Genomic DNA, 57,671 nt, shown 5'->3' on the forward strand with positions numbered 1-57,671 from the left:
GGGGCTGACAACTCCAGGAATACGTCTGCATGGCCTGGAAGTTGGCCGAATTGATGGTGGCCCCGTGCATCCTCTTGTCGAAATCGAAATTGAAGGCCGAGCGGGAGGTGCCGCCCGAACTCTGCTCGTATCCGACGCGGGCCTCGGCCGTTCCGTTGGGATTGAAGTTCTGCCCGTTGTAGAAGCTGGCGTTCGGTGCCGTCTCGTAGAAGAGGGACCAGCCCTCCTTCGCACCCTTCAGGTTCGGGTCGATGAAGACCGGGTAGCGGGTGTCCGCGTCGGAGAGCAGCCGACGGTCGGGGGTGAGGGTGACGATGTCGTCCTCCGAGAGCGCCTCCCGGACCACCGCCTTCGCCGCACCCTCGGCACTCATGATCCCCGGCAGGGCGAGCGACCGGTGCTGCCGCGCGGTGTCACTGAGCTCGGGCGCCGGCTCGCCGACCGTGGTGGAGACCTGCCCCGAGGAATCCCACATGAAGGGGGTCGGCGAGGCGGCCACTTCCTGGCCGTCGGAGTCCTCGGCGGTGATCGCCTGGGATTCCGGATCGAGGCGGAAGTCGAGGCCCGGAGCGGACAGCCGGTAGGTGATCGCCGATACGAGGGGATCGGCCGCGGCCTCCGGAGTGTGCACGATCAGCAGGTGCGAGTAGCCGTCGTCCTGAGCCGTCATCAGGAGGTCGATGTCCGGCCGGACGTTCTCGTACAGGGCGCGGGGGCCGTCGACGACCGGCTCGGGCAGCGGCCCGGGCCACTTGAGCGTGATGGTGTGCTCGCCGGTGGTGAGGCTGGCCAGGTCGCTCCACTCGGCGTCCGCGATGTCCTTCGGACCTGCCGTGACGGCGAGCGCGGACCTGGCGGCGTTGCGGGAGGCCCGGTTCGCGGTCGGACCGGGCTTCGCGGGCTTCCGGGTGCTGCCGCCGGAGAACACCAGCGGGCTGTTGACCGCCTTGGGGGCGAACCCGCCTGCGACGGGGGCCAGCGTGGTGTCGATGTCCTTCCACTTGCCGCCGGAGAAGGCCCGGATGCTGCTGCTGTGGACCCGGGTCCTGGTCTGTCCGTCGGGCAGGGCCCAGGTGGTGCTCGTGGAGGTCTGCTCGCTGGTGACCTCCACCTCCTTGCCCGTCTCCCGGGCCTTGACCGAGGCCGAGGCGGCATCGACCGGCCCGCCGGGCGTGGCCGGTTCGGCCGACCGGGGGTCCGAGGCGGTCAGATGGATGCCGAGGGGCACGGCCAGGGCGGTGGCGGCCAGTACCGACACCAGGGCCGTCCACCGTCTGCGCTTCCGGTTCCCACCCGGTCCGGAGCCGTCCTCCACGGGTTGCTGCAACGCGACCACGCCTGTTCTCTCCCCCCTCGGGCGCACAGGGTCCGCCCGTGGTACTTCACTGCTCCGCATGAATACGAGAATCGGCCAGAAGGCCGAAAATCAGGAGGCCGCTCCCCACGGACCTCCTTGCACAGATGTGCCAGCCGAGCATGAGGCATGCCACTGACAACGTCACCCCCGGATTTCTTGCTTTCCGCGCGACCGCAGTCCGTTTTGCTCACTCTTTTCCTTCATGCGGCTTCGTTGAGTGATTAACGACACATAGCTCCGGGTGCTATGGATTTTCGTCGCCTGCGGCACGCACAATCGCCTGGCTATTTGTCAGTTCCCTGCCGTTGGCCGCTCATAGACGCTCCGGCAGGTACGTGGGGGGGTCCACACATGTCGCCGTTCTCGGCGAACAATTTCCGGCTGCCCGGAAACCGCACGGCCAGGTCCGCCCGCACCCGCCTGGCGGGCCGCACAGCGGTCGTCCTGTCCGTCGCCCTGGTGACGACGCTGCTGCCCGCCCAGGCGTGGGCGGCCCCGCCGGGGGACCGGAACGCCATCAGCCTGCCCGAGCTGGTGAAGGAGAAGCCGGCGCCGCTGGACGAGCCGGCCGCCGAGAAGGCCGAGCACCTGCACGGTGGCGCACCCGGCCTGCCGGAGGAGTTCGACCCGTCCAAGCTCGACGCGCCTGCGGCCGATTCCGCGCCCGTCACGCTGTCACCGGCCGACACCGGACTGAAGAAGGCCGGCGACCTCCCGGTCAGCATCGGAAGGGCGACGACCTCCGCGGACAACCCCGCCCCGCCCGCTCCTTCGGGCACCTGGACCGTGGGCATCGAGTCCCGGGCCGCCACCGAGGCCGCCGATGTCGACGGGGCGATCATCAAGGTGACCCCGCCCTCCCAGGGGTCCACCCCGGTCGACGTGCAACTGGACTACAGCAAGTTCAAGGACCTCTACGGCACCCAGTGGTCCGACCGACTCCAGCTCAAGCAGTTCCCCGGATGCTTCCTGGAGACCCCTGAACTGGAGGCGTGCAGCACCCCGCAGGACATCCCGTCGGTCAACGACCCCGCGGAGGGCACCGTACGGGCCACCGTCGACCCCGCCCTGGCCCCGTCCCAAGGCGTATCGGCGATGTCCGGAGGCGCCCCCGTCTTCCTCGCCGCCTCCGACTCCGGGTCCGGTGCGGGCGGCAACTTCAAGGCCAGCCCGCTCTCCGCGACCGGTACCTGGACCGCCGGCGGCAGCGGCGGCGGATTCTCCTGGACCTACCCCGTCGGCACCCCGGCCCCGCCCGCGGGACCCTCACCGAAGATCGCCATCTCCTATTCCTCCCAGGCGGTGGACGGCAAGACCTCCGCGGAGAACGGCCAGGCCTCCTGGATCGGCGACGGCTGGGACTACCACCCCGGCTTCGTCGAGCGCCGCTACCGAGGCTGCGCGGACGACCGGAAGGACGACGCCGCCGGCAAGGCGCCCAACAACGCCAACGCGGCCGGCAAGAACTCCGGGGACCTCTGCTGGGCGGGTGAGGCAGGCGACAACCTGGTCCTCTCCCTGGGCGGCAGCACCACCGAACTCGTCTACGACGGCACTGCCAAGACCTGGCGGACGGCGAACGAGGACGGTTCCCGCATCGAGCGCAGGACCGACGCGGTCGGCAGCGGCGCCGCCGGCGGCGAGTACTGGGTGGTCACCACCCGCGACGGAACCCGATACCACTTCGGCCGGCACAACATCGGCAACGGCATCACCACCGACTCCGTCTTCTACGTCCCGGTCTTCGGAAACCACCCCGACGAGCCCTGCCACGCCACCACCTTCGCCGCCTCCGCCTGCCAGCAGGCCTGGCGCTGGAACCTCGACTACGTCGAGGACGTCCACGGCAACGCCATGTACGTGGACTGGGCCCGCGAGACCAACCGCTACGCCAAGAACGGCAAGTTCGCACGCAAGGCCACCGACGCCGAACGCAAGGCGGAGACCTACGTCCGCGGCGGATACCCGAAGGAGATCGTCTACGGCCTCCGGGCCGGCGCCCTCGACGCCGCCCCCGCCGCGAAGGTCGTCTTCAGCGTCGCGGAGCGCTGTCTCGAAGGCCCCGCCAAGTGCACGAACGCCAAGTTCGACTCCCGCAACTACGAGGACAAGCAGATCTGGTGGGACACCCCGACCACCTTGGCCTGCAAGGAGATCGACCCCAACTGCTACACCGGCTCGCCCACCTTCTGGAGCCGGAAGCTCCTGAGCGGTATCACCACGTACGCGCAGCGCACCGAAGGCTCCACCGCCCTCTCCGAGGTCGACAAGTGGACGCTCAGCCACTCCTTCCCCAAGGAGCTCACCGGCATCCACCCGCCGCTGTGGCTGGACACCATCACCCGCTACGCCTACAAGCAGGGCGCACCCAAGGACGAGGACGGACGCCCCATCGGGAAGGAGTTCCCGGAGGTCAAGTTCGTCGCCAACGTCCAGCCGATGCCCAACCGGGTGAAGACCGGCACGAACGACAAGACCCCCGGCTACGACCGGCCCCGGGTCGAGACCATCCGCACCGAAACCGGTGCCGAGATCTTCGTCGACTACTCCGCACCCTGCGGCCCCGCCGACATCGCCGCGCTCAAACCGGAGGACAACAGGACCCGGTGCTACCCGGTCCACTGGTCCGTCGACGGAGGAGTGGAGACGCCGTCGCGGACCTGGTTCAACAAGTACGTGGTCGAACGGGTCGAGGAACGGGACGGCGTCACCGGCGAAACGCTGACCAGCGCCTACACCTACTCGGGTCTGCCCGCGTGGGCCAAGGACACCGACCAGTTCACCGATCCCGCACAGCGCACCTTCAACCAGTGGCGCGGCTACGCCATCGTCCAGCTCAAGAAGGGCGTGACGGAGAACACCGGTCAGGCCGACGCCACCGAACAGATCCACACGGTGACCCGCTACTTCCGCGGCATGTCCCGTGACGGGGGCCGGGCCAAGGTCGACGTGCTGGACTCCACGGGCACCGTGACCCTCGGCGAGGACCTGCGCCCGTACGCCGGCATGGCCTCCGAGACCCTCACCTACAGCAAGGCCGGCACGACGGTCCAGCAGCGGATCCTGAACTGGCCCTCGAACGAGGAGACCCTGAGCCGGCCGCGTCCGGGCACCATCCCGCTCACGGCCAACCGGACCGCCGTCAAGCGCACGGAAACCATCGACACCACCAGCACCGGCACCCGCACGCTCCGGAAGACCTCGGAGTTCGAGGCCGCCTACGGCCTGCTGAAGAGCGTGCAGACCGAGGTGGTGTCCGCCTCCGGCGCGCTCTCCGACCAGACCTGCGCGACCACCACCTACGTGCACAACCCGGCAGCCCACCTGATCGGGCTGCCGTCGCGGGTCCGGACCACGGCCGGAGCGTGCACCGGCGCCGCCACCGCGCCGCTGCTCTCCGACATGCGCACCTCCTACGACGCGCCCAACGCCTTCGGGGCCACCCCCACCAAGGGCATGGCGGTGCAGACCGACTCCAACGACGAGACCGGCACCGGCTGGATCACCACCTCCCGCACCGAGCTGGACGCCCTGGGCCGCGTCACCAAGGCGTACGACGCGCTGGGCAACGCCACCACCACCTCCTACACCCCGGCCACCGGCACGGCCTTCAGCACCACGGTCACCAACGCCGCCGGCCACACCACCAGGACCAGGATCGACCCGGGCCGCGACAGCGTGCTGGAGGTCACCGACCCGAACGGTCGCAAGACCCTCACCCAGTACGACGACTTCGGCCGGGTCGCCGCGATCCGCACCCCCTCGCAGCAGCCCGGCGACAAGCCGGCGTACACCTTCTCGTACAGCATCACCTCGCAGAACCCTCCGGTGGTCACCGAGAGCGCCCTGCGGGACAACGGCACCTACGAGGACACCGTCACCATCTACGACGGGCTGCTCCGCCCCCGCCAGGTCCAGAAGGAGGGCGTCGGCGGCGGCCGGCTCATCACGGACACCTTCTACAACTCCGCCGGCGGCGTCCGGCAGACCAACAACAGCTATCCGGCCGAGGACGAGCCGGAGGGCAAGCTCTTCATCCCGAAGACCGTCTACGAGATCCCCAACTCCACCAAGACCGCCTACGACGGCATGGGCCGGGCCGTCCGGACCACCACCTTCCACGCGGGCGACCCGGAGGTCAGCACCACCACCCAGTACGCGGGCGACTGGACCCTGACCCGCACGGGCATCACCCCGGACACCGGCACGCCGATGCCGAGCAGCCAGGCGAAGAAGGGCTGGACCGACGCGCTCGGGCGCACGGTGCGGATCGAGCACTACACCGCGCTGGACCTGACGACCTCCAACAAGACCGAGTACACCTACGACCTGCGCGGCAAGCTGGCCACCGTCTCCGACCCGGCCGGCAACAAGTGGACCTACACCTACGACGCCCGCGGCCGCAAGAAGACCTCGGAGGACCCCGACGCGGGCCGCACCGAGTACCTCTACGACGACCTCGACCAGGTCACCTGGACGCGCGACTCCACCGGGCGCGCCCAGCACCTCAAGTACGACGTGCTCGGCCGCAAGGTGGCCCTGCGCGATGAAGCCTGGGACGGCCGGATCGCCGCGACCTGGACCTTCGACTCGCTGCCCGGCGCCAAGGGGCAGCCGGTCGCCTCCACGGTCTTCGACGAGAACGGCAAGGCGTACGTCCGCGAGGTCACCGGCTACGACGCCGAGTACCGGCCCACCGGCAACAAGGTCACCATCCCGGACACCCCGGACACCAAGGGCCTGTCCGGCAGCTACTCCTACAGCACCACCTACACGCCCACCGGCAAGGTCCAGTCCACCACCCTGCCCTCCACGCCCGGCGGCCTGGCCGCCGAGCGGCTGGTCACCCGCTACAACGGCTCGGGTCTGCCGGACAGCGTCTCCGGTCTCGCCTGGTACACGGCCGAGACGGTCTACAGCCCCTACGGCGAACCCGTCCGCTCGGTCACCGGCGCGGCACCTGAACGCATCTGGACCACCAACGTCCGGGACCCGCTCACCGGCCGGGTCGCCACCACCTACCAGGACCGCGAGACCCCGGACGCGCACCGGATCTCGCAGACCGACTACATGTACGACCCGGTCGGCAACGTCACCGGGGTCAAGGAGTCCCAGCCGGGCGGCCGGGTGGACCGGCAGTGCTACATGTACGACCCGCTCGGGCAGCTGCGCCAGGCGTGGACCGGCAAGCAGGACTGCGCCAGCCCGTCCACGGCCACGGTGACGGCGGGCCCGGACGGCGACGGCTACTGGTACCAGTACGCCTACGACAAGATCGGCAACCGCACCCAGTTCCTCGACAAGGACCTCGGCGACGCGGCCTACGACGACAGCTACACGTACGAGCACGGCGTCGAGGTCACCAACAACGGCACCCAGCCGACGCAGCTGATCCAGCCGCACGCCCTGAGCAAGCTGACGCAGGTCACGAAGAAGCCCGGCTCCTCCATCACCTCGGTCTCCTCCTACGCCTACGACAGCGCGGGCAACACCACCCGGCGGACCATCGGTGGCGACACCCAGACCCTGACCTGGGACCGCCGCAACAAGCTGACCTCGGCGGACAGCCCCGGCATCGGCTCGTTCCCGGTGATCGGGCTGGCGGGCAAGTGCCTGGACGTGCAGTCGGCGCAGACCGCCGACGGCACCCCGGTGCAGCTCTACGACTGCAATGACACCAAGGCCCAGCAGTGGCGCCTGACGGGCGACACCCTGCGTGCCTTCGACAAGTGCGCCACCTCCACCGGTGGTGCGGTCACCCTCGCCACCTGCAACGGCAGCGCGAGCCAGAAGTTCACCCACCGGGCGGGCGACAAGAGCCTGCACCACCCGTCCACGAACAAGTGCGTGGAGGTCCCCGGGGCCACCGATGCCAACGGCACCGACCTGACCCTGGCCGGCTGCGACGCGACCGCCCCGGACCAGCGGTGGACGTTCACCGACACCACCACCTACCGCTACGACGCCGAGGGCAACCGCCTCATCGAGAACACGGGCGCCACCCGGACCCTCTACCTGGGCGACGCCGAGATCACCGTCGACGCGGCCGGCAAGGCCCTGGACGCCCAGCGCTACTACCCGGGCACCAGCGGAGCCACCACGGTCCGCCGCACCTACGGCAAGACGATCGGCCACAACCTCACGGTCCTGCTGGCCGACCGCCTGGGCACCGCCACCACCTCGGTGGCGCAGGGCCCGGGCCAGGCGATCACCCGCCGCAAGTCGGACCCGTACGGCAACCCGCGCGGCACCGAACCCACCACCTGGCCGGGCAGCCGCACCTACCTGGGCGTCGGCGTCGACGACTCGACCACGGGCCTCACCCACATCGGCGCCCGCGAGTACGACCCCACCATCGGCCGCTTCATCAGCGTCGACCCGATCATCGACATCACCGACCCGCTCCAGATGAACGGGTACACGTACGCCAACGGCAACCCGGTCATGAACGCCGACCCGACCGGTCTCATGAACGCCCACATGGGCGGCGGCCAGCCCGACTCCTGGGACAAGGTCGTCCAGGACACCGAAACCCTCACCGACCACGACTACAACGGCGACGGCCAGATCGGCGCCAGCCCGAACAGCGGAGGCTCCTCAAAGAAGGCCAAGAAGTGCAGCGGCTGGAGCCTGTGCCAGTTCGGGGCAAAGGCCAAGGCGGCCAAGAAGTTCGTCGTCGAGCACAAGGTGGAGTTCGTCTCCTTCACGACGGAAATCGTGGTGGGCGTGGCCTGTGTCGCCGGAGCCACGGCGGCGGGCGTCGCCACCGGCGGTGCCGGACTCGCCCTCGCGGCCGGCTGCGGCGCGGTGGCCGGCGCGGCGGGTGCGGCGGTCACGAACGCCATGACCCCGGGCGCCGACCACAGTGTCCTCGGTGTCCTGAAGGACATGGGGGAGGGCGCCGCGATCGGCGCAGCCAGCGGAGTCCTCGGCGTCGGCGCGGGCAAACTCGCATCCAAAGCCGTGAGCAAACTCCGCGGCGGTTGCCCCGGAAACAGCTTCATCACCGGAACGGCCGTCGCGATGGCCGACGGCACCAGAAAGGCGATCGAGGACATCGCCCCCGGTGACAAGGTTCTGGCCACGGACGAGCAGACCGGCGAGACCACGGCCAAGGAAGTCACGGCCACCATCACCGGCGAAGGCGTCAAGAACCTCGTCGAGATCACCGTCGGCGCCGGCACCGCCGCCGAGAAGATCACGGCCACGGACCGCCACCCCTTCTGGGTCCCCGAACTGAAGGCCTGGCTGGACGCCACCGATCTCCAGCCCGGCCAGTGGCTCCAGACGAGCGCCGGCACCCATGTCCAGATCTCCGCGGTAACCCGCTGGACCACCCTCCAGACCACCGTCCACAACCTCACCGTCGCCGACGTCCACACGTACTATGCGCTGGCGGGCGCCACCCCGGTGCTCGTTCACAATTGCGGAACTGGCTCAATCTCCAATAGCAGGCCCGACGATCTTGGGCTTGAAATGATGGAGGCTGATTTCGCTGGCATTTCCCCGATGGCTGCTGGATCTTCCGACTTCTCGCGAGCAGCATCTGAGGGTGGGAGCTTCCTCTGGACTGTTGGGGAGGCAGGAAACTTGAACATGGTTCGAGCCGCACCTGGCATCCACCACACAGTGGCCAGCGGTGGTGCACCAGTTATTGGCGCAGGGCAGGTGACATTCCGAAATGGTGGTGCGATCTCGTCGTTCGATAACTTCACGGGCCACTACACGCCGCCCTGTGCGCAGTGTGCTGCCGCGTTCATCGAGCGAGGCGTCGACGCCTTCGCTGGAGCCGGGATCAGGGTTCCATTGGCAGTGATTAGAGACTATGGCGGGAGGGCCCCGTAAATGGGAGTGGAGTCTGATCTTCGGGAGATTCGGAGCATCCCAGTTGACGGCATCTCCGACTGGATCCGCAGACGCTTTCCTGATGGGAGCTTCCCGCAATGGTGGTTGGCGGTTTTCGAATCGCTGGAGACCAGCGTAAGCCCCCTGAGGGATGTGGCCGCAAGCCGACGTAGAGGCGACTTTGAGCTCAGCGTGGAGGTCGTCAGGCTGGCGGTCGACATTGGAGGAATCAGGCCGCCTATGGGGGCGTACTGGGTTCTCCGACTCGCGGCCATCGCGCTGCGATTCGACCCACCGGTCGTCGGCCTGCCTGAACTCTTGACGCCGGACGGAGCCGCCGAATTGGCGCTTAATCGAATGCCGCTATCGCGTGAACGTGCAATTGCGGCATCCGAAACCAGGAAGGCGGAGTACCTGGCCGCCGGCGACGACTTCTATGCACCCGTCGGAAGCAAGTTCCCTGTGAGCAGCGAGGTGGATGTCAGATTCTCCGCACTGCAAGAGATCGAACTAATCTTGTCAGCCCTTCCGTGGGTATCGTCCGCGGTGGCGAGCAAAGAGACCAGTCGCAATATTGACGCCTGGCTAGAAATTCGGGACCGACTGTAGTCCTACCCGTGCCAGCCGCATGGCTGCCCTGATTCTTCGGGTTGCCTGGCCGTTCTCGAAATAGACAGATGTGCCCCACCGACATGGTTGTCGGTGGGGCACATCTGTGTTTGACGGCAGTAGTTGCCGGCAACGTCAGCGGACAGGTGCTGTGTACGGCAAGCGGTCATGGCAGTCGTCGGGCTGGTTGGAGGTCCCGGTCTGGGTGTGGAGCGTGCGGCCGAGGAGGTCGATGGCGTCGCGCTGGAGGCGGAGTCGGACGTGGGCGTAGACGGTGGCGGTGACGCCGATGTGGGCGTGGCCGAGGAGTTCCTTGATCACGACGAGTTCGACCCCCTGCACCAGGAGGAGGGTGGCGGTGGAATGTCGTAGGTCGTGGAAGCGGATGCGGCGGAGCCCTGCCCGATCGAGGAGGGCGCGGAAGCTGCGATTGAGGTTCGCTGGATCGATCGGCCCTCCTGCCGGCGTGCTGAAGACGAGGCTGTTGTCCCTCCAACGCCCCGCTGCCGCCTCTCGTTCTCGTTCCTGTACCTCGCGGTGTTCGTTCCTTGAATGAGTGGATGCACTCGCTGGGGAGGGCGATGCGCCGTTCGGAAGCGCGGGTCTTGGTAGGCAGGGCGGTCAGCCCGCCGGTCTGGGTGCGCTGGAGGGTGCGGCGGATGCTCGCAGTGCCGGTCTGGAGGTCGAGGTCTTCCCACTGGAGGCCGAGGAGTTCGCCCTTGCGGAGTCCGGTGCGGAGGGCGAGTTCGTACAGAGCGAACAGGCGGTCATCGCGGACAGCAGCGAGGAACTGGCGGGCTTCATCTGCCGTGAGCGGTTCGAACCGACGGGGGCGGGGCGTACCCGTACGGACGTTGCGGGCAACATTGCGCGTGATCTCCTCCTCACGGACGGCGTGCTCCAGGGCGGACTTGAGGACGGAGTGGATGTACGCCAGCGTCAGCGGGGAGAACCGCTTGGAGCAGCACGCTCTGGCGGCGCAGCAACGGGGCTGATCACGGCCGGCATCGATGTTGCGGGCGCAGCACTGGCAGGTGGTGCGGACCTGGTTGAGCCAGGTGCGGACGTCTTTGGCGGTGAGCTTGGTGAGCTTCTTTTTACCCAGGCCGGGGATGAGGTAGCGGTTGGCGCAGGTGGTGTAGCGGGTGTGGGTGTTCTCGCGGAGGTGGTGGACGGCGACGTTCTCCAGCCAGTACGTCAGGTACGCGGCCAGACTGCCCTGCGCGGAGGGGATGGGGAGTCCGCGGTTGCTGGCGGCGATCTTCTCGGTGAGCTTGGCCAGGGCGTCTCTGCGCATGGTGCCGTAGAAGCGGATGCGCTTGCGGGTGTTGCCGGTGGCGAGGACGTATCCGGCGGCTTCCCAGCGGCCGTCCTTGCGCTGGTAGACGGTTCCGTCGCCGTTGGCCCGCACGCGGCGGGAGGGGACGCTGTCTCGGGGCGTGGTCATCAGGCGGCGGCTTCCTGGTCGAGGCGAGTGCGGGTGAAGTCGGCGAGCGCGTGGGCGGGGATGCGTCGGGCGCGCCCGAGGGTGATCGAGGCGAGCTGGCGGGTGCGGAGCAGGTCGTAGACGGCTGAACGGCCGAGCTGGAGGCGGGCCATGACCTGAGGCACGGTCAGCAGCTCCTGAGACGCACTCGGCGGCGGGTGGGGCGCGGTGGGTGAGTACGAGGTCATCGCGAGGCTGAAGTGATCATTCAAGGTGTCATGCGGGGTGAATCTAGGGCGGCGCGGCCCGGCGCACGGCTAGAAGATCTTGGGTTCGAGTAAGTAAGCCCTGGTGGGCGGCACCTGCGGTGCCGCCCACCAGGGTTCTAAAGGGAGGCGACTTGGCGAGTTTGCAAGAAGTGTCCACTTTGGAGATTGTGGGGCTGCTTCAGACCGCAAAGTGTCAGTCGTTGGTTTTGTTGCCGCCTCACGTTGTGCCGGAAATCCTTGAAGATGCATCCGAATTGATCGGTGTTGGAGTTGGGTCGAGGGCCACACTTCGAGGTACGTATCGAGACCGGTACTGCACGTTGGATGAATTTCGAAAGAATAGATTTGGGTGGCATGATTTCTTTGCAGTTCTCGACGAGGATGGCCCTCCGGTTGGTCTATTCACCGTCCGAGGGGGTGGGTGGAGCTTGATCGCTCTTACTGACGAGAGCATCGGGGAAATTCTCGCGGCTTTGGTGGCGCCACCCCAGTCCTTCGTATGGCCGAAGGGTGCTGAACGCGCTTGACGGCTCCAGTCCCGCTGACGGCAGGCGCATAGCCGTCTGACGGATGCTGGGGCATCTGGTGCCGTATACGGACACTGTTTTCAACAGCCGCCAGGTAGTCACCCTGTTGGCGGAAGTACCGTGCCTGCCGGCAGGCATAGTCACCGATGCGCTCGCGCGTGAGCTTCTGGACCTGGGCTAGACGGTTCTCGACAGGCAGCACCTTTACCTGAACCGTTCCGACTTTTCTGCCGGTGGTTTGTTGGCCGGTGATCAGTCGGCTCGTGGTTCTGTGTCAGCGTAGTGGGCTGCCTCGAACTCTGTAGGGCTGATCATGCCGAGACTTCCGTGCAGCCGGCGGTTGTTGTACCACTCGACCCACGAGGCGGTGGCGTACTCGACGTCAGAGACCGTCCCAGGGACCGTCGTGGAATACCTTGGTCCGTATGCACTCCGCCTTGTAGAGACCGTTGATCGTCTCCATCAAGGCATTGTCATACGCGTCTCCGACGCTGCCGATCGAGGGGCGGATGCCCTCGATGCTCAGGTGTTCGGTGAAGCGCACACTCGTATATTGCGACCCGGCATCCGAGTGGTGAATGAGCTGGTCGCGCCTCACGGGGTTGCCTTCGTGGGTGCGGCGCCACAAGGCCATCCGAAGCGGGACATCGACCAGCTCCACGTCCCGCCTGACTGAGGCGTGCCAGCTCACGATCTTCTGGGAGAAGCAGTCGACGATGAACGCGACGTAGGTGAACGACTGATACGTGTGGACGTAGGTGAAGTCGGTGATCCATTTCCGGTTCGGTGCCGGGGCCGTGAAGTCGCGGTCCAGCAGGTCCGGGGCCCTCGCGTCGGCAGGGTTGGGGATCGTGGTTCTGGGTCTTCGCCCGCGGACCACACCGTTGAGATCGAGCGAGCGCATGGCACGGTCGACGGCACCGAAGCCGGCCTCGGGCAGGAGCGTGCGGCGGACGAGAGCCAGCATTTTGCGTCGGCCATAAAGCCCCTCGGGGGCCAGCACACGCTCGCCGGCCGCGCTGGTGGTGAAGGCCATCGCGCGGACCGCGTCCTCCACCAGGGCGTCGGTCACGGTTCTGGCCGCGGCCACATTGGACGGGCCGGCTGGGGCACACCAGGCTCGCAAGGTTCGTGCCGCGATCTTCAGACCGGCCTGTTCCAGGGCGGTAAGGATCGACTCGACGGCATAGCCGGTGGCCCGCATCTGATCGGTGAAGGCCACAATTAGCGGTTTGGGGGGTCGAGCTCCCCCGCGAAGAAAATCGTCGCCGACTTGAGCACTTCGTTGACCTCGCGCAGGCGCTTGTTCTCCGCTCGCAGCCTGCGAAGTTCTTCCCGCTCGTCCGTGCTCACACCCGCCGCCTGGCCGCCGTCGACCTCGTACTGCATCACCCACCGCCGCACCGACTCCCGGGACACACCGAGGGATTCAGCGACCTGGATGTGCAGGGCCCGCTCGGACGAGTACTCCGCACGATGCTCTGTCACCAGACGCACAGCTTGGCTACGAAGGGCTGCATCAATCTTCTTGGGCACGAGACCCATCGTCCCTTATAGCTCACAACGGAGCGGCAGAGAAGTCAGAATGGTTCAACCTGTGGTTCCTCGGGGACTGAGACAGTGATAAAGATCTGCTGCGCTCCTCTTTTGCTCCCGATGATGAGAATCGAACTTTCGTGACTATCGGAGGTGGCGGGCAAATGATGGAAGGTAACCATCGGATGGCGGAATTCATTTTCCGCGCCTCGAAATCTACGAGTTCCATCTCATGGGACACCCCAATTTACATTCGGGGGTGGGGCCAGTGAGGCGCCCGCGTGTGCGGAGGTTGGCGGCCGGTCTGGTAGGCCGTCACGTGCGGCGGATCTCCCTCGAATCCGCTGATCGCCTCATGGAGAGTTCTGTTGTGAAAGGTCTTGCGCACAAGGGGAACCGTGCTTGGCTTGTGGAACGAAAAGGCGACTATGGGCAGTGCTACCTCATTCCAGTGCCTGACGTGTACCTGAGGTCTTCGGATATTCGCTGTATCCTGGTTTTGATGGATCGCAACAATCGAGCAGTTTGGATGAGTTTGGACGTCAGTCCTTGGGCTATGTTCGGAATGCGCAAAGTGCGGGGGCGAGAGATCGTGCGGGTGATGGGGGGATTGGCTTCTCGTAGTCCTGCGGTCCAGTGGGATGGAACCCTCTCCAGCTGAAGATTGTGGTCCGCATCAGGGATGGTGATATTTGCGGCGGCTCAGTGGGTTGCGATCCTGTCCGGAGGGCGGCGCATGTGAGGGAGCTGGTCCGGCCGGGCCTTGCCCTTCTTGGATTCAAACCGGATGCCGTCTTCGACTGCTGCCGCCGAGGTGTGACCGCAGCGGTGGATCCGCAGTGAACTTTCCGGTCCGCCTCGGGCCGTGGGCGCGTTCGTGTTCGGTCTGGGACCTGAGATCTGCCGAGCTCGCTCAAGTGGACCGAGGTCTCGTGCGATGAGTTTCGGGTGGGGTGGGGGTCTTCGTTGTGTGGAGACGAGAATTCTGGCCCTGGGTGGGGCCGAGCCGGATGTCGATGTGCTGCTCGGGCGGCTGGAGGTGCTCTGTCGGGACGGGCCGCCGGGTGGGGGCGTCCTCTGCGATGCGCGGGGGATCGCCGGGGCCGGGCTGGGCACGGTGGGGGTGGTGGCGCGGCTCGCGCTGGGGGCCCGGCGGCTGGGGGTGCCGTTCTCGGTGTGTGCCGACGGGCCCTTGCGGGGGCTGCTGGAGGTGTCCGGGCTGGCCGGCCCGGTCGGCCTGCTGGCCGAAGGGCTCCCGCCGCCCGGCCGGCTACGGCAGGCGGGGCGGGAGGTCGAAGAGGGGGAACCAGCGGGAGGTGTCCAGGAAGGCGTTGAGGCCGGTGATGCGGCCGTCTGAGATCTCCAGGACCTGGAGGGCCCAGGGGGTGTGGCCCCGGCCGTCCTCGGCGGGGCGGTACTGGCCGAAGGCCGGCAGGCCGTTGGCCGTGGTGGGGACCAGCCGGGAGCCCTTGCAGCCGATGCCCTGGTCGAGGTGCCAGGCCGCGATGTCGGCCGGGCCCTGGAGCCACAGGTCGAACGGCGGCATCGACAGCACCGCGTCCTCGTGCAGCAGGGCGGTCAGCGAGCTGATGTCGTACGCCTCGAAGGCCGTCAGATAGCGGTTCAGCAGGTCGGTCTGGGAGGGGTCCAGCGGATCGGCGGGGGCGCTGTCCTTCGGCGGCTGCGCGGCCATGGTGGCGCGGGCCCGCTGGAGGGCGCTGTTCACCGAGGCGGTGGTGGTGTCGAGGAGCTCGGCGACCTCGTCGGCCTTCCAGGCCAGCACCTCGCGGAGGATCAGCACCGCCCGCTGCTTGGCCGGCAGGTGCTGGAGGGCGGCGACGAAGGCCAGCCGCACCGATTCCCGGGCCAGCGCCGCCTCCGCCGGATCGGCGGTCTGCGGCAGCACCCGGCCGTCCGGGACCGGCTCCAGCCAGGTCACCTCGGACCGCGTGTTGAGCACCGCGGAGGCCTGGGTCTGCGGGGCGGTGAGGTCCATCGGGCGGGCCCGCCTGCCGCCCGCCTTCAGCAGGTCCAGACAGACGTTGGTGGCGATCCGGTACAGCCACGACCGGATCGAGGAGCGCCCCTCGAACCGGTCGAAGCTGCGCCAGGCCCGGATGTACGTGTCCTGCACGGCGTCCTCCGCGTCGAAGGACGAGCCGAGCATCCGGTAGCAGTAGCCGGTCAGCTCGACCCGGTACCGGTCCATCGCGGAGTCGAGCTCCGGCTGTGTCGTCGCGAGGTCGCTCATGTGCCTGGTCCCCAGTCCCCTGGCCGGTCCGGCCGGTCCGTCCGATACCTCGGAAGCTACTCCAGGGGACTGACAACGGCAGCCGGAAAGCCGGATCGGCCCGCCCGGTCAGTCCGATGGGACAGCCCGGGCGGGCCGATCCGGCAGTCCGGCCGGGCCGGTCAGGTGCCCGGCTTGCGGCCGTACACGAAGACGTCGTCGCCGTTCTTCAGCCGGTTCCAGTACGCCTTGGCGTCGGCCGTGGTCATGTTCACGCAGCCCGCCGAACCCGGCGGGTTCCACATGCTCTTGTTCACCGAGTGGAAGGCGATCCCGCCGTCGAAGAACTGCGAGTAAGGCATCGACACGTGGTAGATCGTCGACCAGTGGTTGATGCTGCGGTAGTAGATCTTGTTCAGGCCGGTCCGGGTCTCGGTGCCGTCCTTGCCGGTCCGCACCGGCACCGGCCCGTAGACCAGCTTGCTGCCGTCCTGGATCCAGCTGAGCTGCCGGGTCAGGTCCACGCACGCGATGCGCCCCTTGTTGACCGGACACTTGCCGGCCTTGTTGGGGGTCTTGCCCGCGGCCTTCTGCGCCAGCATGGTGTTCATCGTCTGCCAGGTCAGCGGCCCGGCGTAGCCCTGCGTCGGGGTGATCCCGTGCTTGGCCTGGAAGGCCTTGATCGCCTGGCAGTCGGCCGCCGACTGCTTGCCGTCCACCGGCCGGCCGAGGAACTTCTCCACCTGCTTCTGGTACGGGCCCGTGGTCACGTTGCAGGAGCCCGCCGCCTGGGCCGTGCCGCCCCCGACCGCCACCAGCGGTGCCGCCAGCGCCAGCGCCCCGCCGACCACCGCGACCCGGCGCCGGGCGCCGCCCATCGCGCGTATGCCCGCCCGCACGTTCATCTTCATCGTCATGCCCCCTTCACCCGGATCCCCCCGGGTTCCGTGCTGTCGGCCCGTTTGACGCGCCGGGGCCCGGGCGTGGTTGCGCCCGGGCCCCGAACGATCCCGTTCTGTTACGCGACGGTCATGCGACCGCTCCCGCGCCGTCCGGACGCCACCCCGGAGCCGCTCTCAGGCGGCGGGCACCCGGCGCTCCGCCCGGGCCACCCTCGACCCGTAGAGGGTGATCGAAACCACCCCGAGGACGGCCGCCAGCCCCAGCGCCACCGTGCCCGCCCAGCCGTCGGCGTGCCAGGCCAGCGCGCCCAGGGTGCCGCCCGCGCTGGAGCCCAGGTAGTACGCGGACTGGTAGAGCGCGGAGGCCTGCGCCCGGCCGGTCCGGGCGGTCCGGCTGACCGAGGAGGAGGCGACCGCGTGCCCGGCGAAGAACCCGGCGGTGATCAGCACCAGGCCGAGCAGTACGGTGCCGAGCGCGTCCGGCAGGGTCAGCAGCAGGCCCAGCGCGGTGGTGGTGACGGCCAGGTAGAGGGCCCCGCGCCGACCGAGCCGGGCCACCAGCCGGCCGGCCGCCGCCGAGGAGGCCGTACCGACCAGATAGACGAGGAACACCGAGCCGACCAGGCCCTGGGCGAGGCCGAACGGCTCCTCGCTCAGCCGGTACCCGATCACGGTGTAGACCGCGCCGAACACGGTCATGAACAGCGCGCCGATGCCGTACAGCCGCAGCAGCAGCGGGTCCTTCAGGTGCCCGGCGACGGTACGGCCCACCGCGCCCGGATTCAGCGGGGCCGGGCGGAAGAACCGGGCCCGGGGCAGCAGCGCCAGGAAGACCGCCGCGCAGGCCAGCGAGAGCACGCCGACCGCCAGCAGTCCGGCCCGCCAGCCCCACAGCTGGGCCGCCCAGCCGGTCACGAGCCGGCCGCTCATCCCGCCGATGGAGTTGCCCGCCACGAAGAGTCCGATGGCTCCGACGAGGGCCTTGGGCCTGACCTCCTCCGCCAGATAGGCCATGGCCGAGGCCGGGACGCCCGCGATCGCCGCGCCCTGCACCGCGCGCAGCACGATCAGCCACTCCAGGTTGGGCGCGAACGGCACCAGCAGTCCGATCACCACGGCCACGGCCATCGACCAGACCATCAGCCGGGTCCGCCCGAACCGCTCGGACAGGGCGCTCAGCGGCAGCACGAACACGGCCAGCGCGGCGGTGGCCGCGGACACGGTCCAGGAGGCCGCACCGGCCGACGCCCCGAAGCCGGTGGAGATCGCCGGCAGCAGGGCCTGGGTGGAGTAGAGGAGGGCGAAGGTCGCCAGCCCGGCGGCGAACAGGGCGAGGCTGATCCGGCGGTAGCCGGGGGTGCCGGGGGAGTGCGGCACACGGTCGGCGTCGTCCGCCGGGGTGTCGGTGGTGTGACGGCGTCGACGGAACGGCGCGGCGGAGGCGGCCACAATGCTGGACGCCCCGTGATGGGCGGGAGTCATACCTGCGACCGTAGGACTGCCCGCTTCATGCGTCCAATGCATAGAATTGCCGGAATCGATGCGGTGGTGCATCAGCAGAGCTCACAGGGGTGCCTGTCGATGAGTCGTTACGAAGAAGACATGCGCGTGACCCATCTGCTGGCCCCCCGGCTCAGCTGGTTCGTGACGGTCGCCAAGCACGAGCACGTCACCCGGGCCGCCCAGGAGCTGGGGATTCCGCAGCCCACCCTGTCCCGGGCCGTGGTCCGCCTCGAACAGGACCTGGGCGTCGCGCTGTTCGCCCGGATCGGCCGTACGGTGGCCCTCACCACGGCCGGCCGTGCCTTCCTCGCCTCCGCCGAACGGGCCCTCGCCGAGATCGGCCGGGCCGCCGAGTCCGTCCAGGCGGACGCCGATCCGGCCGTCGGCAAGGTCGCCTTCGGCTTCCTGCACACCATGGGCTCGGAGACGGTGCCCGAACTGATCCGCGGCTTCCGGGTGGACCACCCCGGGGTCCGCTTCTCCCTGGTCCAGAACTACGGCGAGGCGATGCTGGAACGGCTGCGGGCCGGCGAACTGGACCTCTGCCTGACCTCACCGGTGCCGGACGCCCCCGATCTGGTCGCCCGGCGGCTGGACGAACAGCGGCTGCGGCTGGTGGTGCCGGAGGACCACCGGCTGGCGGTCCGCAAGCGGATCCGGCTGGCCGAGGCCGCCGAGGAAACCTTCGTCACCCTCGAACCGGGCTACGGACTGCGCCGGATCACCGACGACCTGTGCGCCGAGGCCGGGTTCACGCCCCGGGTGGCCTTCGAGGGGGAGGAGGCGGAGACCCTGCGCGGGCTGGTCGCGGCCGGACTGGGGGTGGCCCTGCTGCCGCCGCCCGCGGTGGCCCGCCCCGGGGTGGTCGAGCTGAACGTCACCGCCCCGCGGGCCGTCCGCGAGATCGGGGTGGCCTGGCTGGACGGCCACCCGGACACCCCGCCGGTGGCGGCCTTCAAACGCTTCCTGCTGTCCCGCCGGGGCCGCCTGATCCCGGAGCTGTAGCCGCGCCCGTACGCCCTGCTCCGCGCAGGCCGAACGCCCGTACGCCAGTACGCCCCTACGCGTCCAGGCCCGGCCCCGCCGAACCCGCCGAACCCGCCGAACCCGGCGTACCCGGCGAACCCGTTGGCGCCGCCAGCGCGCAGGCCACCAGATATCCCGCCTGGAAGCGGGACTTGGCGCCCACCGCCCGCATGATCTCCGCGATGTGCCGCTGACAGGTCCGCTCCGACATGCCCAGCCGGCGCGCGATCACCTTGTCCTCCAGCCCCTCCGACAGCATCCGGACGATGGTCTGCCGGAGTTCCTCCGACAGCGAGCGCGCCTGGTCCGGCCCGGTGGTCGTGGCGAACGGGTCGGCGGCCAGCCAGGACCGCTCGAAGACCTCGGCCATGAAGTCCACGACGTTCGGCTCGCGCACCACCAGCGCCCCGCCGGCCACCCCCCGCACCGCCATCAGCCCGGTGTGCCGGTCGAAGACCAGCATCCGCATCAGCCCGTCGCCCAGCGTGCGGACCTGCGCGCCCAGCGCCGTCACCCGCTCCACGTAGGCGGCCGTCGGCCGGGAGTAGCGGGCGGTGTGCTGGTAGATCGTCCGCATCCGCACCCCGCGGGACAGCAGCGACTCGTCCCGCCCCACCGCCTCCTCCAGGGTCTCCTGCGGGCGCCCGCCGCCCGGCTGGGAGGTCAGCAGCTCCTGCTCGCAGGAGGCCACCAGCTCGGCGATCAGCCCCCGTACCGCGCCCAGGTCGGTGACCAGCTCCAGCCCGCCCGAGGCGGTCCGGCCGCGCTGCACGGCCGCCGCCTCGTACGCCGGGACCAGCGCCTCCAGCCGTTCCCGTAGCCGGTCCATCTCGTCATGGGTCTCCCGCACCCGCAGGGCCAGTGGGGCCAGCGCCCGGGAGACCGCCGCCCGGGGCGCGACCGCCGTCCAGCGGTCCTGGCTGCCGTCGGCGGCCCGCTGGAGCAGATGGGCGGCGGCCAGTTCGGTGATCGCGGCCGAGGCCCGGGCGCCGAGCACCTCGGTGGCCTCGCGGGCGGCGAAGGAGTGCCGCTCCACGGCGTACGTGTAGAGCCGACGGGCGGCCGGGCTCAGCCGGCCGGTGCCGTTGACGTGATCCTGAGCGGACATGTGCGTATTCGTCCCGGGATGCACCTGTTCATAAACCCCTCGTGTTCCCGCAAGGCGGCAACCCGTCGCCCGTCCGGACGCCACGGGCATATGCCGAACAGGCAGGGTGGGGGCACGGCGTGAAGGGGGAGCGCGGTATGGGACGGCTGACGCCCGCGGTGGCTGTGTTACTCGATCCGTCCCCTGCCGAGGTCGCCGCCGCGCGGCGTGCGGGGGCACGCACCGCGGTGGTCCTGCCGGTTTCCGCGGAGCCGTCCGACCGTGAGGGGGCGGTACGGCCGGCCCGCGGCCACCGGCACGGACCCGACCTGCCCGCCGTGCCGCCGGCCGGCGGCACCGGCCGGGCCCGGGCTGACCACCGGGACCCGGCCGGCGCCGCCGAGGGGCCGTACGACCACACCCCGGCGGGCACCGCGCCGCGCCCGGCCGGAGCCGGGGCGGCGACCGTCCTGGCCGTGCACCCGGAGGGCCCGTACGGCCACCTCCCCGCGGGTCCCGCACCGGACCCGGGGGTGCTCCGCGGCGAGGCCGTCCGGCTGCGGGCCGACTGGCGGGAGCACCGGGACCTGGTCCGCGCGCTGTCCGGGCTCGACGCCGTCCGGGAGGGCCGAGCCGCGGTGTTCGGGTTCGGGGACGCCGGCCGGGCCCTGGCCGCCGCCCGCGCCAACGAGGCGCTCGGGCTCCGGGGGACCCCGGTGGCCGCCGTCACCGCCCTGATGGACAAGGCGGCCCTGCGGGCCCGCGCCAACACCCTGCACCCGGACCGGCCGGTGTCCTTCGCCCGCTGCGGCCGGGCCGCTCTGATCCCGTTCCTCGCCACGCTCATCGGGTACCCCTGCGTGGTCAAACCACGCGCCGGATCCGAAGGGGAAGGGGTGCGCGAGATCCGCGACCCGGCCCAGGCCCGCCGCGCCGCCCAGGCCTATCCGGCCGTCACCGACCTGCTGGTCGAGGAACTGCTGGAGGGACCCGAGATCGCCGTGCAGACCCTGTCCCGGGGCGGCCGTCACCAGGTGCTCGGCTGGACGCGCACCGTCCAGCGGCCGCCCGGCGCCGACTTCGGCGGACGGCTGGCCCCGGCCGGGCACACGGTGCCGGGCGCCCTCCCGGCGGGCGGGGCGGAGGAGGTCCGGGCGCTGGTCCGCGGGGTGCTCGACCTGGCCGGGCACCACGACGGGCCCGCCCACCTCGAACTGGTGCTGACCCCGGGCGGCCCCCGGCTGATCGAGGCGCACGCCAGGCCGGGCGGCCCGGAGGTGCTGCGGCTCCTCCGGCTGGCCCACGGCACCGACCCGCTGGCCCGGGCGGTGGCCGCCGCGCTCGGACTGCCCGAGCCGGCCCCGGCTCCCCGCCCGCCGCGCGCCGCCGCCGGGTCGCACGCCGGCCTGCGGTACGTGGACTTCGCCCCGGGGCGGCGGCTCGACGCCCTCGGAGAGGCGCTCGCGGCGGCCCGCGCGGTGCCCGGGGTGGTCCGGGTGGAGCTGGCGGCCCCGCCGTCCGCGACGGTCCGCCACACCCCCACCGGCACCCGCCACCACGGCTACGTCCTGGCCGCCGCCCCCACCCCGACCGCCCTCACCCACTCCCTCACCGAGGCCCTGACCCTCCTGAACCCCACCCATCCGTGCCCCTGACCCACCCGTGCCCCTGACCCACCCGTCCCCCTGACCCGGACGGCCGGCCCCGGCGGCCGGTCACCGCCGCAAGGACCGCCCGAAGCCGGAGGCCAACGGCATGCGCAGCCCCAGCGGCGGCGGAGCCGCCAGCGCGTCGGCCACCGGCCGCGACCACCGGTCGCCCAGCACCGCGCCGAGCACGAAGTCCACTCCCAGGGCGACCACTTCGGCCCGGTGCTCGCGCAGCCCGTGCCCGTCCGAGTGGACCTCGAACCGGCAGGTGGAGCGGTTCGCCTTCTTCGCCCGGGCGGCCAGCCGGAAGGAGGACTCCGGGTCCGAGCGGGCGTCGTCGGTGCCGTGCACGATCAGCACCTGCCGGCCGGCGAGTTGCTTCACCGGTTCCGGCGGGTCCGCCGAGGAGGCCTCCTCGGGCAGGCAAGGGGCCATCGCCAGGACCGAGTTGACGGAGGGGTGCCCCGCGGCCCGGAGTGCGGCCAGTGCCCCGGTCCCGTATCCGGCGAGGCAGACCGGGACGTCGCCGTAGCGCCGCACCGCCTCCTCCGCCGCCCAGTCCGGGCAGTCGTCGGCGTCCGTCACCACGTGGGCGGCCAGGCCGGCGCCGCCGCCGGCCCGGGCCAGCGCCCGGACCAGGGGCCGTACCGGACCCGGGGATAAGGGAGACAATCTGGGGCGTCCCGGGAGCAGCAGCACCACGCCGCTCACCGCCCCGCCGGAGCCATCCGCGCCGCTCGCCCGCCCCAGGCGCGCCCCGCGGTCCGGCATCGCATGCTGTGCCATGGCGGAACAGTCTCAGACGCCGAGGTGTACGCCACCCGTCCGCACGGTCACTGTTACGTATCGACGGCGTTGACCGGTCTGGCGCTCTACGCGCGTAGGAGTAGAGTGCCGGGATGACGAGCGAGACCTCCAACCTGCCCAGTCCGGACCAGATCCGCCGCTCCCCGAAGGTGCTGCTGCACGACCACCTCGACGGCGGGCTGCGCCCCGGGACCATCATCGAACTGGCCCGCGAGGTCGGCTACGAGAACCTCCCCGAGACCGACGCCGACAAGCTCGGCATCTGGTTCCGGGAAGCCGCCGACTCCGGCTCCCTCCCGCGCTACCTGGAGACGTTCGCGCACACCTGCGCCGTCATGCAGACGAAGGAGGCGCTCTTCCGGGTGGCCGCCGAGTGCGCCGAGGACCTGGCCGAGGACGGCGTGGTCTACGCCGAGATCCGCTACGCCCCCGAGCAGCACCTGGAAGCCGGCCTGACCCTCGAAGAGGTGGTCGAGGCGGTCAATGACGGTTTCCGCGAGGGCGAGCGGCGCGCCAAGGCCAACGGCCACCGGATCCGCGTCGGGGCCCTGCTGACCGCGATGCGGCACGCGGCCCGCGCGCTGGAGATCGCCGAGCTGGCCAACCGCTACCGGGACAACGGCGTGGTCGGCTTCGACATCGCCGGTGCCGAGGCCGGGTTCCCTCCCACCCGCCACCTGGACGCCTTCGAGTACCTGAAGCGGGAGAACAACCACTTCACCATCCACGCGGGCGAGGCCTTCGGCCTGCCGTCGATCTGGCAGGCCCTGCAGTGGTGCGGCGCCGACCGGCTCGGCCACGGGGTGAAGATCATCGACGACATCGAGGTCGCCGAGGACGGCGGCGTCACGCTGGGCCGGCTGGCCTCGTACGTCCGGGACAAGCGGATCCCGCTGGAGATGTGCCCCACCTCCAACCTGCAGACGGGTGCGGCGGCCTCCTACGCCGAGCACCCGATCGGCCTGCTGCGCAAGCTGCACTTCCGGCTCACGGTCAACACCGACAACCGGCTGATGAGCGGCACCAGCATGAGCCGCGAGTTCGAGCACCTGGTCGACACCTTCGGCTATTCGCTCGACGACATGCAGTGGTTCACCGTCAACGCGATGAAGTCCGCGTTCATTCCTTTCGATGAACGACTGGCGATGATCAACGACGTGATCAAGCCCGGATACGCGGAGCTGAAGTCCGAGTGGCTGTTCCGTCAGACCGCTTCGACCAGCGGTTCCGTCTCGGCATAGGCCAGAGCCTGACGGAGGGGAAAGCGCCCGGGTGGATCACATCCAGGGCGCTTTCTCATATCTACCCATGTTTGCGGGACGGGGTTTGGGGTGGCTAGTTTGCGAAGCCGCTCAAATTCCCCGTCGCAAGGACGATCCTTCATGAAGCAGTCAGCTGCCAAGACCCTCGGTGCCGCCGTCATCGGTGCCGCGTTCGCCGTTGCCGCCGCCGGAACCGCCTCCGCCTCCGCCCTGCCCGCCGTCGGTGGCGCCGAGGCCCTCGGGGTGCTCACCGGGGCCGCCGAGTCGATCACGCACCAGCAGGGCGCCCAGGACGGTCAGGCCAGCGACGTCGGCGGCCCGCTCAACTCCCTCACCGGCTCCCTCGGCGGTCTGCCGCTGGCCGGTCTGCCCATCGGCGGCTGACGGGTCCCCGCTGCCGCGAACCCGCAGTTCGTACGCGTGCACGGCGCGGCGCACACCCATTCGACGGGGTGGGCGTCCCGCCGTGCCGTGTGTCAGGATCGCCCCCCAACTGCCGCTCTCCACACGGGGTATAGAGGTCTCGGTCATGCGCGTGAACTCATCCGCGGCCAGCGCCGCGCTGCTGCCCGTCCTGCTGTTCGGAGCCGTCGCCTGCGGCGGCGGAGGGGACGAGGGCCCGGCCGCGGCCAAGAGCCCGGACCCCAAGGGCTCCGCGGCCGCCCCGGCCGCCTCCGGCATGCCCGGCGCCCCCGGTGCCCCGGCGGCGGGCACCCCGCTGGAGAGGGCCGCGCTGGCCCCCGGCGACGTCGCCGGCTACCAGATCTCCGCCCAGGGCAAGAACCCCAACGCCCCCGACGGGCAGCCGCAGGCGGACAAGAAGCCCTGCCAGCCGCTCGCCGACATCATGGGCGACAAGCCCGACCCGGCGGCCGAGGCCACCGTGAACCGGGGGATCGGCTCCCAGAAGCAGCTCGGACTGGCCGTGTCGGCCTCGCTCAGCACCTACGCCGAGCGGGACGCCAAGCGGCTGATCTCCCGGCTGGAGGAGGCGGTCGCCGCCTGCGGGTCCGGGTTCTCCGCCACCGTGGAGAAGCAGACCGGCCGCTACACGCTGATCAAGCCCGCCACCTATCGGACGGGCGGCGACGAGAGCGTCAGCTGGACCACCGTCGCCGCGGCCGAGGGCGTGTCCGCCCCGGTCCACCTGGTCGTCGTCCGTCAGGGCGGGACCGTGATGCGGCTGATGGCCCTCAACGTGGCCGGGGCGAAGGAGCCCGCCGAAGTGCCGCACGAGATCGCCGACAAGCAGCTGGAAAAGGTGCGGCAGCACCTGCGCTGAATTCCGCCGGATTCCGCGCGCACGGGCGGTCGGATATTCCGCGCACACGGTCACCAGGCGGTGGAAGCCGCCTTCTCGTTCGGCAGCAGCACCCAGAGCGCCAGATACAGCAGGAACTGCGGGCCGGGCAGCAGGCAGGACACGACGAAGATGATCCGCATGGTGTTCGCGGAGATTCCGAAGCGGCGCGCGAGACCGGCGCAGACTCCGCCGATCCATCGTCCGTCACGGGGGCGGGCAAGGGCGCTCATGGTTTTCTCCTTCGGGAAGCCGCTTTCTGTGATGCCTCAATACTCGCGCGGCACCACGGAAAGGGCCTCGGCCCACGGTTCGACCCTGACCCTGGGAATTCTCGGGGTCGACCCCTGAGACCTCTCGCGGTCGGCCCGGGCCTTCCGCAGCCGGGCCCGCAGCGCCGGAACCACCGCCAGGTGGGCCAGTGCCACCCCGGCCGTGTTCAGCAGCACCGCGTCCACGTCGACCACCTGCCCGGGCACGGCCGTCTGGAGGAGTTCGATCACCAGGGAGGCCAGCGCGCCCGCCGCGACCGTCCGGGTCAGCGAGGACCAGGCGGCCAGCGGGGAGGGTGCCAGCCGGCCGCTGACCAGCGGCAGCAGCACTCCCAGCGGGGCCAGCAGGGCCAGCCCGGCACCGATCCGGCGGGCCGCCTCCAGCGGCCCGTACGCGAGATCGGCCCGGATCCCGGCCAGCGGGGTCAGATTGGGCGCGGCGGCCCAGGGCACGTCCAGCGGCCGCAGGGCCAGCCAGCCGACGAGCACCAGATGGGCGGCCAGGAGCAGGCCGCCCAGCATCCGGAGCCGGAAGGGAATGGCGGCGCTGCCGCCGGCCTCATCACGCTGCACACCTGCGAAGACGCCGGCCCCGGTGGCTCCGGTTCCGCTCCCCGCCCGTCCTAGCGGGTGGCGAGGAGCACAATCAGCAGTACGGCGCCGGCCGCCGCGGGGGCCAGGACCTCGTACGCCCAGCGGACGCTCGCCGGGCCCTGGGCGTCCTCCCGCTTGGCCCCGAGCTCGGCCAGCTCGCGCAGCTCGTCCACGTGCTTGTCGGCCTGGGCGCGCGGGGTCCCGCCGGTCGCGGCCGGGGGCGTCCCGCCGTCCTTGGCGGCCCTGCGGGCCTGGGCCTGGCCGCGGGCGATCTGCCGGTTGGCCTTCTTGCGGTCCCGCAGCGAGACCGGGATCGCCCACAGCTGGTACGTGGCGTCCTCGGTCAGCACCTCGGCCGAGTAGCCGGAGCGCAGGGTGTCCACGGCCGCCCAGGGCAGTTCGATGGTGCGGAACGGATTGCGCACCCGCATCCGGTCCGGTCCGGCGAACACGGCGGGCCGCAGGGTGAAGGCCACCGTCAGCGGCATGGCGAGCAGCGCCGCGGCGACCCCGAACCAGGGCGCCGTCCCCTTGCCCCGGACGATCGCGTCCCCGCACAGCCAGGCCAGCAGGGCGAGCGTCAGCACTCCGCCGACGATGGCCAGCGGGGAGCGGTACACGCGGTCCTGGTAGACCGGCTCGTCGGCGGGGGACGCGGGGGAGGGGCTCATGGCGCCGATTCTGCCCCAAGGTGTCTCAGTCCACGAGACCGGTCGGCGGAACCACCAATTCCGAGACGGATCCGGTGGAGGGGGTGACAGGTCGCTACGCGCGTAGATATGCTCCTCTGGTGACCATGCCCACCACCCTCACCGCATTCGCTGACGTGACGGCGTCCGACAGTGCGCTGCGCCGCTTCCTGCACGGGCTGCCCGGCGTCGACGCCGTCGGCCTGGAGGCCCGCGCGGCCGCCCTCGGCACCCGCTCGATCAAGACGACGGCCAAGGCGTACGCCATCGACCTGGCCATCTCGATGATCGACCTGACGACGCTGGAAGGCGCGGACACCCCGGGCAAGGTCCGGGCGCTGTCCGCCAAGGCCGTCCACCCCGATCCGACCGACCGCACGACGCCGATGACCGCCGCGGTCTGCGTCTACCCCGACATGGTGGCCACCGCGAAGGCCGCCCTGAACGGCGCCGACGTCAAGGTGGCCTCCGTGGCCACGGCCTTCCCGGCCGGCCGCGCGGCCCTGCCCGTCAAGCTCGCCGACACCCGTGACGCGGTCGCCGCCGGCGCCGACGAGATCGACATGGTCATCGACCGTGGCGCCTTCCTCGCCGGCCGCTACCAGGAGACCTACGAGCTGATCAGGGCCGTCAAGGAGGCCTGCGTCCGGGAGGACGGCAGCGCCGCCCGGCTGAAGGTCATCTTCGAGACCGGCGAGCTGTCGACCTACGACAACATCCGCCGCGCCTCCTGGATCGGCATGCTCGCGGGCGCCGACTTCATCAAGACCTCCACCGGCAAGGTCGGCGTCAACGCCACCCCCGCCAACACCCTGCTGATGCTCGAAGCCGTCCGCGACTTCCGCGCGCAGACCGGTGTACAGATCGGTGTGAAGCCGGCCGGTGGCATCCGCACCACCAAGGACGCCCTGAAGTTCCTGGTCCTGGTCAACGAGACCGTCGGCGAGGACTGGCTGACCAACCACTGGTTCCGCTTCGGCGCCTCCAGCCTGCTCAACGACCTGCTGATGCAGCGCCAGAAGCTGAGCACCGGCCGTTACTCCGGTCCCGACTACGTGACGGTGGACTGATCACCATGGCATCTGCTTTCGAGTACGCACCGGCTCCCGAGTCCCGCTCGGTCGTCGACATCGCCCCCTCCTACGGGCTCTTCATCGACGGAGAGTTCACCGAGGCCGCCGACGGCAAGGTCTTCAAGACCGTCTCGCCGAGCACCGAGGAGGTGCTGTCCGAGATCGCCCGGGCCGGTTCCGCCGACGTGGACCGCGCCGTCAAGGCCGCCCGCAAGGCCTTCGGCTCCTGGTCCGCGCTGCCCGGCGCCGAGCGCGCCAAGTACCTGTTCCGGATCGCCCGGATCATCCAGGAGCGCAGCCGCGAGCTCGCCGTCCTGGAGACCCTGGACAACGGCAAGCCGATCAAGGAGACCCGCGACGCGGACCTCCCGCTGGTCGCCGCGCACTTCTTCTACTACGCGGGCTGGGCCGACAAGCTCGACCACGCCGGGTACGGCGCGAACCCGCGCCCGCTGGGCGTGGCCGGCCAGGTCATCCCGTGGAACTTCCCGCTGCTGATGCTGGCCTGGAAGATCGCCCCGGCGCTCGCCACCGGCAACACCGTGGTGCTGAAGCCCGCGGAGACCACCCCGCTCTCGGCCCTGTTCTTCGCGGACATCTGCCGCCAGGCGGGCCTGCCCAGGGGCGTCGTCAACATCCTCCCCGGCTACGGGGACGCGGGCGCGGCCCTGGTCGAGCACCCGGACGTCAACAAGGTCGCCTTCACCGGCTCCACCGCCGTCGGCAAGGCCATCGCCCGGCAGGTCGCCGGCACCGACAAGAAGGTCACCCTGGAGCTGGGCGGCAAGGGCGCCAACATCGTCTTCGACGACGCCCCCATCGACCAGGCCGTCGAGGGCATCGTCACCGGCATCTTCTTCAACCAGGGCCAGGTCTGCTGCGCCGGCTCCCGCCTGCTGGTCCAGGAGTCGATCCAGGAGGAGCTGCTGGACAGCCTCAAGCGGCGGCTGTCCACGCTGCGGCTGGGCGACCCGCTGGACAAGAACACCGACATCGGCGCGATCAACTCCGCCGAGCAGCTCGCCCGGATCACCGCACTCGCCGAGACCGGCGAGGCGGAGGGCGCCGAGCGCTGGTCCCCGGAGTGCGAGCTGCCGTCGGCCGGCTACTGGTTCGCCCCGACGCTGTTCACCAACGTCACCCAGGCGCACACCGTCGCCCGCGACGAGATCTTCGGCCCGGTGCTGTCGGTGCTCAGCTTCCGCACCCCCGACGAGGCCGTGGCCAAGGCCAACAACAGCCAGTACGGACTTTCCGCCGGCATCTGGACGGAGAAGGGTTCGCGGATCCTGGCGGTCGCGAACAAGCTCCGGGCCGGTGTCGTCTGGGCCAACACGTTCAACAAGTTCGACCCGACCTCGCCCTTCGGCGGCTACAAGGAGTCGGGCTTCGGCCGCGAGGGCGGCCGTCACGGCCTGGAGGGCTACCTCGATGTCTGATTCTTCGGCGGCGCCTGCGCGTCTGAACGTCTTCAAGACCTACAAGCTGTACGTCGGGGGCAAGTTCCCCCGCTCCGAGAGCGGCCGGGTGTACGAGGTGACGGACTCCAAGGGCAAGTGGCTGGCCAACGCCCCGCTGTCCTCCCGCAAGGACGCCCGTGACGCGGTCGTCGCCGCCCGCAAGGCCTTCGGCGGCTGGTCGGGCGCGACCGCGTACAACCGCGGCCAGATCCTCTACCGCGTCGCCGAGATGCTGGAGGGCCGCCGCGAGCAGTTCGTCCGCGAGGTCGGCGAGGCCGAGGGGCTGTCCAAGTCGAAGGCGGGGGCGGTCGTCGACGCGGCCATCGACCGCTGGGTCTGGTACGCGGGCTGGACCGACAAGATCGGCCAGATCGTGGGCGGGGCCAACCCGGTCGCGGGCCCGTTCTTCAACCTCTCCACCCCGGAGCCGACCGGTGTCGTGACCGTGATCGCCCCCCAGGACTCGTCCTTCCTGGGCCTGGTCTCGGTGGTCGCCCCGGTCATCGCGACCGGCAACACGGCGGTCGTGATCACCTCGGAGAAGTCCCCGCTGCCGGCCCTCTCCCTGGGCGAGGTGCTCGCCACCTCCGACCTGCCCGGCGGCGTGGTCAACCTGCTGTCCGGCAAGGCCGCCGAGATGGGCCCGCACCTGGCGTCCCACCAGGACGTCAACGCTATCGACCTGGCGGGCGCCGACCCGGCCCTGGCCAAGGAGCTGGAGATCGCGGCGGCGGACAACCTCAAGCGGGTCCTGCGTCCACAGCCTGTGGACGACTGGACCGCCGACCCGGGCACGCACCGCATGACCGCGTTCCTGGAGACCAAGACGGTCTGGCACCCGACCGGCTCCCTGGGCGCGGGCGGCTCCTCCTACTAGGCGGCGGCAACCACCCGAACCGGCCCCGGCAGCGAACCCCCGCGCTGTCGGGGCCTTCGCGTGCGCCCGCCCCGTACGCCTACCTGCCGCCGCCGGTCAGCGGACCGAGCAGAGAGGAGGCGGCGGCCGTCGGCAGCTGGCCCACCGAGGGCCCCTGGGTCAGGGTGCCGGTGACCATCCCGGTGCCGACCGAGGGGAAGTCCGCCACCTTGGTGGCGATCCCGTTGTCCAGCGGGTCCACCCCGGTCCCGGCGAGCGGGTTCACCTTGAGGGCGGAGATCGGGTCGGTGACCCCGGCCAGCGCGTGCGGCACGGAGACCTCGCCCGCCTGGGCACCCCCGGCGGCCATCGCCAGGGCCGCACCGGCCATGGTGACGGTGAGCGAGGCGGTACGGAGCGGGTTACGGGGTGCGGAAGATGCGTGACGTCCCATGCACTCACCGTAGTTGAGATGTGATACCGAATACCAACAGGGCTCCTCGGGGGTCCCCTGCGCGGGGTAATGCTTCACACTGGTGTCCCGTGAGCTGTTCATCTCCCCTTCCCACGCGCGTCGTCCTGCTGACCGGTCCCTCGGGGTCCGGGAAGTCCTCGCTGGCGGCCCGGTCCGGGCTCCCGGTGCTCCGGCTCGACGACTTCTACAAAGAGGCGTCGGACCCGACCCTCCCGCTCGTCGCCGGCAGCTCCGACATCGACTGGGACTCCCCGCTGTCCTGGGACGCCGACGCGGCCGTCGCGGCCGTCGCCGAGCTGTGCGCGGTGGGGCGGACCGAGGTGCCGGAGTACGACATCGCCACCAGTTCGCGGACCGGCAGCGAGACCCTGGACATCGCCCGGACCCCGCTGTTCATCGCGGAGGGCATCTTCGCGGCGGACATCGTGGCCCGCTGCCAGGAGCTGGGACTGCTCGCCGACGCGATATGCCTGCGCGGTCGGCCGTCCACCACCTTCCGGCGGCGGCTGGCCCGGGACCTGCGGGAGGGCCGCAAGTCGGTGCCCTTCCTGCTGCGCCGGGGCTGGCGGCTGATGCGGGCCGAACGCGGCATCGTGGCCCGGCACGTCTCCCTGGGCGCCCACGCCTGCGCCCGGGACGAGGCGCTGGGCCGGCTGGCCGCCGCGGCCGCCGGCCGCCACCGCACCCCCACCACGGCAACGGCCACCCCGGCCTGAACCGCCCGCAAACGTGATGCGGGGCGGAGCCGCCGGACCCCCGACCGGCTGCTCCGCCCCGCTTCCCCCCCAAGGCCTCCGCCCCACCCCCGCGGGACGGCCCCCATCGGCCGTGGTCGTACCGCCGCCGTCAGGCGACGAGCTCTTCGAAGGACTCCGCCTCGTCACGGCCGAAGCTCAGCGCCTCGTCCTCCCGCAGCCGGCGCAGCGAGCGCCAGATGCTCGACTTCACGGTGCCGACGCTGATGTCCAGGATCTCGGCGATCTCCGGGTCCGTGCGGCCCTCGTAGTAGCGCAGCACCAGCATGGTGCGCTGCGGCTCCGGCAGCCGGGTGAGCGCCTGCCACAGGACCGCGCGCAGCTCGGTGCCGCGCATCGCGTCCGTGTCGCCGACCGTCTCCGGCAGCTCCTCGGTCGGGTACTCGTTCAGCTTCCGCCGCCGCCAGGCGCTGATGTGCAGGTTCGTCATGGTGCGGCGCAGATAGCCGCCGACCGCCGCCTTGTCGGTGATCCGGTCCCAGGCCCGGTAGGTGGAGAACAGCGCGCTCTGCAGCAGGTCCTCGGCCTCGTGCCGGTCACCGGTCAGGTGGAAGGCGGTGGCGAAGAGCGCCGCCCGGCGCTCCTGGACGTACGCGGTGAACTCCGCCTCGGCGGCCGAGGACGGCAGCGGCGCGGGAGCGGGGACCGCCGGGGACTCCTCGCGCGGGGCGGGAACCGCCCGGTACGCGGTGGCGTCAATGGCTGTGAGACGGACCGGCCGGGGCCGGGTGACCGGGCGGACGGCCGCCCGGCGGTTCACATCGTGCAGCCGCGTGACAACCGCGCTGGTCGTGGTGCTGTGCAGCGTGTTCATCTCGCGCCTCCTCCGTGGTCCGACACCCAGAAGACTGCCGGGCGGGCATGACCGGGGTGTCCGCCGACTGTCACAGGGCTGTCACAGCGGACGGCGGCGGACCCCCGCGAGGTGCCCCGTCAGGTGCCCGCCGGACGTCCGTCAGGTGCCCGTCAAGGGCCCGTCGGGCGCGCGGTGGCCGATCGTGACCGTCCGACGGTCGAAGTACGGAGGGGCCATGGGACAGAATGAGCGGGTGCCTTTCCTGTTGCTGATCGAGGACGACGACGCCATCCGCACGGCCCTCGAACTCTCCCTGTCACGCCAGGGCCACCGTGTGGCCACCGCGGCGACGGGCGAGGACGGCCTGAAACTGCTGCGCGAGCAGCGGCCGGACCTGATCGTGCTGGACGTGATGCTGCCCGGGATCGACGGCTTCGAGGTCTGCCGCCGGATCCGGCGCACCGACCAGCTGCCGATCATCCTGCTGACCGCCCGGAGCGACGACATCGACGTGGTCGTCGGCCTGGAGTCCGGTGCCGACGACTACGTGGTGAAGCCCGTGCAGGGCCGGGTGCTGGACGCCCGGATCCGGGCCGTGCTGCGCCGCGGCGAGCGCGAGGCCAGCGACTCCGCCTCCTTCGGGTCCCTGGTCATCGACCGGGCCGCGATGACCGTCACCAAGAACGGCGAGGACCTCCAGCTCACCCCGACCGAGCTGCGGCTGCTGCTGGAACTCAGCCGCCGGCCCGGCCAGGCGCTGTCCCGGCAGCAACTGCTCCGGCTGGTCTGGGAGCACGACTACCTCGGCGACTCCCGGCTGGTGGACGCCTGTGTGCAGCGGCTGCGCGCCAAGGTCGAGGACGTGCCGTCCTCGCCGACGCTCATCCGGACCGTCCGCGGGGTCGGCTACCGCCTGGACTCCCCGCAGTGATCCGCCCGCTGCTCGCGGGCCGGCGCTGGACCAGCCTGCGGCTGCGGCTCCTCATCGTCTTCGCCCTGGTCGCGCTGACCGCCGCGGTGTCCGCCTCGGGGATCGCGTACTGGCTGAACCGGGAGGCGGTGCTCACCCGGACCCAGGACGCGGCCCTCGGCGACTTCCGGCAGGAGATGCAGGACCGGGCGGCGGCGCTGCCCGGCGAACCGACCCCGCAGGAACTCCAGCGGACCGCCGAGCTGATGGCGGGCAGCGCCCCCGGGTACAGCGTGCTGCTGGTCGACGAGCGGAAGGACGGCCGGAAGGTCTCCGGGTCGGGCGGACCGGAGGCGTTCACCCTGGGCGACGTCCCCAAGTCCCTCCAGCACGCGGTGAACGACCGCCAGAAGGTCACCGCCGACGACGGCTCCGGCTACCGGATGTACTGGCAGCGGACCACCCCCGGCGGCAACCCCTACCTGGTCGGCGGCACCCGGATCGTCGGCGGCGGGCCGACCGGCTACATGTACAAGTCGCTGGCCACCGAACGGGACGACCTGAACGCGCTGGGCTGGTCGCTGTGCGTCGCCACCGTGCTGGCCCTGCTCGGGTCGGCGCTGCTGGCGCAGGCCGCCGCCCGGACCGTCCTCAAGCCGGTGCAGCGGCTCGGCGACGCCGCCCGCCGGCTGGGCGAGGGCGAACTGGACACCCGGCTGGACGTCTCCGGCACCGACGAACTCGCCGACCTGTCGCACACCTTCAACAAGACGGCCGAGGCGCTGGAGAAGAAGGTCGCCGACATGAGCGCCCGGGAGGAGTCCAGCCGCCGCTTCGTCGCCGACATGTCGCACGAGCTGCGGACCCCGCTGACCGCCCTGACCGCCGTCACCGAGGTGCTGGAGGAGGAGATCGACGGCCTCGACCCGATGATCGCCCCCGCGGTGGAACTGGTGGTCAGCGAGACCCGGCGGCTGAACGTCCTGGTGGAGAACCTGATGGAGGTCACCCGCTTCGACGCGGGCACCGCCCGGCTGGTCCTCGACGACGTGGACGTGGCCGACCAGGTCACCGCCTGCATCGACGCCCGCGCCTGGCTGGACGCCGTCGAACTCGACGCGGAACGCGGGATCGTGGCCCGGCTGGACCCCCGCCGGCTCGACGTGATCCTGGCCAACCTGATCGGTAACGCCCTCAAGCACGGCGGCTCCCCGGTCCGGGTGTCCGTCCGGATCGACGGCCAGTGGCTGGTCATCGCGGTCAAGGACAACGGCCCCGGCATCCCGGAAGAGGTCCTGCCGCACGTCTTCGACCGCTTCTACAAGGCCAGCGCCTCCCGGCCCAAGTCGGACGGCAGCGGACTGGGACTCTCCATCGCCATGGAGAACGCGCACATCCACGGCGGCGAGATCTCCGCGGCCAACTCCCCCGGAGGCGGCGCGCTGTTCACGCTGCGGCTGCCGACGGACGTGGGAAGGGCGGAACCGGCCGATGACGACGCGTAACGGCGCGCCGGCGGGCGCGGGCGGACTGCTGCTCCTCGGGGCGGTGGCCGGGGCGCTGCTGCTGTCCGGCTGCGGGATCCGGGCCACCACCGTGCCGGTGGACGTCGGCGCGGCGCCCTCCCGGGTGTCCTGCGACACCCCGGCACAGCCCGCCCAGTCCTCGGCCCCCGGCCTCCGGACCACCGTGGAACTGGTCTGCGGCTCCCAGCTGGTGGGGGTGGAGCGGCTGGTCCCGGTGCCCGGGAAGCGGTCGGCGCGGGAGCCGTCGGCGCTGGTGGCGCAGGCGCTGCTGGAGGCCCTGGAGGGCGAGGTGTCGGCCGAGGAACGGGACGCCGGCTTCACCACGGACGTGCCGGACAACCTGTCCACGGCGCGCTCCCGGCCCGGCGACCCGAAGGGCACCCTGCGGCTGAACCGCCGCCCCGAGGACCTCCCGCCGGTCGCCCTGGCCCAGCTGGTGTGCACCCTGGCGGGCAGCGAGGCGTACGCGGCCGGCGGCGAGGGCCCGGTGATCCTGGGCGGCCCGGACGCGGACCCGCCGCGCAGCTGGGACTGCACCGAGGCCATGCGGGCCCGCCCCGAGTCGGTGCCCACCCTCGGCGAGATCGCCCGCCCGACCGCATCGCCCACCACCGCGCCCTGAGCGCCCGCGCCCCGAGGGCGTACGGGGGCCCGGTGGCGGGGCCGCTCAGGTCCGCCACCGGGCGTTCTGGGGGGGGGAGGGGGGACGGGCCGGGGTCAGTTCGCCGCGTAGACGCGGACGGCGAACTCGGCGATGTCCTCGTCGGAGAGGTTCCTGGCCAGGTTCGCCTCGGTGATCATCCCGATCAGACGGTGGCCGTTCCGCACGTCGATCACCGGCAGCCGCTTGATCTGGTGCACCTCCATGGTGTCCAGCGCGGTCGTCGCGGCCGTCTCGGCGTCCACCCAGTGCAGGATGCCGCCCAGCTCACCGGCCAGCATCCGGGCCGGGTCGAGGCCCTCGGCACAGCACCGGACCACGATGTCCCGGTCGGTGATCAGCCCCTGGAGGCGTTGGTCGTCACCGCAGATCGGCAGACAGCCCACGTTCAGGTCGCGCATCATCCGCGCGGCCTCCAGCAGGGTCTGGTGCTCGCCGACGCACTGCACCCCCTCGGTCATGATGTCCCGGGCCCGCAGGTCGTCCGTCATGGCGTTCCTCCGTCCTTCCCGCTTCTTTCCGTTCCTTCCCGTCGCCGCCCCCCTACGAGCACAGCACGAAAGACCCCGTCCGGCGCGCCGGACGGGGTCTTCCAGGGAATTCGGGCGGCGGGGATCAGATGCCGGCGGCCGCCGCCAGGTCCTTCTTGATCCCGTCCAGCACGTCGGCGCCACGGGCCCGGGCCGAGGCCAGACCGGGGGCGTCGGCCACCGGGACCACCACCTCCAGGTAGCACTTCAGCTTGGGCTCGGTGCCCGAGGGGCGCACGATCACCCGCGCCTTGTACTCGCCGTCCAGGTAGTAGCGCAGACCGTCGGTGGGCGGCAGCGCCTCGGTGCCCCGGCTCAGGTCCTCCGCCGAGACCACCCGCAGACCCGCCAGCGCCACCGGCGGCTCCTCGCGGAGCCGGCGCATCGCGTCGGCGATCACCGAGAGGTCCTGGACCCGGACCGACAGCTGGTCGGTGGCGTGCAGGCCGTGGGCCATCGCCAGATCGTCCAGCAGGTCGGTCAGCGACCGGCCCCGCTCCTTCAGCTCCGAGGCCAGCTCCGCCACCAGCAGCGCGGCGGTCACCCCGTCCTTGTCGCGGACCCCCTCGGGGTCCACGCAGTAGCCGAGGGCCTCCTCGTAGCCGTAGCGCAGACCCTCCACCCGGGAGATCCACTTGAAACCGGTCAGGGTCTCCTCGTACGGCAGGCCCGCAGCCTCCGCGATCCGCCCCAGCAGCGAGGAGGACACGATGGACTCGGCGAACACGCCCCGCGCGCCCTTGTGCACCAGGTGCGCCGCCAGCAGCGCGCCGACCTCGTCGCCGCGCAGCATCCGCCAGCCGCCCGGCACCGAGTCGTCCGGCACGGCCACCGCGCAGCGGTCCGCGTCCGGGTCGTTGGCGATCACGATGTCCGGGCCGGCCGCGCGGGCCGTCTCGAAGGCCAGGTCCATGGCCCCCGGCTCCTCCGGATTGGGGAACGCCACGGTGGGGAAGGCCGGGTCCGGCTCCGCCTGCTCGGCGACCAGCACCGGCTCCGGGAAACCGGCCCGCGCGAACGCCGCCAGGACCACGTCCTTGCCGACCCCGTGCATGGCCGTGTAGACGGTCCGCACACCCCGGGCGGACCCGGGGCTCAGCACGGCGTCCGTACGCGCCAGATAGGCCTCCAGGACCTCGTCGCCGAGCTGCTCCCAGCCGTCGGCCGGGCGCGGCACGCCGGCCAGCGGGCCGACCGCCGCGATCTCGGCGGCGATCTCGGCGTCCGCCGGGGAGACGATCTGCGAGCCGTCGCCGAGGTACACCTTGTAGCCGTTGTCCCGGGGAGGGTTGTGGCTCGCGGTCACCTCGACGCCGGCGACGGCGCCCAGGTGCCTTATGGCGTACGCGAGGACGGGCGTCGGCAGCGGCCGGGGCAGCACGGCGGCGCGCAGTCCGGCGCCGGTCATCACGGCCGCGGTGTCGCGGGCGAAGTCCTCGGACTTGTAGCGGGCGTCGTAGCCGACGACCACGAGTCCGCCCGCGTGCCCCCGGGCCTTCAGATAGGCGGCCAGGCCGGCCGCCGCCCGGATGACCACCGAGCGGTTCATCCGCATCGGACCGGCCCCGATCTCACCGCGCAGTCCGGCGGTGCCGAACTGCAGGGTGCCGGAGAACCGGTCCGCGAGCTCGGTGAGGTCCTCGGCCTCGACGAGCGCGCCGAGCTCGGCCGCCGTCTCGGGGTCCGGGTCCTCGGCCAGCCATGCCCGGGCCCGTGTGATCAGATCGTCCTGCACTGCTTCCGCCTCACCTCTCGCGTCGCGTTCGCCTCGTCCTACCAGCCCGATCAGATGCGGTCGAGGACCCGGGTCAGGAGCTGCCCCATTCGGGCGGCGGAGTCGCGGCCCGCCTGGAGCACCTCCTCGTGGTTGAGCGGCTCGCCGGACAGGCCCGCCGCCAGGTTGGTGACCAGGGAGATCCCGAGGACCTCGGCGCCGGCCTCGCGGGCCGCGATGGCCTCCAGCGCGGTGGACATGCCGACCAGGTCGGCGCCCATCACGCGGATCATGTTGATCTCGGCCGGGGTCTCGTAGTGCGGCCCGGGGAACTGCACGTAGACGCCCTCTTCGAGGGTCTCGTCGATCTCCTTGCAGAGCGTGCGCAGACGCTGCGAGTAGAGGTCGGTGAGGTCCACGAAGTTCGCGCCGACGATCGGCGAGGTCGCGGTCAGGTTGATGTGGTCGCTGATCAGGACCGGCTGGCCGGGGCGCATGCCCTCGCGCAGACCGCCGCAGCCGTTGGTGAGGACGACCGTCTTGCAGCCGGCGGCCACGGCGGTGCGGACCCCGTGGGCGACCGCGGCGACACCGCGGCCCTCGTAGTAGTGGGTGCGGCCGAGGAAGACCAGCGCGCGCTTCTCGCCGATCTTGTACGAGCGGACCTTGCCGCCGTGGCCGGCGACCGCGGCGGCCGGGAAGCCGGGCAGCTCGGTGATCGGGAACTCGGCGTCGGGGGTGCCGAGGGCCTCGGCGGCGGGCGCCCAGCCGGAGCCCATCACGAGGGCGACGTCGTGGGTCTCGGCGCCGGTGAGCTCGCGCAGACGCGCGGCGGCGGCGTCGGCGGCGGCCTGGGGATCGGTAAGAGATGCGTTCACGCCGACGAGCGTAGCCGCTCTCGGCCTACGCGCGTAGATGGCACAGCTCACGGTGTTCGGATCGTTGCCTTGTCGTTTCCGACGATATGCGCCGTCACCCCAGGTCAGCGGGCCGCACCCGGCCCCGGCGGGGGTCGGCCGGGCTCAGCAGGGGCGCTTGCGGAGTTCCATCACGTAGTCGTGCGGGGCGCCGGCCGACTCGGCGGCGTCGGCGATCTCGCCCAGGTAGCGGGCCGAGGGCAGCCCGCCCTCGTAGCCGTTGAGGACGTACACCCAGGCCGCCTCCTCGCCGTCCAGGGTGTGCACCCGGACCCGCATCCGGCGGTAGATGTCCAGCCCGACGCCCTCCCAGCGGTCCATGGACTCCTCGTCCAGCGGGGCGATGTCGTACAGAGCCACGAACACCTGGTGGCGCGGGGCTTCGACGACGGTGGCGAGCGCGCCCTCCCAGCCCATCTGCTCGCCGCCGAAGGTCAGCCGCCAGTCGTTGATCCAGCCGGTGCCGCGCAGCGGGGAATGCGGAGCGCGGCGCGTCATCAGCCGCGGGTCGAGGTTGCCGGCGTACGCGGCGTAGAGCGACATGGGGTCGAGGGTACGGGAGCGGGGGGCCGGGCCGCCCTCCCGCCCGCACTCCGGTCCGGGACGGGCGGGCGGGAGGTCCCGGTCCGGTGCCGGACGGGCGCCCCGGGCGGAAGCATCTTGAAGCGTGCGGGACAATGGGGCACGGAATGGATCCCCCGGGGAGACCCCCGGACACCCCGGCCGGGGCGGCAGCCGGCCGGGTAGACGTGAGGCGGACTTTTCGTGACCCGGATCGTGATCATCGGCGGCGGACCCGGCGGCTATGAGGCGGCTCTCGTGGGCGCCCAGCTCGGCGCGGAGGTGACCGTCGTCGACTGCGACGGTCTGGGCGGGGCGTCGGTGCTCACCGACTGCGTGCCCTCGAAGACCCTCATCGCCACCGCAGAGGTGATGACGAACTTCGACTCCTCCTACGAGGAGCTCGGCATCATCGTCGCCGACGACACCCCCCACATCGAGCAGGCCGCCCGCGTGGTCGGCGTGGACCTCGGCAAGGTCAACCGACGGGTCAAGCGCCTCGCGCTCGCCCAGTCCCACGACATCACCGCCTCCGTCACCCGGGCCGGCGCCCGGGTCATGCGCGGCCGCGGCAAGCTCGGCGGCCCGCAGGGCATCGACGGCACCCGGGACGTGATCGTCACCGCGGCCGACGGCACCGAGACCATCCTGACCGCCGACGCCGTACTGATCGCCACCGGCGGCCACCCGCGAGAGATCCCGGACGCCCAGCCCGACGGCGAGCGCATCCTCAACTGGACCCAGGTGTACGACCTGGATGAGCTCCCCGAGGAACTCATCGTGGTCGGCTCCGGCGTCACCGGCGCCGAGTTCGCCGGCGCCTACCAGGCCCTCGGCTCCCGGGTCACCCTGGTCTCCTCCCGCGACCGGGTGCTGCCGGGCGAGGACCCGGACGCGGCCGCCGTACTGGAGGACGTCTTCCGGCGGCGCGGCATGAACGTGGTGGGCCGCTCCCGCGCCGAGTCCGCCAAGCGGGTCGGCGACCGGGTCGAGGTCACCCTCTCCGACGGCCGGGTCATCACCGGCACCCACTGCCTGATGGCGGTCGGCGCCATCCCGAACACCAAGGACATGAACCTGGAGGAGTCCGGGGTCAAGCTGAAGGAGTCCGGGCACATCTGGACCGACAAGGTCTCCCGCACCTCCTCGCCCGGCGTGTACGCGGCCGGCGACGTCACCGGCATCTTCGCCCTGGCCTCGGTCGCGGCCATGCAGGGCCGCATCGCGATGTACCACTTCCTCGGCGACGCGGTCACCCCGCTCAACCTGAAGACGGTCTCCTCGAACGTCTTCACCGACCCGGAGATCGCCACCGTCGGCTACACCCAGGCCGACGTGGACTCCGGCAGGATCGACGCCAAGGTGGTGAAGCTGCCGCTGCTGCGCAACCCGCGGGCCAAGATGCAGGGCATCCGGGACGGCTTCGTGAAGCTGTTCTGCCGCCCCGGCACCGGCATCGTGGTCGGCGGGGTGGTGGTCTCGCCGCGCGCCAGCGAGCTGATCCACCCCATCTCGATCGCGGTCGACAACAATCTGACGGTCGAGCAGATCGCAAACGCGTTCACCGTGTACCCCTCGCTGTCCGGTTCGATCGCCGAGGTGGCCCGCCAGCTGCACACCCGGAAGGCCTCCGGGGAGGGCTGATCTGCGGCGAACAGCGCCCGTACGCAAGGGGGTTGGGGGACCGGTGGGTTCGCGGCGCCGAGTGTTCACGAACAACTCGGGCCGCGTATACCACTAGTCACCCCACCTTGCGGACAACTTCGGTATTCCGGCGCAAGGAGCTGAAAGCAGACGGTCGTCCGCGTTACCGTCTGTTTCGTGTTCGCTGCAGAACGTCGCCAGTTGATCCTCGAAATGGTGCGCGCCAACGGGGCTGTATCGCTCCGTGAGCTCGCCCGCGTCGTCCAGACCTCCGAAGTAACCGTACGGCGGGACGTGCGGGCACTGGAGGCAGAAGGACTCCTCGACCGCCGGCACGGCGGTGCGGTCTTGCCGGGCGGTTTCACGCGGGAGTCCGGCTTTCCGCAAAAGTCCCATCTCGCGACGGCGGAGAAGACCGCCATCGCCGATGTCGCGGCCGGCCTCGTCGAAGAGGGCGAAGCCGTGGTCGTCGGCGCCGGCACCACCACCCAGGAGCTGGCCCGCCGGCTCGCCCGGGTGCCCGGACTCACCGTGGTCACCAACTCCCTGCTGGTCGCCCAGGCCCTGGCCCACGCCAACCGGGTCGAGGTCGTCATGACCGGCGGCACCCTCCGCGGCTCCAACTACGCGCTGGTCGGCAGCGGGGCGGAGCAGTCCCTCCAGGGGCTCCGGGTCTCCCGGGCCTTCCTCTCGGGCAGCGGTCTGACCGCGGAGCGGGGCCTGTCCACCTCCAACATGCTCAGCGCGAGCGTGGACCGGGCCCTGGTACAGGCGGCGGCCGAGGTGGTGGTCCTCGCGGACCACACCAAGCTCGGCACCGACACCATGTTCCAGACGGTCCCCACGGACGTCATCACCCGCCTGGTCACCGACGAGCCGCCCCCGCACGACGACCGCGCGGCCGCCGAACTCCAGGCCCTCGCGGACCAGGGCGTCCAGGTCACCGTGGCCGGCTCCACCCACCCCGCCGCCTCCGGCGACCCGGCCCCGGGCCGCCGCCAGCCCCGCCGGGAATCCCCCCTCCCGGTCCAGCGCCGCGGTGGCCCCACCGCCCAACTCCGCAGCGCCCCGGCGCTGCCGGACGTGGGCGACCGGGAACGGGAGCGCGAACGCGCGAGAGTGGCGGACATGCGGCGGCGGTAGGGGCGAAACGCCGGAAGCCCCATCGGGCAGGGCCGATGGGGCTTCCGGCGTTCGGTGGGTCCGGCCCCGCAGTTCTCCTGCGGGGCCGGACCCGTTTCAGTCTTCGTCCGTCCAGCTCTCGAATCCCCGGTCCGGGTAATCCGTGGGGAAGAAGGGGCAGTCGAGTCTTCCTTCGAGGAACATCAGCACGACTTCCGGTGACGATGCATGCACCACCATGTGGTCCAGCTGGCCTGCTTCGACGATCAAAGTGGGCCAGGTCTCCGGATCCCCGGCGGGGATCCAGAAGACGCAGTCGGCGTTGTCGGTTGCCCCCCATTCGATGAGCTCGTCAGGGCCGATGCCGAAACGAGCCAATGCTGAGCGGATCTCCGGGATTTCCTTCTCTGTCAGGATCTGGGCTGACGCCCGTGTGCGCACTCCGATCTCGGGCCAGATCTCCGGATTCGAGTTTCCGTAGATCCAGAAGAAATCGTTGAAGCTGCCGGGACCGTAGGCGTCCAGCATGGCCGTGTGGCCGGCCGGAACGACCGGGATTCCCTCGCCGCCCGAGCCCGGGTACCTGCCGGTGGCAGGTGGCGGGCAGAGGCTGATCAGTGCGTCCAAGGGCTTCACGTCGAGATCCTAGAAGTTGGGGAAGGTCTGGTCATAGGACCAACCGGATTCACCGACGGCCTCAATGCGTACACCTACTGCTCGGTACTTCGCATCACCGTAGATGGGCGTGACGCTCAGGATGACGGTATCTCCGGTTTTCTTGACGTATTTGGCGATCATGTCCTCCGCTGAGGAGATGGCCCCGTTGTTGATGTCCTTGCCCTGCGCGATGATGTTCCGCATGTCGGTGCCGGAGCCGCCGAACTGCGCTCCGATCAAGTGGCCTCGCGAGTCACCCTTTCGGAATCCGTGAGGCTTCTTGCCGCCAGGCGGACTGCCGGTTTTGGCGGCCAGGGACTCCCGCGTCACCTCCACGTAGGCGGCTCCGCGCCGTCCCTCACTGATCTCGGAGTAGAGGGGGCCGCAGTTGTGGACGAGGACGGGCGCCGCACCCGCCAGCACGTAGTACGTGTGCTCGTCGGCAACGGTGAGGTTGCGTACGGTCGCCTGCTGGGTCCACCGCTTGACCGCGGTGACCTGGACCCAGGTACCGCTGGAGGTGTGCAGCCACTCACCGGCGGTGAGATCGGTCGCGTTCACCCACTTGCCGAGGGCGGGAGCCCAGAAGGGGTGGTTGCCCGTGGCGGTCAGGGAGTCGACGGCGTCACCGTCGGCACCGTCCGTGTCCACGGTGAGCTCGACCAGTTCCTTCTGGCCCACACCGATGATTTCACCGACGACCGGCTGTGCCCGGGTGATTCCGGTCTCGGCGTTGGTGGCCGCCACCTCATCACCGATCTTGACGTCTTCGATCGGCTTGGACGAACCGTCGGCCAGGAGCACCTCGGTCCCGGGGACGAAGCTGTTCTTGCACGCGGGTGCCTCGGTGCCACCGCTGTCGTCGTCCTTGGAGACGGACTTCTTCGGCCCGTCGGCCTTCTTCGTCTCAGCGGATTTGGACGCCTTGCCGTCACTGCTGGACTTCTTGGCCTTCTGGGCGGATGCCTTGCCCTGTTTGGCGGCGGTGGCCTTGGCCTCGTCGGCTCGTTTTGCGGCGGCTGCTGCCGCTTCTTGTGCGGCTCTGCGGGCCGCTGCTGCTTCTTCCTCCAGTTTCCTGGCGCGTTCGGCGGCTTCCTCTATCTGGCGCTTCCATTCGGCGAGGTCCTCGGCGTACTTGGCCATGGCCTGCTGGTAGCGCTCGACCCTGCGGAGGATGTCGCGGGCGAGGGCGATCTTCTGGGACCAGCTGTTGAAGGCTTCCCAGGCGCGGTCGAGTGCCTTCAGGATCCGCTTGGCACGGCCGGCGAACGGGAGTGCGGCGTCGAGCGCGAGCCCGGCGCAGGCGCCCCATGATCCGCCGAGGCAGTCGCGGATGTCGTTGTAGCCGGAGGCGTCCTTGAGGATGCCCATGGCGATGTCGAGGGCGATGTCCAGGGCGCTCTTGCCCTGGATCATGCGCGCCCAGGCGGCTTCGGCATCCGTGAAGTCCTTGATCGGCATCGTGGGAGGCGCGATCGAGAGACCCGTCGGGTCACTGAACGTCACCGGCGCGTTGTTGCCGTAGACGTACGGGTTGACCTGCTTGGGATCGTTCAGGTCGATGACCGGGTCGACGGAGAGGAACCGTCCCGTCGCCGGGTCGTATTCGCGGGCGCCGAGGTGGACGGTGCCGATGCTCTCGTCGAGCTCACCGCCGACGAAGCCCTTCTTGCCCGGCCATGCGGTCGGGGCCACGCCGCGGACCTCACCGTACGGGGTGAACTTGCGGCGGGTGACGGCTCCGGTCTTGCTGTCCACCGCAGTGGTCGCCGTGCCGTTGTTGTCACCCATCAAGTAGGACGTGGTGATCACGCCGTCCTTGGCCGTCTTGACCATGACGGGGCCGGACGGGTGGGCGTAGTAACGGGTGCCCTCAAGCTTGCCCGCCTTGGTCAGTTTGACCTCGGTGCCGGGCAGATAGAGCGTGGTACCCGTCGAGTCGCGCTTGATCAGCCGATTGCCCGCGGAGTCGTAGACGAATCCGGTTTCGTCGGTGCCCTTCGTGACCTTTTCCAGCTGATTGGCCGAATCCCACGCCAGCGTCTGGGTGTTGCCCTGGATGGTGCGGGTCTTGGTGTTGCCGGCGGCGTCGTAGGTGTAGGACTCGGTGCGGGATCCGTCCGGTCCGGTGGTGTCGACCTTCTTCAGTCCGTTGGCGCCGGGCTGGCCGGGGGTGCCGTAGGTGTAGGTGCGGGTGACGTCCTTGGTGAGGTCGCCGGTGGGGGAGTGCTGGATCTCCTTGGTGCGGTTTCCGGCCGCGTCGAAGCTGTAGGAGGACCAGTACGGGTTCGGCCCGCCGACCTGGGGCTTGCTGCCGGGGCCGGCCGCGTCGGGCTGGGCGGCGCAGTCGTCGGTTGCGGTCCAGGCCTCGTCCATGCGGCGCATGTAGTCGTAGGCGAAGCACTGGGTGTCGGCGGTGGGGTTGGTGCCCTCCTTGTCGGCGATCTTGAGGATGTTGCCGACCGCGTCATAGCCGTAGGAGGTGTCGTTGATCGCGCTGGGCGACTTCTCCTGGGTGTTGACGGTGCGGGTGATGCGCCGGGTCTGCTCGTCGTAGAAGTTCGACGTGTAGACCTGGGAGCCGGCCGCGCCCGCGTAGGTGCGCAGGACGTCGCCCATGGGCGAGTAGTCGACCTTGTCGACGAAGGTCTTGCCCTCGATGCCCATCACGGTGGGCAGTTCGAAGTGGTTGTACTTCTGGGTGATGAGCTCGATGGGCAGACCTGCGACGGCAGGCTGTTCCACCCATTCGGTCAGGCCGGTGTTCTCCCGGTACCCGGTGGTGAACTCGTAGGTGCCGCCGAGCTTGCCCTCCTCGGAGGGAATGGTGATCTTCGAGCCGGTCGGCCGGTACTCGGTGTCGTACCCGGTGACTTCCTGCGTGTAGGCCTTGCCGTCGACGTACCGGGTCGAGGCCACGGGCAGTCCGATGGCACCCGGAAGGGTGTCGAACGTGGCCGAGGTCAGCTTCGGCCCGGCGGCAGAGCCTTCGCGGGTGGCGATCACGCGGCCGAGGGAGTCGTACTCGGGCACCATGATCTTGCCGCGGGCATCGGTGACGGAAGCCAGCCGGTCGCCCTGCCCGTATGTCATGGTCGACGTGCCCTTGTCAGGGTCCGTCTGCTTGGTCTGGCGGCCGCGGAGGTCGAACTCGAAGGTCCACTTGTCGCCGGCCTGGTTGACGACGGACTCCATGGAGCCGTGCTGGTTGTAGCTGTAGGTCGTCTTGTCGTAGGACCCGGTGGGAGTCTCCCCGCGGAACACACGGAGTTCGGTCTTGCGGCCGGCTCCGTCGAGGAAGGCCCGGGTGGGCGCTTCGCCCTTCGGCGGGTCGACGGTGATGTTGTCGCCGCCGTAGGTGGTGGTGGTGCGGGAGGTCTCCTCGCCGAGCTTGCGAGAGATCTGGGCGGTGGACCGCCCGGAGCCGTCGTACTCGGTGACGGTGGAGGACGGGACCTCGTTGTCACGCGGCTGGAACTGGACGCCGGAGGCTTCGCCGGCGGTGTAGTAGGCGCCGTTGGACTTCCAGACCTGTCCGAGGCTGTTGTAGAAGGTGTCGGTGATGATGCGTCCACCGGCCAGGGCTTCCATCTGGGTCTGGCGGATGCGGAGGCTGCTGTCGTAGATGTCGTAGCTGGTGCGGTACGTACCGTCGTCCAGCAGTGCCTTGTTGGTGATGACGACCGGACCGTCGGTACGGACGTCGTAGGAGAAGATCCCGTTCGGCGACTTCGTCGCCGGGCTCCGGGACGGTGACCAGACCTTGGTCAGCCGTCCGAGGGCGTCGTATTCCATGGTCTGACGACGACCGTTGGTGTCCTGTTTCACGAGGACGGTGCCACGGCCTTGGTCGGTCTCCGTGGTTTCGGTGTGACCGGCGTGGTTCGTCGTCACGACCTTGGTGACGATCTGACCCGAGGCCGGGGTGTAGTCGATCTTGGTTGTTTTGCCGAAGACATCGGTGGTGGTCTTCGGGCGGCCGTAGATGTCGAAGGTCGCGCTGCCGTCGACCTGGTACTGCGGGGTGCTGCCGGAGTAGCCGGTCAGCGATTCGGTGGACTTCAGGTTGCCCGCGGCGTCGTAGGACATGCGGGCGTCGGAGGTGACGTCGGCGGGGCGCTGGACCGCAGCGTCACAGGCTTTCGCCACCGTCTCCATGCGCTTCTGGCGGGCGATGATCCAGCGTGCTTCGTCGGACTCGTACTCGTACCGCGTGCAGCTGTCATCGGTGGGGTCGGCGATGTCGCCCTTGTTGGAGACCCATTCGGCGATGCCGCGGTTGTCGTACTTGGTCTCCATGGCGGTGCGGCGCCAGCCTCGGTTCTCCGAGAGGAGGATGCGCGAGTTCACGTGCGTTGTCTGCTGGACGAAGGACTGGAGCGGTTCGATGTCCTCCGCGGGGACCTCGCCCTTGCGCAGGCGGGTCGCCGTGGGTCCGTGGAGCCACGGCGTGTACGTCGTCGCCGCCTCCAGCGCGCCGCCTTCGCCGTTGTAGGCGAGGACTTCGCGGGTCTGGCCGGCGTAGAGGCGGTGGTCGGCGATCTCGTTGTTCTCAGAGTCCTTGACCTTGACGGTCTTCTTTCCGCCGTCGGGGCCGGCGCGGTCGCCGTCGAGGCCGCGGAAGAAGAGGGTCTCGGTCATGGACCGCTTGTCGGGTGCGACACCGATGAGGGTGCGGACCTTGGCGTAGCCGCGCCACTGGGACCAGGTCCGCGTCTTGGGACGCATCATCTCGGTCTCGTCATCGAACGCCCAGGCGGGGTCGCCGATGAACTGGTACTCGGTGCGGCGGGTCGGCGAGTTCCCGTTGCGGTCTTCCTCCTGGACCCAGTCCACGACGTACTTGTGGAACCAGTCGGTGGAGTAGATCTTCCGCTTCCGCTCCGGGTCCGTGGGGTCCGGGAGCTCGGAGATGACGGGGTAGCAGCGGAGGTTGTTCGCCTCCGGCGAGGCCGGCATCACGCGCGGTTCTGCGATTTTGCACTGGTTGTCGGCGTAGTGGGCGCTGATCGTGGAGCCGGTCTCGGTGTCGATGGCTTCGATGCGGTAGCGCTTGTACGGGGCCTTGCCGTCGGCGTGGGCGTCCACGCGGTTGTCGAGCTGCTTGCCCCGGAACTTGACGGGGGGCAGTTCGATCGCGGTGCCGTTCTTGCCCGTGTGGCGGATCTCGGAGAGCCACAGGGGGTAGTCGGTGCCGTCGCCGGTGTCGGGGAAGCCCTGCACCAGGTTCCAGGTGTCGACCGGCTTGTGGGTGGTGCCGTTCCACACGAAGGTGCTGACCTCGGTCAGCCGCTTACGCGAGAAGAACGTGGGCGTGAAGCGGCCCTTGCACTCCTCGCCGGAGGCGCACAGCTGGTCACCGGGGGTGTCGGGCCATTCCTTGGCGATGTTCCAGTCGACCTCGGGCTTCAGCTTGGCGGGGTCGCAGTCGAAGGTCTGCGTCTTCAGGCAGCGCTCCTCGACCTTGAACCGGGCCTCGGCGGGCGCGCTGGCGAACAGGTTGTCGCTGCGCAGGCCCCAGCTGATGTGGTCGAGCCAGCCGGAGCGGTCGTAGGCGCGAGCCGTCGAACCACCGGCGATCTTGTAGTTGGAGCCGTAGAAGTTGCCTTCCTTCTGGTACCAGTACGTCATCGCGTTGCCGCGCGGGTCGACGACGTAGTCGAGGTTCCAGCGGTAGGCCTGGTTGCAGACGGCATCCGCGAACGTGCTGTTGTAGCAGGGCTCACCGGGGTGGTTGGCGTAGACGGGCACGTTCCAGGTGGAGTTCGTGACCGGCTTGCCCGCCGCCCAGCCGTTCAGCTTGTTCAGACCGAAGTAGAACTGGATGCCGTTCGGGTTCGTGAACCGCCAGTAGTCACCCTCCTTGTCGCCGTTGTCGGCGCCGGAGAGCTGCTCGATCTTCGAGCCGTCGTCCTTCGCGGGACGCCACTTCTTCGTCGCATCGTCGAGAACGAGCTGCGTCGAGCCACCGTTGAGGGACATGGTGACCATCGGTGCGCCGTGGCAGAGGTCGCCGGTGTCGTCCTTCGGGTTGTTGAACCCCGATCCCTCGCGCTTGTCCTGGCTGCACGGGACGTAACCGCGCTCGATGTAGTTCGAGGCCAGGTCCCAGCCGTCACCCACCCACGACGTCTGCTGCGCCGAGGCGTTCGTGCGGCCGTCGATGTTCGCGCTCGAATAGCCGAGTGAGAGGGACGGGCTCGGACCACCCAGCGAAGCCGGGATGTCCAGCGGGTAGGACCAGGAGAAGTCACCCGCGGAGCCGCCGGCCTGCCACGAGCCCGAAGCGCTGAGGCTGGTGGCCTTGAAGGAGCCGTTGGCTCCCTGGGCGCCGGGTGCGGCTGCCAGGGTCATGCCACCCGCAGAAGCGGGGGCGGCCAGAGCGCTCTTCAGCGCCTTGCCGGCCGGCTGCGGAGCAGCCTTGGCCGGGACCTCGAAGGTGGCGACCAGCTTGCCGGTCTCGTAGTTGTTCTGCGTGGTGACGGGGAAGCTGCCCTGGCAGTCGGGATGCTTCGGGGTGGTCAGGGCGCAGGAGGGGATGGCGGTGAAGCGGAGGCGGGAGCCCCAGCTGCCGCCGTAGGCGTTCTTGAACGCCTTGTAGTCCAGCTCCACCGACACCGGCGCGGCACTCTTACCGGCGTCGGTGCGGTTGACGTTCAGGAAGACGTTGCCGGGACGGCCCGCACGCTTCGCGGCGGTCTGGTCGAGGAGGTCGACCTTCACCTTCACACCCGTCGGCGTGGCCGCCGGGGCCTTCGCAGCCAGCGAGGACTTCGACTTCGCCGCCGCCGGAACCGTCGCCGGAGCAACAGCCGCGACCGACACCGGGAGCTTGCCCGCCTTGACCGGCTTCCCGGCCAGGCCGGCGTCCTTCACGGCCTGGCCGAACGCACCCGCCGTGGCCGACTTCAGCGCCGTCTTCGGCGCCATCGGGGCGTCCGGCAGGGCTATTTCAGCCGTCCCGGCCGCCGGCCAGGCGATCTTCGGGGCGCCCTTCCACGCCTTCAGGTCGGACTCGGCGGGGCCCTTCGCGGGCTTGCCCTTCACGTCCTCGCCGGTGACCTTCGTCAGCTTCTGCAGGCCCGGGAGCTTCGCTCCCGAGGCCGCGGAGGCCTCGATCACCGTCATACCGCTCGCGAGCAGCGTCGTGGCCAGCAGCGGTATCGGCCACCGCCAGACACGCCTCAAAGGCGCGCGCATAGCGCCCGCCTGGGTCCTTCTCAAATCGAACACTCCCCCGTTGTGTAACGCGGATCACAGTGACCCGCGGACATGTGTATTCACGGTGAACCTAACAGCGGAGAGAGGCGGACGGCTAAATTCCGCCGAGGGGCTCAACTGGACTCGCGGGGCGTATCAGCGCAGGTCCGGAGGCTGAAGCGGAATGATCTATTCGGAATTTGGCATTCCGCATATAGGTCTGATAATGAACCAGCTGGGTGCTCCGGGAGTCCTATCGGCTCGAATTGGCGGCCCCTCGGGTGCTACAAATCAATCGAACATCTGTGACCTCCCTGTGTGTGGCCGAATCTCGGGCGCCACTCGGAGGTCCAGCCGACTGATTCCGGTCAGCCCCCTTCGGGGGTTGTCCGAACCCGACCCCGAGGAATCACTCAGTTGAGACCCTTCACAACGCGGGAGCATGACGCGGGAGCGCCGCTCTCGCGCAGGGCGCCCGTACTCACCGTGGCGACGGCTTTGGCCGCCGCCCTGATCGGTGCGATACCGGTGGTGGCCGCGGCCGCCCCGGCCGTCGCGCTCAGTGCCGCCAAGCCGAAGCCGAAGGCCCAGGACGCGGAGACCACCACCGAGACCGAGCGCAACGCCAAGGCCGCGGCCGAGGCCAAGCGGACCGGCAAGCGGGTCGAGATCGTCGCCGAGCGGACCGAGAGCGAAGAGCTCTGGGCCAACCCGGACGGCTCGTTCACCACCGAGCAGGCCGTGGTGCCGGTGCGTGTGCACCGCAACGGCAAGCTCGTCCCGGTGGACACCGGCCTCGCCAAGCAGAAGGACGGCCGGATCGCCGCCAAGGCGACCCGTAGCGGTCTCACCTTCTCCGGCGGCGGCACCTCCCCGCTGGTCACCATGCGCAAGGACGGCCGGGACATCAGTCTCAGCTGGCCGAAGCCGCTGCCGGCGCCGACCGTGGACGGCAACGCCGCCACCTACGCCGAAGTGCTCAAGGGCGTCGACCTGCGGGTCGAGGCGGACGCCAACGGGTTCACCCACCAGCTGGTGGTGAAGAACCGCGAGGCCGCCGCCAACCCGGAGCTGGCCTCCATCGACTTCTCCCTCAAGGGCAACGGCGTCACCGTCCGCAAGGAGGCCAACGGCGAGCTCAACGCCGTCGACCCCTCCGGCCGTACGCTCTTCAGCTCTGCCAAGCCCCAGATGTGGGACTCGGGTGCGGATCAGCCGGCCGCGGCGGGGGCTGCCGGTACATCCGCCAAGGACAAGGCCGAAGCCGCTGCGGGCGCCAAGGCGTCCGCCGGCTCCAAGGCTGCCCTCTCCGCTGCGGAGACCCCGGTGGCCCCGATGCCCCCGGTCGCCGACCAGGTGCCCGCGGTCGACGGCATCTCGCTCGGTACCAGCCAGGCCGACCTCGGTGTGGCGCTGAAGGGCGACAAGCTCACCCTGACGACCGACCGCGCCCTGCTCACGGGCAAGGACACCGACTTCCCCGTCGTCATCGACCCCAAGTGGCGGGACGACTGGAAGTCGGCGTACACGATCGCCTACAAGCACAACGGCATCGCCGGTACCGCCGACACCAACTACTGGAACGGCGGCACCCTCAGCAAGGAAGCCCGCGTCGGCTGCGCCAAGGACGCCGCTAAGGGCAACGCGGTCGTCTGCGCCAAGACCTTCTTCCAAGTGCCCATGGGCGCCGTCCACGGCAAGAAGATCCTGGAAGCCCGGCTGCTCATCCAGCAGAAGTCGGCGGGTGCCTGGGGCTGCAACTCCGGTGACATCCAGGTCTGGGACACCGGCACCATCTCCAAGGCGACCACCTGGAACAAGCAGCCGAACTGGACCCGTCTGGTGTCCGCCTCGGGCGAGTCCTACGGTGGCCGCTACTGCCCCAGCGAGGGCGACGGCCTCATCGACCTGGACGTGAAGTCCGCGGTCGTGGACGCCGCCAAGTACAAGTGGGGCTCCTGGACGCTGGGCCTGAAGGCCGCCAAGGACACGGTCGACGTGTCCTGGCGCAAGCTGAACCCGGACAGCCTCCGCATCTCCACCCGGTACAACACCGTGCCGGACCCGGTGTCCGGCCGGACCATGAACCCGTACGTCCCCTGCACGGGCGGCACCATCGGCAAGACCGACCAGATCGTCCTGAGCGGCAAGATCGAGGACGACGAGGACAACCTCCTGAAGGCGGAGTTCAACTTCTGGAGGGCCGACGACTACAGCGGCACCCTGAAGAAGGTGTTCGTCGACAAGGCCTCCGGCAGCGTGGCCACCGCCACGATCCCCGGCCCCTTCTCGGGCACCTACAAGTGGGACGTGAGGGTCTCCGACGGCACCGATGCGGGCCCGTGGGCAGGCCAGTGCACGCTCAACGTCGACGCCACCAGGCCGGGCAACCCTCCTGAGGTGGTCTCGGCGCAGTACCCGGCCGATGACGTGGAGAACCAGACCACCGCGCGGACCGAGGGAACGTTTGACTTCAAGCCCAACAAGATCCTCGACGTCGCCAAGTACCAGTGGCACACGGCCGACAACCCGACCGTGAAGACCGTCAACGCCACCTCGGTCGGCGGCCCGGCGCAGATCAAGTACACGCCGACGGCGGCCGGCCCGCACACCCTGTACGTGTGGAGCGTGGACGCCGCGGGCAACCGCTCCGACACCACCTCCTACACGTTCCACGCCAAGCGTCCGGCGGAGCGGGACAAGCACGGCGACACCAACGGTGACGGCATCACGGACATCTGGAGCGTGGACCCGGGCAACGGCTCGCTGTGGTTCGTGCCCGGCAAGGGCGGCGGCGCGTTCGGTGCACCCCGCCAGACGCCCGAGGGCAAGTTCAGCAACGCCACCTCCCTCACCCAGTGGGGCAGCTGGAACGGCGGCGACCACTACGAGGACCTGGTCGTCCTGCGGCCCTCGGCCGACGACCCGACCCTCAAGAAGCTGTACGTCTACCCGAGCAAGGGCAACGGCGACCTCGACTTCGTCGACGCCAACCGGGTCGAGCTGACGGCGACCGGCCCCAACACGGGCGCCGAGCAGCTGGAGAAGGCCGACCAGATCGTGGCGATCTCCAGCGTCAACGACGACATCGCCGTCGAAGCGGAGACCGGTGACGGCGTCATCGACGAGAAGGACAACCCGGACCTGCTGGTCCGCACGGGCGACGAGCTCTGGCTGTACTTCGGCTTCCCCACCGGCACCCTCGGCAAGCGGGGCCTGGAGCCGGTCCGGCTCGGCAACCTCGACTGGGCCAACATGACCCTGGCGGCCCCCGGCGACCTCAACGGCGACGGACTGCCGGAGATCTGGGCCCGCGAGAACACCACGGGCAAGATCCACCAGTACACCAGCAAGAAGACCACGGACACCGCGGCCAAGTCGGCCCTGGACCTGACCGTGTACGCGGACCCCGCCGTTCGCACCACCACCATCGGCACCGAGTTCTTCGGTACCGCCTGGCCGCAGCTCGCCAGCCTCGGTGACTTCGAGAAGGACGGGTTCCCCGACCTGTACTCGCGGGACCAGAACGGCGTGATCTACGAGTTCCAGGGCCGCGCCCCGATCAGCGGCAACGCCTTCGCCCCGGCCCGCCAGGTCGCCGTCGGCGGCACCCCGTGGACCCAGTGCGAGAGCGTCCCCGGCGTCGCGGCCAACAGCAGCTACCAGCTGTGCGGCCCGATCCTGTCCAAGTACAAGGCCAAGGGCGGCACCGCCTTCGGCAAGCCCTCGGGCGCCGTGGCCAACACCCCGGACGGCGGCAAGTTCGTCCACCTGCGGCAGACCGGCTACGCGGCCGACAACGTCTCCATCTACTGGCACCCGAGCACCGGCGCCTGGTCCGTGATGAACGGCATCCGCAACAAGTGGATCGCCCTCGGCGCGCAGGCCGGCTTCCTCGGCTACCCGACCTCCGACGAGGACAACACCTTCGACGAGACCGGCTTCTTCTCCACCTTCACCGGTTCCGGCGGCAACGGCGCCATCTACTGGTCGCCCGAGACCGGCTCCTGGTCGATCCACGGCAACATCTACTCCCGCTACCTGGCGACCGGCGGTCCGAGCCGGCTCGGCTACCCGACCACCGACGAGACGGCCACCACCGACGGGAAGTCCCGCTACAACCACTTCCGTCTGCGGACCCAGACCAGCGACACCGCCTCCATCTACTGGCTGCCGGGTGACAGGGGCTCCGCTCCCGTGTACGGCAGCATCCGCGCCAAGTGGCTCGCGGTGGGCGGCGGCGGCAGCTACCTCGGCTACCCGACCTCGGACGAGTACGAGATCCACAGCGGCATCCGCGCCGACTTCGAGGGCGGCTACATCCGCCACGACCGGGTCAGCGGCGTCACCCTGGACCACAAGCCGACCGACCGCACCGCGCACCTCCGCCACGAACTGGCGGGCGACTTCAACGGTGACGGTCTCAGCGACCTTGCGACCGTCTACGACCTGGGTGCCCGCACCGTCGGCCTCTACGTCCAGTCGGCCGAGCCGAGCGGCGAGTTCGCCAACCCGGACCCCGCCTGGATCAGCGGCAAGGGCCACTTCGGCTTCAACGAATCCCAGTGGGTCGCCGGTGACTTCAACGGCGACGGCCGTTCCGACATCGCCGCGCTGTACGGTTACGCCGACGGCTCCAACGGCATGTTCACCTGGCTGAGCCAGGCCGACGGCACCTTCAAGGTGCTGCCGCGCAGCGCCTACATCGCCCCGGGCAACTGGACCGCGAGCAAGGGCCGCATCGTCGCCGGTGACTTCAACGGCGACAAGCGCGACGACGTCGCGATGTTCTACGACCAGGGTTCGGGCGCCTCCGGCCTCCACACCTTCCTGTCGAACGCCGACGGCTCCTTCAAGAACTCCGTCGCGAGCTGGCGCTCCGCCAACAACGCGTGGACCTGGGGTCTTGGCCACGAGGTCGCCGGTGACTTCAACGGGGACGGCCGCGACGACATCCTCGCGATCTACTCCGGAAACTCGAAGGTGACCGCCTACACCATGCTGGGCAAGACGGACGGCGGCTTCGCCGCCCCGATCGCCTCGTGGACCCGCAACCAGGCCAACTGGAACTTCGCCAAGACCCGCTGGACCGCGGGCGACTACAACGGCGACGGCCGGGACGACCTGGGCGCCTTCTACGACTACGACGGCGGCAGCTCCGGCCTGTTCACCATGTTCGGCAAGACGGACGGCGGAGTCACCAACGAGGACTTCCGCAGCTGGTTCGTCGGAGCCGGCCAGTGGTACTCCACCTCGACCGGTGACCCGGCCTCCGGTGACACCGACGGCGACGGACGTGAGGACATCACGTTCATGTACAACTACGCGGTCGGCAAGACCTCGGCCTTCACCTACAAGGCCAAGGTCGACGGCGGCTTCAACCACTACGTCCAGGGCTGGACCGCAGAGGCCGGCCTCTGGTAGCCACCACGGTCTGATCCGATAGAAGGAACAAGACGAAGCCCCCGCCCGGAACATCCGGGCGGGGGCTTCTTCATTCGGCGGGCCGACCCTGTGGACGGGTCTTCGGCTCAGTCCTCGCGCCGCATGTCCCGCACGTGCTGGACGAGGCGGTCCGAGGAGACCGTGACGGCCTGCTCATCCGGTGTGCCGGCGAACTTGACCCGGTAGAGGTCCTCGGTGAGCCGCAGCACCAGACGATGGGTCTGGCCGCCGGCGCCGAGCGGATCGTCGCTGAGCCGCACCGTCCCGTGGGAGACGGTGGGGAACAGCGACCGCAGCCGTTCGTCCGCGTGGAGCATGCGGAGCAGGGGCCGTTGCTCCCTATAGAGCTCCGATCCCAGCACGACGGTCCACTGGAGCGGTGTGACATCGCCCGCCTGAAGCGCTCGGGCGAACAAGTCCAGCCGCATGAACTCGAACTCGCGCTCGAATTCGTCGAGGGGTGTTCCGGCTCGCCATGACGAGATCGCGTCGACGAGCCGGTCCAGATCCCCTGTCGAACCAGTGGCCCAGGTGAACCCCGGTACGCGGATGACCATCAGGAACAGTCGATCCTCGCCCGCAAGCCTGATGGAGATTCCGCCCCTGGCGCTGCCGAGTCCGACACCCTCGTGCGTCGGCTCGACGAATCCGAGGTCCCCCCCGCGCGAACGCGAGGCGGCCTCCATGGCCGGGGCCAGTCCACCTGACTCGAACACATCCGGGTAGAGCTCCCGGAGACGGGGGTTCAAGTTCCACATCTCGTCCATCAGCACCCGCAGTGTGGTAGCGCGCCGCCTCGGACACGACCCATATCACCCCTCAGTGTGGAGAGATCGGGCATCGCGGTACTCGGATCGGCCGTGATCTTTCCGTTGACCTTCGAGTACCAGTGGATCGAGTCCCAGGACCGTTGCCCGTTCACGAGGGCACGGGCAATATAGGCCATTTCCAAGTCCGTGGCATACCCGTCCTCCCCGTTGTCGAGGCCGCGCTGGGCTGCTTCCATGAAGTCATCGAAGCCGGCCCGGTTGACGTGCAGGGTCACGTTCGGGTCGACGATGGCCTTGCGGGCCGCCATGGCCCAGGCATCCTTGGGCACGTCGGAGAAGGTTTCGAAACCGTTCTCGGGCAGCTTCGCCCAGGCGTCGAGACCTTCGGACTGCCAGCCCAGGGCGACCTTGCAGTTGTGAACGAGGAGCGAGGTCGCACCGGCGAGGACGTAGTACGTGTGCTCGTTGGCGACCGTGAGGTTGTAGACCTTCTTCTGCTGGGTCCACTGCTTCACCTCGATGATCTGGACCCAGGTCCCGGACGAGGTACGGAGCCACTCGCCCGCGGTGAGGTCCGCCGCGTCCAGCCACTTGCCGACGGCCGGCGCCCAGAACGGGTGGAGGCTCGTCGCGGTCAGCTTGTCGGTCGCGTCTCCCTTGTCCCCGTCCGTGTCGATGGTGACCTCGACGAGGTGCTTCTGCCCTTCGCCGATGATCTGCCCGACGACCCGCTCGTTCGTCGTCTTCCCGGTCTCCGCGTTCGTGGCGACGACCTGGTCTCCGATGGCGACGTCCTCGATGGGCTTGGCGGAACCGTCGGCCATCAGGACTCCGGTCCCGGGCACGAAGCTGTTCTTGCAGCCGGGGGCTCCCGAGCCGCCGCTGTCGTTGTCCTTGCTGGCGGACTTCTTGGATCCGTCGGCCTTCTTGGACTCGGCGGACTTGGAGGCCTTGCCGTCACCGTCGGCCTTCTTGGCCTTCTGTGCGGACGCCTTGCCCTGCTTCGCGGCGGTCGCCTTGGCCTCATCGGCCTTCTTGGCCGCGGCCGCCGCTGCCTCTTGCGCGGCCCTGCGGGCCGCGGCTGCTTCCTCCTCCAGCTTTCTCGCCCGTTCGGCGGCTTCCTCTATCTGCCGCTTCCATTCGGCGAGGTCCTCGGCGTACTTCGCCATGGCCTGCTGGTAGCGCTCCACCCGCCGCAGGATGTCCCGTGCGAGAGAGATCTTCTGGGTCCAGCTGTTGAAGGCCTCCCAGGCTCGGTCGAGTGCCTTGATGATGCGCTTGGCGCGTCCCGCGAAGGGCAGTGCGGCGTCGAGTGCGAGGCCGGCGCAGGCGCCCCATGATCCGCTGAGGCAGTCGCGGATGTCGTTGTAGCCGGAGGCGTCCTTGAGGATGCCGACGACGACTTCGAGGGCGATGTCCAGGGCGCTCTTGCCCTGGATCATGCGTGCCCAGGCTGCTTCGGCGTCCGTGAAGTCCTTGATCGGCATCGTGGGAGGCGCGATCGAGAGACCGGAGGGGTCGCTGAAGGTGACCGGGGAGTTGTTGGCGTAGACGTACGGGTTCTGCTGCTTCGGCTCGCTGTGGTCGATGATCGGGTCGACCGAGAGGAACCGGCCCGTGGTGGGGTCGTATTCGCGTGCACCGAGGTGGACGGTCCCGATGGACTCGTCGACCTCGCCGCCGATGAACCCACGCTTGCCGGGCCACAC

Annotated in this window: 37 protein-coding genes and 2 pseudogenes (2 of these 39 running past the window's edge); 17 read left to right on the forward strand and 22 right to left on the reverse strand. The window is 70.0% G+C overall.

The annotated features are described in order from the left end of the window. Positions 1–1,336, reverse strand: the beginning of a protein-coding gene (locus ACZ50K_RS29810) for a DNRLRE domain-containing protein (RefSeq protein WP_468908561.1). It extends 1,913 nt beyond the left edge of the window; 1,336 of the gene's 3,249 nt are visible here — the first part of the coding sequence; the start codon lies at positions 1,334–1,336; the stop codon falls past the left edge of the window. A gap of 372 nt (positions 1,337–1,708) precedes the next feature. On the opposite strand from ACZ50K_RS29810, the gene ACZ50K_RS29815 reads away from it, so the two are divergent. Both ACZ50K_RS29815 and ACZ50K_RS29820 read left to right on the forward strand, forming a co-directional pair. After that, positions 1,709–9,202 (forward strand): ricin-type beta-trefoil lectin domain protein, encoded by a 7,494-nt coding sequence (locus ACZ50K_RS29815; RefSeq protein WP_468908562.1) that lies wholly within the window; start codon positions 1,709–1,711, stop codon positions 9,200–9,202. Beyond that, the gene (locus ACZ50K_RS29820; RefSeq protein WP_468908563.1) at positions 9,203–9,811 is read left to right on the forward strand and encodes a hypothetical protein; all 609 of its coding nucleotides are present in this window, start codon (positions 9,203–9,205) and stop codon (positions 9,809–9,811) included. A gap of 135 nt (positions 9,812–9,946) precedes the next feature. On the opposite strand, the pseudogene ACZ50K_RS29825 reads toward ACZ50K_RS29820, so the two are convergent. The 6 genes and pseudogenes from ACZ50K_RS29825 to ACZ50K_RS29850 form a co-directional block, all read right to left on the reverse strand. Further along, positions 9,947–11,258 (reverse strand): annotated as a pseudogene (locus ACZ50K_RS29825) (tyrosine-type recombinase/integrase). Further along, the gene (locus tag ACZ50K_RS29830) at positions 11,258–11,485 is read right to left on the reverse strand and encodes a helix-turn-helix domain-containing protein (RefSeq protein ID WP_468908618.1); all 228 of its coding nucleotides are present in this window, start codon (positions 11,483–11,485) and stop codon (positions 11,258–11,260) included. The pseudogene ACZ50K_RS29825 and the gene ACZ50K_RS29830 overlap by 1 nt, the downstream one beginning before the upstream one ends. Positions 11,486–12,285: 800 nt before the next feature. Next, a pseudogene (locus ACZ50K_RS29835) lies at positions 12,286–13,569 on the reverse strand (IS3 family transposase). A gap of 1,270 nt (positions 13,570–14,839) precedes the next feature. Next, on the reverse strand, positions 14,840–15,820 hold the full coding sequence (locus tag ACZ50K_RS29840) for a sigma-70 family RNA polymerase sigma factor (RefSeq protein WP_468908565.1): 981 nt from the start codon (positions 15,818–15,820) through the stop codon (positions 14,840–14,842). 161 nt (positions 15,821–15,981) lie between these two features. After that, entirely contained in the window at positions 15,982–16,677 is a 696-nt protein-coding gene (locus tag ACZ50K_RS29845; protein WP_468908620.1) for a L,D-transpeptidase family protein, read from the reverse strand. 198 nt (positions 16,678–16,875) lie between these two features. Beyond that, positions 16,876–18,183 (reverse strand): MFS transporter, encoded by a 1,308-nt coding sequence (locus ACZ50K_RS29850; RefSeq protein ID WP_468908567.1) that lies wholly within the window; start codon positions 18,181–18,183, stop codon positions 16,876–16,878. A gap of 99 nt (positions 18,184–18,282) precedes the next feature. Between ACZ50K_RS29850 and ACZ50K_RS29855 the strand changes: the two genes are divergently transcribed. Further along, entirely contained in the window at positions 18,283–19,209 is a 927-nt protein-coding gene (locus tag ACZ50K_RS29855; protein WP_468908569.1) for a LysR family transcriptional regulator, read from the forward strand. Positions 19,210–19,264: 55 nt separating this feature from the next. Here ACZ50K_RS29855 and ACZ50K_RS29860 read toward each other — a convergent pair whose 3' ends face one another. After that, a complete protein-coding gene (locus ACZ50K_RS29860; protein WP_468908571.1) occupies positions 19,265–20,338 on the reverse strand; it encodes a LuxR C-terminal-related transcriptional regulator in 1,074 nt (357 codons plus the stop codon). 158 nt (positions 20,339–20,496) lie between these two features. On the opposite strand from ACZ50K_RS29860, the gene ACZ50K_RS29865 reads away from it, so the two are divergent. Next, positions 20,497–21,972, forward strand: a complete 1,476-nt coding sequence (locus ACZ50K_RS29865) for an ATP-grasp domain-containing protein (protein WP_468908572.1) — start codon at positions 20,497–20,499, stop codon at positions 21,970–21,972. Between the two features lie 60 nt (positions 21,973–22,032). Here the strand turns inward: ACZ50K_RS29865 and ACZ50K_RS29870 are convergent, their stop codons facing one another. Next, on the reverse strand, positions 22,033–22,752 hold the full coding sequence (locus ACZ50K_RS29870) for an alpha/beta hydrolase (RefSeq protein WP_468908574.1): 720 nt from the start codon (positions 22,750–22,752) through the stop codon (positions 22,033–22,035). 113 nt (positions 22,753–22,865) lie between these two features. Here ACZ50K_RS29870 and ACZ50K_RS29875 point away from each other — a divergent pair, with 113 nt between their 5' ends. The 3 genes from ACZ50K_RS29875 (at position 22,866) to ACZ50K_RS29885 (ending at position 25,317) form a co-directional block, all read left to right on the forward strand. Next, positions 22,866–24,014: an adenosine deaminase gene (locus ACZ50K_RS29875; protein ID WP_468908575.1), complete on the forward strand. Its 1,149-nt coding sequence runs from the start codon at positions 22,866–22,868 to the stop codon at positions 24,012–24,014. Between the two features lie 141 nt (positions 24,015–24,155). Further along, entirely contained in the window at positions 24,156–24,419 is a 264-nt protein-coding gene (locus ACZ50K_RS29880; protein WP_468908577.1) for a hypothetical protein, read from the forward strand. Positions 24,420–24,564: 145 nt separating this feature from the next. Further along, the gene (locus tag ACZ50K_RS29885; protein WP_468908579.1) at positions 24,565–25,317 is read left to right on the forward strand and encodes a hypothetical protein; all 753 of its coding nucleotides are present in this window, start codon (positions 24,565–24,567) and stop codon (positions 25,315–25,317) included. A 50-nt stretch (positions 25,318–25,367) separates the two neighbouring features. On the opposite strand, the gene ACZ50K_RS29890 is transcribed toward ACZ50K_RS29885, so the two are convergent. From ACZ50K_RS29890 to ACZ50K_RS29900, 3 genes are all read right to left on the reverse strand, one after another. Then, entirely contained in the window at positions 25,368–25,568 is a 201-nt protein-coding gene (locus tag ACZ50K_RS29890) for a PspC domain-containing protein (protein WP_468908581.1), read from the reverse strand. Between the two features lie 36 nt (positions 25,569–25,604). Further along, the gene (locus ACZ50K_RS29895; RefSeq protein WP_468908622.1) at positions 25,605–26,129 is read right to left on the reverse strand and encodes a VanZ family protein; all 525 of its coding nucleotides are present in this window, start codon (positions 26,127–26,129) and stop codon (positions 25,605–25,607) included. Between the two features lie 101 nt (positions 26,130–26,230). Then, a complete protein-coding gene (locus ACZ50K_RS29900; RefSeq protein WP_468908582.1) occupies positions 26,231–26,872 on the reverse strand; it encodes a PH domain-containing protein in 642 nt (213 codons plus the stop codon). A 125-nt stretch (positions 26,873–26,997) separates the two neighbouring features. Here ACZ50K_RS29900 and deoC point away from each other — a divergent pair, with 125 nt between their 5' ends. Genes deoC through ACZ50K_RS29915 form a run of 3 tightly spaced genes read left to right on the forward strand, consistent with a single transcriptional unit; the run spans position 26,998 to position 30,300 of the window. Next, positions 26,998–27,960 (forward strand): deoxyribose-phosphate aldolase, encoded by a 963-nt coding sequence (gene deoC, locus ACZ50K_RS29905; RefSeq protein WP_468908623.1) that lies wholly within the window; start codon positions 26,998–27,000, stop codon positions 27,958–27,960. Positions 27,961–27,965: 5 nt separating this feature from the next. Next, positions 27,966–29,402 carry an aldehyde dehydrogenase family protein gene (locus ACZ50K_RS29910; protein WP_468908583.1) on the forward strand — a complete coding sequence of 479 codons (1,437 nt, stop codon included), beginning with the start codon at positions 27,966–27,968 and terminating at the stop codon, positions 29,400–29,402. After that, complete coding sequence (locus ACZ50K_RS29915; protein ID WP_468908585.1) at positions 29,395–30,300, forward strand: aldehyde dehydrogenase family protein; 906 nt, start codon at positions 29,395–29,397, stop codon at positions 30,298–30,300. Before ACZ50K_RS29910 ends, ACZ50K_RS29915 begins: the two co-directional genes overlap by 8 nt. Before the next feature lie 79 nt (positions 30,301–30,379). Here the strand turns inward: ACZ50K_RS29915 and ACZ50K_RS29920 are convergent, their stop codons facing one another. Continuing rightward, the gene (locus tag ACZ50K_RS29920) at positions 30,380–30,733 is read right to left on the reverse strand and encodes a hypothetical protein (protein ID WP_468908586.1); all 354 of its coding nucleotides are present in this window, start codon (positions 30,731–30,733) and stop codon (positions 30,380–30,382) included. 20 nt (positions 30,734–30,753) lie between these two features. Between ACZ50K_RS29920 and ACZ50K_RS29925 the strand changes: the two genes are divergently transcribed. Next, positions 30,754–31,470, forward strand: a complete 717-nt coding sequence (locus ACZ50K_RS29925) for a uridine kinase family protein (protein WP_468908587.1) — start codon at positions 30,754–30,756, stop codon at positions 31,468–31,470. 130 nt (positions 31,471–31,600) lie between these two features. Here the strand turns inward: ACZ50K_RS29925 and ACZ50K_RS29930 are convergent, their stop codons facing one another. Further along, on the reverse strand, positions 31,601–32,323 hold the full coding sequence (locus ACZ50K_RS29930) for a SigE family RNA polymerase sigma factor (RefSeq protein WP_468908589.1): 723 nt from the start codon (positions 32,321–32,323) through the stop codon (positions 31,601–31,603). Between the two features lie 235 nt (positions 32,324–32,558). Between ACZ50K_RS29930 and afsQ1 the strand changes: the two genes are divergently transcribed. Genes afsQ1 through ACZ50K_RS29945 form a run of 3 tightly spaced genes read left to right on the forward strand, consistent with a single transcriptional unit; the run spans position 32,559 to position 35,363 of the window. Next, positions 32,559–33,236: a two-component system response regulator AfsQ1 gene (gene afsQ1, locus ACZ50K_RS29935; protein WP_366478784.1), complete on the forward strand. Its 678-nt coding sequence runs from the start codon at positions 32,559–32,561 to the stop codon at positions 33,234–33,236. Next, entirely contained in the window at positions 33,134–34,720 is a 1,587-nt protein-coding gene (locus ACZ50K_RS29940; protein ID WP_468908626.1) for a sensor histidine kinase, read from the forward strand. Before afsQ1 ends, ACZ50K_RS29940 begins: the two co-directional genes overlap by 103 nt. Next, the gene (locus tag ACZ50K_RS29945; RefSeq protein WP_468908590.1) at positions 34,707–35,363 is read left to right on the forward strand and encodes a hypothetical protein; all 657 of its coding nucleotides are present in this window, start codon (positions 34,707–34,709) and stop codon (positions 35,361–35,363) included. The genes ACZ50K_RS29940 and ACZ50K_RS29945 overlap by 14 nt, the downstream gene beginning before the upstream one ends. A 95-nt stretch (positions 35,364–35,458) precedes the next feature. Here the strand turns inward: ACZ50K_RS29945 and ACZ50K_RS29950 are convergent, their stop codons facing one another. The 4 genes from ACZ50K_RS29950 to ACZ50K_RS29965 all read right to left on the reverse strand — a co-directional run bounded on the left by ACZ50K_RS29950 (position 35,459) and on the right by ACZ50K_RS29965 (position 39,106). Further along, the gene (locus ACZ50K_RS29950; RefSeq protein WP_468908591.1) at positions 35,459–35,893 is read right to left on the reverse strand and encodes a CBS domain-containing protein; all 435 of its coding nucleotides are present in this window, start codon (positions 35,891–35,893) and stop codon (positions 35,459–35,461) included. A 124-nt stretch (positions 35,894–36,017) separates the two neighbouring features. After that, entirely contained in the window at positions 36,018–37,667 is a 1,650-nt protein-coding gene (locus ACZ50K_RS29955) for a phospho-sugar mutase (protein ID WP_468908593.1), read from the reverse strand. Between the two features lie 50 nt (positions 37,668–37,717). Next, a complete protein-coding gene (locus tag ACZ50K_RS29960) occupies positions 37,718–38,524 on the reverse strand; it encodes a purine-nucleoside phosphorylase (RefSeq protein ID WP_468908595.1) in 807 nt (268 codons plus the stop codon). A gap of 144 nt (positions 38,525–38,668) precedes the next feature. Further along, positions 38,669–39,106: a gamma-glutamylcyclotransferase family protein gene (locus tag ACZ50K_RS29965; RefSeq protein ID WP_468908597.1), complete on the reverse strand. Its 438-nt coding sequence runs from the start codon at positions 39,104–39,106 to the stop codon at positions 38,669–38,671. A 222-nt stretch (positions 39,107–39,328) separates the two neighbouring features. Here ACZ50K_RS29965 and ACZ50K_RS29970 point away from each other — a divergent pair, with 222 nt between their 5' ends. Then, a complete protein-coding gene (locus ACZ50K_RS29970; protein WP_468908599.1) occupies positions 39,329–40,768 on the forward strand; it encodes an NAD(P)H-quinone dehydrogenase in 1,440 nt (479 codons plus the stop codon). A 177-nt stretch (positions 40,769–40,945) separates the two neighbouring features. Next, positions 40,946–41,911 (forward strand): DeoR/GlpR family DNA-binding transcription regulator, encoded by a 966-nt coding sequence (locus ACZ50K_RS29975; protein ID WP_468908600.1) that lies wholly within the window; start codon positions 40,946–40,948, stop codon positions 41,909–41,911. A 96-nt stretch (positions 41,912–42,007) separates the two neighbouring features. Here ACZ50K_RS29975 and ACZ50K_RS29980 read toward each other — a convergent pair whose 3' ends face one another. Together ACZ50K_RS29980 and ACZ50K_RS29985 are read right to left on the reverse strand one after the other, a co-directional pair. Further along, positions 42,008–42,526, reverse strand: coding sequence for a hypothetical protein (locus tag ACZ50K_RS29980; protein ID WP_468908601.1), 519 nt, complete (start codon positions 42,524–42,526; stop codon positions 42,008–42,010). 9 nt (positions 42,527–42,535) lie between these two features. Continuing rightward, entirely contained in the window at positions 42,536–49,735 is a 7,200-nt protein-coding gene (locus ACZ50K_RS29985; RefSeq protein ID WP_468908602.1) for a polymorphic toxin-type HINT domain-containing protein, read from the reverse strand. A gap of 498 nt (positions 49,736–50,233) precedes the next feature. On the opposite strand from ACZ50K_RS29985, the gene ACZ50K_RS29990 reads away from it, so the two are divergent. Next, positions 50,234–55,171: an FG-GAP-like repeat-containing protein gene (locus ACZ50K_RS29990; protein WP_468908603.1), complete on the forward strand. Its 4,938-nt coding sequence runs from the start codon at positions 50,234–50,236 to the stop codon at positions 55,169–55,171. A 107-nt stretch (positions 55,172–55,278) separates the two neighbouring features. Here ACZ50K_RS29990 and ACZ50K_RS29995 read toward each other — a convergent pair whose 3' ends face one another. Together ACZ50K_RS29995 and ACZ50K_RS30000 are read right to left on the reverse strand one after the other, a co-directional pair. Then, positions 55,279–55,965: a hypothetical protein gene (locus ACZ50K_RS29995; protein ID WP_468908605.1), complete on the reverse strand. Its 687-nt coding sequence runs from the start codon at positions 55,963–55,965 to the stop codon at positions 55,279–55,281. Next, positions 55,959–57,671 carry the final stretch of a polymorphic toxin-type HINT domain-containing protein gene (locus ACZ50K_RS30000; protein WP_468908607.1) on the reverse strand. Its footprint extends 2,958 nt past the window's final position, so 1,713 of the gene's 4,671 nt are visible here — the last part of the coding sequence; the start codon falls outside the window, past its right edge; its stop codon occupies positions 55,959–55,961. Before ACZ50K_RS30000 ends, ACZ50K_RS29995 begins: the two co-directional genes overlap by 7 nt.

Source organism: Streptomyces sp. NPDC033845 (assembly GCF_055576225.1).

What these genes read in the sequence shown, in the direction of transcription:
- ACZ50K_RS29815 (WP_468908562.1), top strand. Translation starts at nt 1,709, where the DNA reads ATGTCGCCGTTCTCGGCGAACAATTTCCGGCTGCCCGGAAACCGCACG.
- ACZ50K_RS29820 (WP_468908563.1), top strand. Translation starts at nt 9,203, where the DNA reads ATGGGAGTGGAGTCTGATCTTCGGGAGATTCGGAGCATCCCAGTTGAC.
- ACZ50K_RS29830 (WP_468908618.1), bottom strand. Translation starts at nt 11,485, where the DNA reads ATGACCTCGTACTCACCCACCGCGCCCCACCCGCCGCCGAGTGCGTCT.
- ACZ50K_RS29840 (WP_468908565.1), bottom strand. Translation starts at nt 15,820, where the DNA reads ATGAGCGACCTCGCGACGACACAGCCGGAGCTCGACTCCGCGATGGAC.
- ACZ50K_RS29845 (WP_468908620.1), bottom strand. Translation starts at nt 16,677, where the DNA reads ATGGGCGGCGCCCGGCGCCGGGTCGCGGTGGTCGGCGGGGCGCTGGCG.
- ACZ50K_RS29850 (WP_468908567.1), bottom strand. Translation starts at nt 18,183, where the DNA reads ATGACTCCCGCCCATCACGGGGCGTCCAGCATTGTGGCCGCCTCCGCC.
- ACZ50K_RS29855 (WP_468908569.1), top strand. Translation starts at nt 18,283, where the DNA reads ATGAGTCGTTACGAAGAAGACATGCGCGTGACCCATCTGCTGGCCCCC.
- ACZ50K_RS29860 (WP_468908571.1), bottom strand. Translation starts at nt 20,338, where the DNA reads ATGTCCGCTCAGGATCACGTCAACGGCACCGGCCGGCTGAGCCCGGCC.
- ACZ50K_RS29870 (WP_468908574.1), bottom strand. Translation starts at nt 22,752, where the DNA reads ATGGCACAGCATGCGATGCCGGACCGCGGGGCGCGCCTGGGGCGGGCG.
- ACZ50K_RS29875 (WP_468908575.1), top strand. Translation starts at nt 22,866, where the DNA reads ATGACGAGCGAGACCTCCAACCTGCCCAGTCCGGACCAGATCCGCCGC.
- ACZ50K_RS29880 (WP_468908577.1), top strand. Translation starts at nt 24,156, where the DNA reads ATGAAGCAGTCAGCTGCCAAGACCCTCGGTGCCGCCGTCATCGGTGCC.
- ACZ50K_RS29885 (WP_468908579.1), top strand. Translation starts at nt 24,565, where the DNA reads ATGCGCGTGAACTCATCCGCGGCCAGCGCCGCGCTGCTGCCCGTCCTG.
- ACZ50K_RS29890 (WP_468908581.1), bottom strand. Translation starts at nt 25,568, where the DNA reads ATGAGCGCCCTTGCCCGCCCCCGTGACGGACGATGGATCGGCGGAGTC.
- ACZ50K_RS29895 (WP_468908622.1), bottom strand. Translation starts at nt 26,129, where the DNA reads ATGCTGGGCGGCCTGCTCCTGGCCGCCCATCTGGTGCTCGTCGGCTGG.
- ACZ50K_RS29900 (WP_468908582.1), bottom strand. Translation starts at nt 26,872, where the DNA reads ATGAGCCCCTCCCCCGCGTCCCCCGCCGACGAGCCGGTCTACCAGGAC.
- deoC (WP_468908623.1), top strand. Translation starts at nt 26,998, where the DNA reads ATGCCCACCACCCTCACCGCATTCGCTGACGTGACGGCGTCCGACAGT.
- ACZ50K_RS29910 (WP_468908583.1), top strand. Translation starts at nt 27,966, where the DNA reads ATGGCATCTGCTTTCGAGTACGCACCGGCTCCCGAGTCCCGCTCGGTC.
- ACZ50K_RS29915 (WP_468908585.1), top strand. Translation starts at nt 29,395, where the DNA reads ATGTCTGATTCTTCGGCGGCGCCTGCGCGTCTGAACGTCTTCAAGACC.
- ACZ50K_RS29920 (WP_468908586.1), bottom strand. Translation starts at nt 30,733, where the DNA reads ATGGGACGTCACGCATCTTCCGCACCCCGTAACCCGCTCCGTACCGCC.
- ACZ50K_RS29930 (WP_468908589.1), bottom strand. Translation starts at nt 32,323, where the DNA reads ATGAACACGCTGCACAGCACCACGACCAGCGCGGTTGTCACGCGGCTG.
- ACZ50K_RS29945 (WP_468908590.1), top strand. Translation starts at nt 34,707, where the DNA reads ATGACGACGCGTAACGGCGCGCCGGCGGGCGCGGGCGGACTGCTGCTC.
- ACZ50K_RS29950 (WP_468908591.1), bottom strand. Translation starts at nt 35,893, where the DNA reads ATGACGGACGACCTGCGGGCCCGGGACATCATGACCGAGGGGGTGCAG.
- ACZ50K_RS29965 (WP_468908597.1), bottom strand. Translation starts at nt 39,106, where the DNA reads ATGTCGCTCTACGCCGCGTACGCCGGCAACCTCGACCCGCGGCTGATG.